53 protein-coding genes (1 of these 53 running past the window's edge) are annotated in these 57671 nt (G+C 50.2%); 19 read left to right on the forward strand and 34 right to left on the reverse strand.

Annotation, left to right across the window (positions count from 1 at the left end; genetic code table 11):
* From ACXAGC_RS19280 to fabB, 4 genes are all read right to left on the reverse strand, one after another.
* The coding region (locus ACXAGC_RS19280; RefSeq protein ID WP_474846447.1) for a FimV/HubP family polar landmark protein at positions 1–3267 on the reverse strand (3267 nt) is incomplete at its 3' end.
* Positions 3268–3648: 381 nt separating this feature from the next.
* Positions 3649–4665, reverse strand: coding sequence for an aspartate-semialdehyde dehydrogenase (locus ACXAGC_RS19285; RefSeq protein WP_474846449.1), 1017 nt, complete (start codon positions 4663–4665; stop codon positions 3649–3651).
* A 32-nt stretch (positions 4666–4697) separates the two neighbouring features.
* Positions 4698–5849 (reverse strand): 4-phosphoerythronate dehydrogenase, encoded by a 1152-nt coding sequence (locus ACXAGC_RS19290; protein WP_474846451.1) that lies wholly within the window; start codon positions 5847–5849, stop codon positions 4698–4700.
* 137 nt (positions 5850–5986) lie between these two features.
* Positions 5987–7201 (reverse strand): beta-ketoacyl-ACP synthase I, encoded by a 1215-nt coding sequence (fabB, locus tag ACXAGC_RS19295; RefSeq protein ID WP_119501829.1) that lies wholly within the window; start codon positions 7199–7201, stop codon positions 5987–5989.
* Positions 7202–7471: 270 nt separating this feature from the next.
* Here fabB and mnmC point away from each other — a divergent pair, with 270 nt between their 5' ends.
* Positions 7472–9460 (forward strand): bifunctional tRNA (5-methylaminomethyl-2-thiouridine)(34)-methyltransferase MnmC2/FAD-dependent 5-carboxymethylaminomethyl-2-thiouridine(34) oxidoreductase MnmC1, encoded by a 1989-nt coding sequence (gene mnmC / locus ACXAGC_RS19300; protein ID WP_474846453.1) that lies wholly within the window; start codon positions 7472–7474, stop codon positions 9458–9460.
* A gap of 162 nt (positions 9461–9622) precedes the next feature.
* Here the strand turns inward: mnmC and ACXAGC_RS19305 are convergent, their stop codons facing one another.
* From ACXAGC_RS19305 to ACXAGC_RS19330, 6 genes are all read right to left on the reverse strand, one after another.
* Positions 9623–10495 carry a FlgO family outer membrane protein gene (locus tag ACXAGC_RS19305; RefSeq protein WP_474846455.1) on the reverse strand — a complete coding sequence of 291 codons (873 nt, stop codon included), beginning with the start codon at positions 10493–10495 and terminating at the stop codon, positions 9623–9625.
* A gap of 4 nt (positions 10496–10499) precedes the next feature.
* Positions 10500–11246 (reverse strand): FlgO family outer membrane protein, encoded by a 747-nt coding sequence (locus ACXAGC_RS19310; protein ID WP_474846457.1) that lies wholly within the window; start codon positions 11244–11246, stop codon positions 10500–10502.
* Between the two features lie 5 nt (positions 11247–11251).
* Positions 11252–11875, reverse strand: a complete 624-nt coding sequence (locus tag ACXAGC_RS19315) for a FlgO family outer membrane protein (protein ID WP_474846459.1) — start codon at positions 11873–11875, stop codon at positions 11252–11254.
* Positions 11876–12065: 190 nt separating this feature from the next.
* On the reverse strand, positions 12066–12365 hold the full coding sequence (locus tag ACXAGC_RS19320) for a YfcL family protein (RefSeq protein ID WP_349587696.1): 300 nt from the start codon (positions 12363–12365) through the stop codon (positions 12066–12068).
* Positions 12366–12374: 9 nt separating this feature from the next.
* A complete protein-coding gene (locus ACXAGC_RS19325; protein WP_474846461.1) occupies positions 12375–13502 on the reverse strand; it encodes an ATP-NAD kinase family protein in 1128 nt (375 codons plus the stop codon).
* The gene (locus tag ACXAGC_RS19330; RefSeq protein WP_474846573.1) at positions 13499–14065 is read right to left on the reverse strand and encodes an elongation factor P hydroxylase; all 567 of its coding nucleotides are present in this window, start codon (positions 14063–14065) and stop codon (positions 13499–13501) included. Before ACXAGC_RS19330 ends, ACXAGC_RS19325 begins: the two co-directional genes overlap by 4 nt.
* 141 nt (positions 14066–14206) lie before the next feature.
* Here ACXAGC_RS19330 and ACXAGC_RS19335 point away from each other — a divergent pair, with 141 nt between their 5' ends.
* From ACXAGC_RS19335 to ACXAGC_RS19345, 3 genes are read left to right on the forward strand one after another with little or no spacing between them, the layout of a single operon-like run.
* Positions 14207–14917 (forward strand): DUF8198 family protein, encoded by a 711-nt coding sequence (locus tag ACXAGC_RS19335; protein ID WP_474846463.1) that lies wholly within the window; start codon positions 14207–14209, stop codon positions 14915–14917.
* Positions 14901–15359 carry an acyl-CoA thioesterase gene (locus ACXAGC_RS19340; protein WP_474846465.1) on the forward strand — a complete coding sequence of 153 codons (459 nt, stop codon included), beginning with the start codon at positions 14901–14903 and terminating at the stop codon, positions 15357–15359. The genes ACXAGC_RS19335 and ACXAGC_RS19340 overlap by 17 nt, the downstream gene beginning before the upstream one ends.
* Positions 15356–16462 carry a retropepsin-like aspartic protease family protein gene (locus tag ACXAGC_RS19345; protein WP_474846467.1) on the forward strand — a complete coding sequence of 369 codons (1107 nt, stop codon included), beginning with the start codon at positions 15356–15358 and terminating at the stop codon, positions 16460–16462. The genes ACXAGC_RS19340 and ACXAGC_RS19345 overlap by 4 nt, the downstream gene beginning before the upstream one ends.
* A gap of 40 nt (positions 16463–16502) precedes the next feature.
* Here ACXAGC_RS19345 and ACXAGC_RS19350 read toward each other — a convergent pair whose 3' ends face one another.
* The gene (locus ACXAGC_RS19350; protein ID WP_474846469.1) at positions 16503–18527 is read right to left on the reverse strand and encodes an oxidoreductase; all 2025 of its coding nucleotides are present in this window, start codon (positions 18525–18527) and stop codon (positions 16503–16505) included.
* Positions 18528–18670: 143 nt separating this feature from the next.
* Between ACXAGC_RS19350 and ACXAGC_RS19355 the strand changes: the two genes are divergently transcribed.
* Positions 18671–19279: a TetR/AcrR family transcriptional regulator gene (locus tag ACXAGC_RS19355; RefSeq protein ID WP_474846471.1), complete on the forward strand. Its 609-nt coding sequence runs from the start codon at positions 18671–18673 to the stop codon at positions 19277–19279.
* Between the two features lie 40 nt (positions 19280–19319).
* Here the strand turns inward: ACXAGC_RS19355 and ACXAGC_RS19360 are convergent, their stop codons facing one another.
* Positions 19320–20936, reverse strand: a complete 1617-nt coding sequence (locus ACXAGC_RS19360; protein WP_474846473.1) for a GMC family oxidoreductase — start codon at positions 20934–20936, stop codon at positions 19320–19322.
* Between the two features lie 113 nt (positions 20937–21049).
* Between ACXAGC_RS19360 and ACXAGC_RS19365 the strand changes: the two genes are divergently transcribed.
* The gene (locus ACXAGC_RS19365) at positions 21050–21778 is read left to right on the forward strand and encodes a DUF4403 family protein (protein WP_474846475.1); all 729 of its coding nucleotides are present in this window, start codon (positions 21050–21052) and stop codon (positions 21776–21778) included.
* 19 nt (positions 21779–21797) lie between these two features.
* Here the strand turns inward: ACXAGC_RS19365 and ACXAGC_RS19370 are convergent, their stop codons facing one another.
* Genes ACXAGC_RS19370 through ACXAGC_RS19380 form a run of 3 tightly spaced genes read right to left on the reverse strand, consistent with a single transcriptional unit; the run spans position 21798 to position 25110 of the window.
* Positions 21798–23234 carry a wax ester/triacylglycerol synthase domain-containing protein gene (locus ACXAGC_RS19370; RefSeq protein WP_474846476.1) on the reverse strand — a complete coding sequence of 479 codons (1437 nt, stop codon included), beginning with the start codon at positions 23232–23234 and terminating at the stop codon, positions 21798–21800.
* A complete protein-coding gene (locus ACXAGC_RS19375) occupies positions 23234–23899 on the reverse strand; it encodes a TetR/AcrR family transcriptional regulator (RefSeq protein ID WP_474846478.1) in 666 nt (221 codons plus the stop codon). Before ACXAGC_RS19375 ends, ACXAGC_RS19370 begins: the two co-directional genes overlap by 1 nt.
* A 2-nt stretch (positions 23900–23901) precedes the next feature.
* Positions 23902–25110, reverse strand: coding sequence for a DUF445 domain-containing protein (locus ACXAGC_RS19380; RefSeq protein WP_474846480.1), 1209 nt, complete (start codon positions 25108–25110; stop codon positions 23902–23904).
* A gap of 195 nt (positions 25111–25305) precedes the next feature.
* On the opposite strand from ACXAGC_RS19380, the gene ACXAGC_RS19385 reads away from it, so the two are divergent.
* Positions 25306–26757: a DUF3336 domain-containing protein gene (locus tag ACXAGC_RS19385; protein WP_474846575.1), complete on the forward strand. Its 1452-nt coding sequence runs from the start codon at positions 25306–25308 to the stop codon at positions 26755–26757.
* Positions 26758–26806: 49 nt separating this feature from the next.
* Positions 26807–28192, forward strand: a complete 1386-nt coding sequence (locus tag ACXAGC_RS19390) for a hypothetical protein (RefSeq protein ID WP_474846482.1) — start codon at positions 26807–26809, stop codon at positions 28190–28192.
* Between the two features lie 77 nt (positions 28193–28269).
* On the opposite strand, the gene ACXAGC_RS19395 is transcribed toward ACXAGC_RS19390, so the two are convergent.
* The 5 genes from ACXAGC_RS19395 to fadR all read right to left on the reverse strand — a co-directional run bounded on the left by ACXAGC_RS19395 (position 28270) and on the right by fadR (position 32558).
* Positions 28270–30012 (reverse strand): PAS domain S-box protein, encoded by a 1743-nt coding sequence (locus tag ACXAGC_RS19395; RefSeq protein WP_474846484.1) that lies wholly within the window; start codon positions 30010–30012, stop codon positions 28270–28272.
* 130 nt (positions 30013–30142) lie between these two features.
* On the reverse strand, positions 30143–30724 hold the full coding sequence (locus tag ACXAGC_RS19400) for a hypothetical protein (RefSeq protein ID WP_474846486.1): 582 nt from the start codon (positions 30722–30724) through the stop codon (positions 30143–30145).
* A 79-nt stretch (positions 30725–30803) separates the two neighbouring features.
* Positions 30804–31163, reverse strand: a complete 360-nt coding sequence (locus ACXAGC_RS19405) for a phasin-related domain-containing protein (protein ID WP_119501850.1) — start codon at positions 31161–31163, stop codon at positions 30804–30806.
* 78 nt (positions 31164–31241) lie between these two features.
* Positions 31242–31622 (reverse strand): VOC family protein, encoded by a 381-nt coding sequence (locus ACXAGC_RS19410; RefSeq protein WP_119501851.1) that lies wholly within the window; start codon positions 31620–31622, stop codon positions 31242–31244.
* Between the two features lie 225 nt (positions 31623–31847).
* Positions 31848–32558, reverse strand: coding sequence for a fatty acid metabolism transcriptional regulator FadR (fadR, locus tag ACXAGC_RS19415; RefSeq protein WP_474846489.1), 711 nt, complete (start codon positions 32556–32558; stop codon positions 31848–31850).
* A gap of 285 nt (positions 32559–32843) precedes the next feature.
* Between fadR and nhaB the strand changes: the two genes are divergently transcribed.
* Genes nhaB through ACXAGC_RS19430 form a run of 3 tightly spaced genes read left to right on the forward strand, consistent with a single transcriptional unit; the run spans position 32844 to position 35513 of the window.
* Positions 32844–34427 carry a sodium/proton antiporter NhaB gene (gene nhaB, locus ACXAGC_RS19420; protein ID WP_474846491.1) on the forward strand — a complete coding sequence of 528 codons (1584 nt, stop codon included), beginning with the start codon at positions 32844–32846 and terminating at the stop codon, positions 34425–34427.
* A 16-nt stretch (positions 34428–34443) separates the two neighbouring features.
* Positions 34444–34965 (forward strand): disulfide bond formation protein DsbB, encoded by a 522-nt coding sequence (gene dsbB / locus ACXAGC_RS19425; RefSeq protein ID WP_119501854.1) that lies wholly within the window; start codon positions 34444–34446, stop codon positions 34963–34965.
* Positions 34962–35513 carry a GNAT family N-acetyltransferase gene (locus ACXAGC_RS19430; RefSeq protein ID WP_474846494.1) on the forward strand — a complete coding sequence of 184 codons (552 nt, stop codon included), beginning with the start codon at positions 34962–34964 and terminating at the stop codon, positions 35511–35513. Before dsbB ends, ACXAGC_RS19430 begins: the two co-directional genes overlap by 4 nt.
* A 7-nt stretch (positions 35514–35520) precedes the next feature.
* Here ACXAGC_RS19430 and ACXAGC_RS19435 read toward each other — a convergent pair whose 3' ends face one another.
* The 13 genes from ACXAGC_RS19435 to ACXAGC_RS19495 all read right to left on the reverse strand — a co-directional run bounded on the left by ACXAGC_RS19435 (position 35521) and on the right by ACXAGC_RS19495 (position 48183).
* The gene (locus tag ACXAGC_RS19435) at positions 35521–36012 is read right to left on the reverse strand and encodes a YcgN family cysteine cluster protein (protein ID WP_474846496.1); all 492 of its coding nucleotides are present in this window, start codon (positions 36010–36012) and stop codon (positions 35521–35523) included.
* Positions 36012–36674, reverse strand: coding sequence for a fumarylacetoacetate hydrolase family protein (locus tag ACXAGC_RS19440; RefSeq protein ID WP_119501857.1), 663 nt, complete (start codon positions 36672–36674; stop codon positions 36012–36014). The genes ACXAGC_RS19435 and ACXAGC_RS19440 overlap by 1 nt, the downstream gene beginning before the upstream one ends.
* A 1-nt stretch (position 36675) precedes the next feature.
* On the reverse strand, positions 36676–37674 hold the full coding sequence (locus ACXAGC_RS19445) for a lytic murein transglycosylase (RefSeq protein WP_474846498.1): 999 nt from the start codon (positions 37672–37674) through the stop codon (positions 36676–36678).
* Entirely contained in the window at positions 37674–37970 is a 297-nt protein-coding gene (locus ACXAGC_RS19450) for a YcgL domain-containing protein (protein WP_303575399.1), read from the reverse strand. Before ACXAGC_RS19450 ends, ACXAGC_RS19445 begins: the two co-directional genes overlap by 1 nt.
* A 20-nt stretch (positions 37971–37990) precedes the next feature.
* Complete coding sequence (gene rnd / locus ACXAGC_RS19455; RefSeq protein WP_474846577.1) at positions 37991–39151, reverse strand: ribonuclease D; 1161 nt, start codon at positions 39149–39151, stop codon at positions 37991–37993.
* A 63-nt stretch (positions 39152–39214) separates the two neighbouring features.
* The gene (fadD, locus tag ACXAGC_RS19460) at positions 39215–40867 is read right to left on the reverse strand and encodes a long-chain-fatty-acid--CoA ligase FadD (protein WP_303575402.1); all 1653 of its coding nucleotides are present in this window, start codon (positions 40865–40867) and stop codon (positions 39215–39217) included.
* A 123-nt stretch (positions 40868–40990) separates the two neighbouring features.
* On the reverse strand, positions 40991–41830 hold the full coding sequence (locus ACXAGC_RS19465; protein ID WP_474846501.1) for an alpha/beta hydrolase: 840 nt from the start codon (positions 41828–41830) through the stop codon (positions 40991–40993).
* A gap of 82 nt (positions 41831–41912) precedes the next feature.
* Positions 41913–42641, reverse strand: a complete 729-nt coding sequence (locus ACXAGC_RS19470) for a Slp family lipoprotein (RefSeq protein WP_232373368.1) — start codon at positions 42639–42641, stop codon at positions 41913–41915.
* A 126-nt stretch (positions 42642–42767) separates the two neighbouring features.
* A complete protein-coding gene (locus tag ACXAGC_RS19475) occupies positions 42768–43073 on the reverse strand; it encodes a hypothetical protein (protein WP_303575407.1) in 306 nt (101 codons plus the stop codon).
* Positions 43074–43211: 138 nt separating this feature from the next.
* Entirely contained in the window at positions 43212–43886 is a 675-nt protein-coding gene (gene tsaB, locus ACXAGC_RS19480) for a tRNA (adenosine(37)-N6)-threonylcarbamoyltransferase complex dimerization subunit type 1 TsaB (protein ID WP_474846504.1), read from the reverse strand.
* Between the two features lie 11 nt (positions 43887–43897).
* A complete protein-coding gene (locus tag ACXAGC_RS19485; RefSeq protein WP_303575410.1) occupies positions 43898–45811 on the reverse strand; it encodes a DNA repair helicase YoaA in 1914 nt (637 codons plus the stop codon).
* Between the two features lie 89 nt (positions 45812–45900).
* Positions 45901–47214, reverse strand: coding sequence for an alpha-amylase family glycosyl hydrolase (locus ACXAGC_RS19490; RefSeq protein WP_474846506.1), 1314 nt, complete (start codon positions 47212–47214; stop codon positions 45901–45903).
* 69 nt (positions 47215–47283) lie between these two features.
* Positions 47284–48183: a sulfite exporter TauE/SafE family protein gene (locus ACXAGC_RS19495; protein WP_474846508.1), complete on the reverse strand. Its 900-nt coding sequence runs from the start codon at positions 48181–48183 to the stop codon at positions 47284–47286.
* Between the two features lie 139 nt (positions 48184–48322).
* Between ACXAGC_RS19495 and ACXAGC_RS19500 the strand changes: the two genes are divergently transcribed.
* The 8 genes from ACXAGC_RS19500 (at position 48323) to arsB (ending at position 55400) form a co-directional block, all read left to right on the forward strand.
* On the forward strand, positions 48323–49213 hold the full coding sequence (locus tag ACXAGC_RS19500) for a TraB/GumN family protein (RefSeq protein WP_474846510.1): 891 nt from the start codon (positions 48323–48325) through the stop codon (positions 49211–49213).
* Positions 49214–49402: 189 nt separating this feature from the next.
* The gene (locus ACXAGC_RS19505) at positions 49403–51322 is read left to right on the forward strand and encodes a methyl-accepting chemotaxis protein (RefSeq protein ID WP_474846512.1); all 1920 of its coding nucleotides are present in this window, start codon (positions 49403–49405) and stop codon (positions 51320–51322) included.
* Between the two features lie 227 nt (positions 51323–51549).
* Positions 51550–52116 carry a lipid-binding SYLF domain-containing protein gene (locus ACXAGC_RS19510; protein WP_303575479.1) on the forward strand — a complete coding sequence of 189 codons (567 nt, stop codon included), beginning with the start codon at positions 51550–51552 and terminating at the stop codon, positions 52114–52116.
* Between the two features lie 26 nt (positions 52117–52142).
* A complete protein-coding gene (locus ACXAGC_RS19515; RefSeq protein ID WP_474846514.1) occupies positions 52143–52679 on the forward strand; it encodes a nucleotidyltransferase family protein in 537 nt (178 codons plus the stop codon).
* A gap of 125 nt (positions 52680–52804) precedes the next feature.
* Positions 52805–53143, forward strand: coding sequence for a metalloregulator ArsR/SmtB family transcription factor (locus ACXAGC_RS19520; protein WP_474846516.1), 339 nt, complete (start codon positions 52805–52807; stop codon positions 53141–53143).
* Between the two features lie 21 nt (positions 53144–53164).
* Entirely contained in the window at positions 53165–53638 is a 474-nt protein-coding gene (locus ACXAGC_RS19525) for an arsenate reductase ArsC (protein WP_474846518.1), read from the forward strand.
* On the forward strand, positions 53638–54372 hold the full coding sequence (arsH, locus tag ACXAGC_RS19530; RefSeq protein WP_474846520.1) for an arsenical resistance protein ArsH: 735 nt from the start codon (positions 53638–53640) through the stop codon (positions 54370–54372). The genes ACXAGC_RS19525 and arsH overlap by 1 nt, the downstream gene beginning before the upstream one ends.
* Before the next feature lie 11 nt (positions 54373–54383).
* Complete coding sequence (gene arsB, locus ACXAGC_RS19535) at positions 54384–55400, forward strand: ACR3 family arsenite efflux transporter (RefSeq protein WP_474846522.1); 1017 nt, start codon at positions 54384–54386, stop codon at positions 55398–55400.
* A gap of 151 nt (positions 55401–55551) precedes the next feature.
* Here arsB and ACXAGC_RS19540 read toward each other — a convergent pair whose 3' ends face one another.
* Positions 55552–57671, reverse strand: partial view of a M16 family metallopeptidase gene (locus ACXAGC_RS19540; protein ID WP_474846524.1) — the 3' portion only. It continues 598 nt past the right edge of the window; only the last 2120 of its 2718 coding nucleotides appear in the window; its start codon lies beyond the right edge, outside the window; it ends in the stop codon at positions 55552–55554.

The raw sequence follows: 57671 nt of genomic DNA on the forward strand, positions 1-57671 counted from the left end.
CTCTGGCTCTGGCTCTGGCTCTGGCTCTGGCTCTGGCTCTGGCTCTGGCTCTGGCTCTGGCTCTGGCTCTGGCTCTGGCTCTGGCTCTGGCTCTGGCTCTGGCTCTGGCACAAGGCTATCGTCATCGTCGATGCCGGCAAGTAATTCTTCTAAATCCGCAGGCGTGGACTCTGCTTCTGCTTCTGCTTCTGCTTCTGCTTCTGCTTCTGCTTCTGCTTCTGCTTCTGCTTCTGCTTCTGCTTCTGCTTCTGCTTCTGCTTCTGCTTCTGCTTCTGCAGGCACATCGTCGTCAGTACCTTCCAGTTCGGCAAGTAATTCGTCAGCTAATGCATCAACTTCTTCAGGCTGATATTTCTCTGCCTGTGCATCTTCCTGACCTGCTTCAGTGGACTCAAAAGTAGGCTCTTCTTCAACGTCATCTTCTGAAGGTTGAAGTTCTGCCTCATCGTCATTATCGATTTCAGCTTCTGCTTCCTGCTCATATTGCGCATTTTCAATTTCAGCAATAAGTGCGTCAGCATCTGACGATAAAGAATTCTCTTCTTCAGCAGGTTCCGGCTCTTCTGAGATCTCATCATCGGATAAAGTTACGTCTTCAACAGAATCTTTGTCGACTGACAACTCCTCGTCCTGTGAAGGAGCTTCTTCAGTGACTAATTCATCACCGGTAATCTCGCCGGATGCAGAGTGTTCTTCAGCGTCCGGTAGTTCTTCTTCCGGTGCTGACCCGTCTTCTCCAGTAACAGCTGCTTCTGCGAATTCTTCATCAACAGGCAGCTTTTCCGACTCTGCAGTCTCTTCTTCAACAGGTTCATCCAACTCCGGCAGCGCATCAGAATCATCCGGATCGGTTGAATCAACGTCTGAAGTCAGTTCGCTTTCCGGCTCAGGCTCATCAGCGACGTCGTCTTCAACTTTTGTGTCTTCATTTTCAACGGCTTCTTCTGGAAGGTTTTGCTCTTCCGCACTTTCGTCTGTCAGGCTCTCTTCTGCCAGGTCATTTTCAGCTACGTCACCTTCTGCTGTGATATCTTCTTCAGCACTTTCTTCTGCAGGGTCCTCTGTTTCGCCCTCAGACTCCAGTTCTGCCAGCAGGTCATTGGTCAGGTCGTCATCAATATCTGCCTTAAATTCACTGTCTTCGGAGTCTTCCTGCAATAATGTCTCATCAGCAAGCGCATCCTGCTCACCGGATAATTCTTCGGCTTCCAGTTCGGCCAGTAATTCATCTGATAAGGTATCTACTTCATCATCTTCAGCTTCAAGCTCAGCCAGCAGTTCATCGGCAAGTGCGTCGTTTGCATCGTCAACGCCGGCGTCATCCTCGTCACTGTCCTGTTCGCCCTGGAGCTCTGCGATGAGGTCATCAGAAAGCGGGTCAGTAAACTCGCCGGCATTCTCCATATCCTCAACGTCAATTTCGTCCAGGTCTTCGCTGAATGCGTCAAGATCCTGAATAGCCTGAGGTGAAGGCGCTGATTCTGTAGTGATCTCGTCTTCTTCATCCTCATCGTCGCCCAGCATATCCGCCATCTGGTCGAGTTGGTCCATTTCCGTAATGATGTTGTCTGTGAGACGGTCCAGCTCCTGATTCTGATCATTGATTTCACGGTCAATTTTGCCCAGCATGTCGTCATCAACATCGCCGTTATCACTGCCCATGACAGAATCAGGCTGATGTTCGTCGAGCAAATCGTCGATATCAATTTCCGGCTTGTCTTCTTCGTCCGCTGACGGCGCTTCAAATTCAGCCAGAATGTCGTCCGGGTCGATATCCCCGTCATTTTCCTCTTCTGTTGCAGGCTCTTCAGCTGTGCCTGAATTTGCATCCAGCAATGCATCGATATCAAAATCATCAACGTCTGCTGCGCTGTCAGCAGCATCTGTTTCTGCACTACTTTCTTCTGCCGCGTTATTATCAGCGGAATTTTGTGCCAGCAGCGCATCAATGTCATCGTCAGCAACCATTTCAGCAGCCGGCTCCGCAGGTGCTTCCTCTGTGGAAGCGTCTGCACTGTCATCGTCATCACCGGACAGATCAATGCCGTCCAGATCGTCCACATCAGGCACCAGTGAATCATCAGATAACGGCTCATCATCGAACAAACTGTCCAGTTCATCCTGACCTAACTCGGAATCACCGTCTTCGAAAGCAAAATCGTCATCCGGCACCAGCATGTCATCATCAAGGTCAGCGAAGCTTTCGAGATCATCGTCCAGTGATTCTTCCAGTTCGTTGGATAACACATCATCTAACAATTCATCATCGTTAAAGAGTTCGTCATCTGACAATTCCGGCGTGTCATCCAGCTCAGGCACAATCGCTGCCGGGGCGGCAGCAACAACCGGTGCGGTGTCGGCGGTAGAGACCTGCGCCACAGGCTGCATGGGATCATCTTCTTCTTTCTTACCCCGTTTGAGGAACCAGGCAACCAATCCGCCCACCAGTAATAACGTGAGGATACCCGAGCCGATGATGAGGCTCATGGGTTGCATCAGCGTATTCATAAACGACGCGTCTTTTTCAGCCTGACGCTCCGCCTGTTCCTGCTGCATCATTTGCAATAACTGCTTTTGTAACGCAGTTTGCTCGTCCATCTGATTCTGCACGTCCCCTTCCACCTGGGTACGCAGAGACGCTAAATCATCGTTAACCTGTTCAACACGGGTATATAGCTTGCGGTTTTCATCCAGAATGGCCTGCACGTTTTCCAGCGAGGCAGCAAATTGCTGTCGTAATTCATCAAATTGCTGAGTTTGCTGACTGTCCAGACGGGTAATTTTGTCTTCAATTGCGGAGCGGGTAGAACTGAGATCCTGCTGGTTTACCAGCGGCACCGGCGGTTTAAGATTATTCAGGCTGCTGCCGGGCTTGCTTTCCATACGGGCAAAGCTGTCATCATCCTGCTCGGCACGTTGTTTCGCTCTCACAGGATCAATGCGGGCAACATAACGCTCAGACGGCAGTTTCAGAACAGCGCCGTCAACCAGTAAATTAAGGTTTTGCTGCTCAAAAGAATCAGGGTTCAGTTCATAAATAGCTACCATCACCTGGTAGACAGAAAGGTTCTTATTTTGACGGTAGCGGTCGGCTATACGCCAGAGGGTATCGTTGTCGTCTATAGGACCATAAACATTGCCGGAGAACTGACTGGTGGCACCTTTCGGCCCGCGGATGGCAGTTTCCCGTTCCTGAGCCTCACCGGAATCAGGGATTGCCGTCAGCAGCAATAAAAAAATAAGCAAGCCCGTAACATGCGATTTCATAGCGTTCCTATATGCCCTCAAGCGTCTACCATGACGGTGTCATGGTGGCCAGGCCATGTGGTGTAGCCAGTACACGGACAAGCCGGCACACCGCTGCCTGTTATTCTTATAATGCCGGAGCCTGATGCTCCGGGCGTGCCGGATTGCTTCCGGCGAGTCAGAAAACCGTCACTCACAGAATAAAACCTGTGGTTTCACGGGGTTATGCAAGCTTTAATCCATGATGACAAGCCCGCACAGGTTACTTACCAAAACTATAAACCAGTTAACGGTAACTATCTAGAAAAAGGCCGTTTTCTTCTGCCGATGACAGTCTGTAAAACAGCCTTTTCATTGTTTTATCGGCACAAAGGCGCAGAAGTTTACCTCTGCGCCGGGTGTTTACAGATAGTCTTTAATCAGGGTTTCAGCAATCTGAATGCTGTTCGTTGCCGCCCCTTTACGTACGTTATCAGACACCACCCACATATTCAGGCCGTTGGGATGAGAAATATCATCACGGATGCGGCCCACGTGCACCCAGTCATTGCCACTTGCACTGCTCACCTGAGTGGGGAACGCTTCTCTTTCTTCGTACACCTTCACGCCGGGCGCCTGTGCCAGCAACCCTTTCACTTGCAGGGCATCCACCGGCATGCGGGCTTCCAGATGGATGGCTTCACCGTGACCGTAAAAAACCGGCACGCGCACAGCAGTAGCATTCACCAGCACACTGTCGTCACCGAGGATTTTTTGCGTTTCCCACACCATTTTCATTTCTTCTTTGGTGTAATCGTTGTCCATGAAGGCGTCGATTTGCGGGATGGCATTAAAAGCAATCTGACGGCTGAATGCTTCCGGCGTAACCGGCCGTGTGTTCAGCAGGTTGGCGGTTTGCAGTGCCAGCTCTTCCATTGCACTTTTTCCGCCACCGGAAACAGACTGGTAAGTGCACACATTAATACGTTCAATGCCGGCGATTTCATGGATGGGCTTCAGGGCCACCATCATCTGAATGGTTGAGCAATTCGGATTGGCAATAATATTCCGGTTGCGGAAGTCTGCCAACGCATGGGGGTTCACTTCAGGCACAACCAGCGGTACATCCGGCTCGTACCGGAAATGTGAGGTATTATCGATAACGATACAACCGGCATCTGCCGCAACCGGAGCAATACGGGCAGAAATATCGCCGCCTGCAGAGAAGAAACCAAACTGTACCAGCGTCCAGTCAAAATCATCGGCATTCAGTACTTCAATTTCTTTGCCTTTGAAGTTAATGGTTGTACCGGCAGAACGTTCACTGGCCAGCGGATACAGGGTTCCTACCGGAAATTTACGCTCTTCGAGCAACTCAATCATGGTTTGTCCGACCAGGCCTGTTGCGCCCAGTACCGCCACATCAAAAACTTGTGACATTATTCTTTTCTCCTGTCGGTACGCTGAAAGTTTCAGCGCACAAAATTAAATTGAAAACCCAGGCCACTCAGTTGCTCTGTTATGCCTTCTGAAACCGGTGCTGCAAGTCGCAGAAAACCGGCACTGCATTCCCTTCTGGCAGGATAATGCTTACGTAAATTAAGAAACCCTTCTTTACCGGTATCACGGCGAAACAGCCCGTCGTCTTTGTTGACGTCGTATACAGACAAGATCAGGTCAGACAACGTATCCCAGTCCAGCGCTTCGGCTGTGGCATCCGGCACGTCAAAATGACGGGCTTCCGGCGCGGTTAGAAAATCTTCCATTGTGAGTTCAGGTGTTCCCCCCATGGCTTCACACACATGTTCATATGCCATTTGCGTTCCCCGCAGCTTACCTTCAACGGAGTGACCGGCAATGTGAGGCGTGGCAAACCACAAATACGGCAACAATGCCTGATTGATCTCAGGTTCATTGCGAAACACATCGAGGACCACCAGCGGTGCCTCAGGTTGTTGTAAACGTGTCAGCAACGCCGGTTCATCAATGACTTCACCGCGACAGGCGTTAATCAGTAACTGCCCTGCCCGCAAACCGCTTATACGTTCTGCATTAAGCAAATCCACGGTGGGATGAGGTCCGTCTTTGACAAAAGGCACATGCAGGGTAATGACATCACAGGTCATGATGGTGTCCATGCCGGTAAAATGCCGGCTGTCACCGGCGGCCTCAAGAGGCGGATCGCACAGTACATGAGCAACGTTAAGTGCATGCAGTCTTTCTGCCAGTGCACTGCCTACATGTCCGGCGCCGACTACGCCAACAGTAATACGGCTTAAATCCAGCTTGCCCTGACGGTGAGCGTTCATCAGTACACTCACCACATACTCGGCAACGGCTACTGCATTGCATCCACCGGCAGAGCGCCATGGCACACCCGCCTGTTCCAGGGCGGTTTTATCCAGATGATTTGTGCCCGCCGTCGCCGTAGTTACCAGCTTTAACTGCCCGGCACCGGACAGCAGCGCTTCGTTCACTTTGGTGGTAGATCTGACCGCCAGATAGTCAGTACCAAAAAGCGCTTTTGCATCCAGCGATGGACCATGAAACGGTGAAGCATCGCCGAGCGCTGAAAAATAGGCCATTCCCTGAGGGATACTTTCTTCGAACAAAATGCGGGTCATATCAAACACTGTCAGACTTGCTAAGGCCGGTATAATACTGGAACGTAACGTAATTCACAAAACGAAACGCCCGCAGCGGTTAACCGGCGCGGGCGTTTATCATTTATAGTGGTATAAACAGTCTTCTGACTGATTGCTTATCCGTTGTAACGCTGCATAACCAGCGTAGCGTTTGTACCGCCGAAACCAAAGCTGTTAGACATAATGGTATTCAGGGTTGCTTCACGGGTGGCTGTCACAATGTCCAGGCCCGCCGCTGCATCGTCCAGCGTATCAATGTTGATAGACGGCGCGATGAAGTTGTTCTTCATCATCAGCAAGCTGTAAATCGCTTCATTCACACCGGCAGCACCCAGAGCATGACCAGTCAGAGACTTGGTTGCACTGATTGGCACACCGGACTGACCGAAGACTTCCTGAATAGCAGCCAGTTCTTTCACATCACCCACCGGCGTAGATGTACCGTGAGTGTTCAGATAATCGATAGGTGCATTAACATTCTGCATCGCCATCTTCATACAACGTACCGCACCTTCACCGGAAGGCGCGACCATGTCGTAGCCGTCTGACGTGGCGCCGTAACCGACCACTTCACCGTAGATGGTTGCACCACGGGCCAGAGCATGTTCCAGCTCTTCTACAACAACCATACCGCCACCACCGGAGCTGACGAAACCATCGCGGTTAGCATCATAAGTACGGGAAGCAACAGACGGGTTGTCATTGTATTTCGACGACAACGCTCCCATGGCATCAAACTGGCTGGACAGTGACCAGTGCAGTTCTTCACCGCCACCGGCGAATACCACATCCTGTTTACCCAGCTGGATCAGTTCCAGGGCATTACCAATACAGTGAGCACTGGTCGCACACGCTGAAGCGATAGAATAGTTCACACCTTTAATTTTAAACGGTGTTGCCAGACAGGCTGAAACTGTAGAGGCCATACAACGGGGAACCATGTAAGGACCCATACGTTTTACGCCCTTCTCACGAAGAATGTCTGCTGAAGCAACCTGATTTAATGATGACGCACCGCCGGAGCCGGCGATAATACCAGTGCGTTCATTTGAAATATCTTTTTCTTCCAAACCGGAATCAGCGATTGCCTGTTGCATTGCCACATAAGCATAAGCAGCGGCATCACCCATAAAGCGCATAACTTTACGGTCGATGTGCTCTGATAAATCAATGTCCACGTTACCCCAGACCTGGCTGCGCAGACCCATTTCAGCGAATTGCTCTGAAAAAGTGATACCTGATTTGCCTGCTTTCAATGAAGCCAGCACTTCGTCCTGATTTACACCAATGCTGGACACGATGCCCAGACCGGTAATAACTGCTCTTCTCATAACTAACCCTTTATTTTGATGGGGCATATGGTAACGATTTTCATCCGTAAACTGGTCTGCTCTTTTTACTTAACGTTTTTCCCATACCGTTTACACGTACCCTGCCCCGTCATTTGTGTCTTATCTGCCCCTGCTATGATTACCAAAAGCCGAAAACGTTCAGCTTTTCATCAACACAGAGAAAACAGGCTTCAACCCCGCGTGTTTGCTTTGCTCAATGTATCATGCAAGGTATGATCACCCAATGTTTGTCTTGCAGAATATCAAAACGTGAAATCCCGCACTGCGCAAGTTTATTTTAATGACAGCGGCACTCCGGTTGCTGACGACTTCGATGACGTCTATTTTTCCAACGACAGTGGCATTGATGAAACCCATCATGTGTTTATTGCCGGTAACGATATTCCGGCGCGCTGGCTGGCACATACCCGCCGCGACTTTGTTATTGCTGAAACCGGCTTTGGCACCGGCCTGAATTGCCTGGTGGCGATGCAGGCCTTCGCTGCGTTCAGAACGGAGCATCCTGAGCACCCGCTGAAACAACTTTTTATCCTCTCAACAGAAAAATTCCCCATGGCCAGAGACGATCTGGCCCGCGCACTGACCGCATTTCCGGTATTAGAGGGGGCAGCAAAGGCGCTGTTGAATAACTATCCCCTATCCATTCAGGGTTGCCACAGACTTCACTTCGATGAATTTCACACCACGCTGGATTTATGGATTGGCGATGTGCATGAATTGCTGCCCCAATGGCACGTACCGCCCCGCGGGTTGATTGATGCCTGGTTTCTGGACGGTTTTGCGCCCGGTAAAAACCCGGACATGTGGACGGAGGCTTTGTTTTCACAAATGGCCAGAGTGTCCAGACAAGGCGCGACCTTCGGCACGTTTACCGCAGCAGGGATTGTGAAACGGGGCCTGAGAGACGCCGGTTTTGTTGTTGAAAAACGTAAAGGTTTTGGCCGCAAGCGCGACATGCTGGGCGGATATTTTGATGGCCAGCACTCTGCTCCGGCTGCACCGCCTTACTCCCGTTTTAATAACGAAGCAGTCACGGCAAACCACCGCCTGGCAATTATCGGCGGCGGACTGGCAGCAGCAACTCTGGCCCGGAGCCTGAGCCGTACAGGGATATCTGCCACTGTCTTGTGTGCAGATGAAACCCTTGCTCAGGGCGCATCGGGTAATCCTCAGGGTGGTTTTTATCCGCAGCTTCACAGTGAGGCGAGTATTGCCAGTCAAATTCAGGCTCACGGTTTTTTATACGCCAGCCGGGTGTACCGGCAGTTACCGGAACCGTTCACACATGACTGGTGTGGCGTACTGCAACTTAATTTCAGCGAAACGGTAGCTGAGCGGCAGGCTAAATTGCTGGACAGCGAAGTCTGGCCAGAAGCGCTTGTATGCGCCATATCTCAGCAGGATGCCAGTGATTTTGCCGGTGTTCCGTTGCCCGCCGGCGGACTGCACATACCGTTGGGTGGCTGGGTTTGCCCGCCGGAACTGGTCAGTGCGTTAATTGGCGGCTGCGACGAAAATATCCGGGTTCAAACCGGCGCAACGGTCACTGCTGTTACTGAACAGGAAGATGGCGTCACCCTTTGTGTTAACGGAAAAGAACAGCACTTTGATTACGCGGTCATTGCCACCGGTGCTGACAGTATCCATATTCCGCAGATGACGGCATTGCCACTTCGTCCCGTGCGGGGCCAGGTAGAAGCTATTCCCGGCCAGCCTTTAGTCAGTGCATTGCGAACCGTACTTTGTCATAAAGGCTACATGACACCACAAATGGACAACCGCCATGCTCTGGGGTCTACCTATGGAAAAGATGATACCCGGTGTGATGTACGTGACAGCGACACACAGACAAATCTGGCGACGCATAAAAAGGCAATGGGGGCAGACAGCTGGGTAGCGCAGCTTCAACACGACGGACAAGCCAGAGCAGCAATCCGTCTGACATTGCCGGATCACCAGCCCGCCAGCGGACAACTGTTGAGTAATGACGTGTTGTACGAACAATACCGCGCCCTGAGCACCGGAAAGCCACTCAGCAGCCAGACACAGCCGCCTGCCGGCAGACTGTTCACTTTAACCGGACTCGGCTCAAGAGGGTTAACTACGGCGCCGTTAATGGCGCAAATTTTGACAGGCCAGTTAACCCATACACCGCTGCCGGCACCGGAGTCTTTACTTCAGGCAACCGCACCGCAAAGGTTTGCTATCAGAAATTCAATCAGAGGAGTGGCGCCCTGAGCCGGGCAGAGTGCTATGGAGATGGTTGAGTCATAACACCATGCCGGCGCAGAGCGGCAATTTGAATGTGGCATTCAAACGCCAGTATGAATAATAATCCAGCCTGCCCCGATAGGAAAGTATTTATCGGTGGCCGGCGGGAAATCTCATACTAAAAGATGACTATTTTCCGGTTTGGCTGCCGCTGTTCAGCGCAGTAACCATAAAAGACGGAATAAGCAGGCTGGTACTGGCGACAACCTGATGCTTATCAACGGACACAATACGTGCATTGACCCGCACGCCTCTGGGCTCTTCGATAAGGGTACCGGTGAGAATATGATCCATCTGCATTGAACGGCTTTGTATTTCGCCGGTCCGTGTCATTGCAAGATCGCCAAACGGCGTGACTGTTAACGCATCAGCCATTTTAAAATCGACAATACCCACACCAAAACTCTGCAATTCTGCGATGAGTAGTTCAGCCAGCTGATTTCCCATCACAGTGGTTTCCTGCAGTGACCGGTTCAGCCTTACGAAGCTTGCCACACCGATTAAATCGTTGCTGCTAAGCTCTGTAGCAGAGTCCATCAGTTGCATTGCCAGCTGGGATGCATAGTCTGCCAGCGCTTTGTGCGTTCTGTCCGGCTGATAGCCGGTTACAAGAGGATCGTGCCACTCAACCGTTACCGGCCCTGTCTGTTCACTGGCCTCCGGATTACGGTCACGGGAATCAGGCCGGTATTGCCATTGTGCTGTCTCCGGCACCGCTGCCATGTTCACCGGTGCGTTGCTCTCAGGTGCAATGACCTCTGGTGCAGCATGGGTCACTACATCAGTCTGCGGATAGGAAGTCGCCGCTGACGTTGAAGATGAAGCCGCACTGTCACCCGGCGGTTGCGCGGGCTGCGTGTGAGCATCACCCTCGCCATCCATGTAAGCATGGTAGTGTTCATCAATGGTGGTACAGGCGGAGAGCCCCGCTACCAGCATAACAGCCAGTAAACGGCCTGATATTACTGTGATAGCCGGAACTGAAGGTTTGGCAAACGTCATCGTCTTAACCCCGTGTCAGCTTCACACCATCCCGGATGCCACTTTTACCGTTGCTGTCGCTGGGAATAAGCGCATCCACGACATAAAACGGTATAAGTAACTGGGCGGACGCCACCACAGCGCGGCTTTCTATGCCGAGAATACGCGCGTTTACCAGTACCCCGCCCTGATGCTTCGCCATCGTGCCGGTGAGAACGTAATCAATGGGCAGGCTGCTGTTTAAGTCGAGATAGTCACGGCTCAGCAGAAAATCACCGCTGTCTGTTACTCTGATGTAATCTGTTGCTTTAAAATCCACTACCGGAATGCGGTATTTATGCAATTCGTGCATAAACGATTCGGCCATCTGATGGCCCAGTAAATTGGTGTGCTGGAGATCAGAGTCCAGCATAGCGAAATTGGTTACCGCCACCGGCGTTTTATTGGTGACGTACTCCATGTTGGAAACCAGGTCCTGAGTCATGTTCTTGACATAATCGCCAACATGACGGTTCAGAGGCCGGCCCTGATACGCACCCTGCACACTGCTGTACAGAGGCGGCTGGCCAATAGCACCGAAACTGTCGGCTTCGTCTTCAGGCTCTGCAGCGACAACTTCAGCACGATCTTCAGCACGCACGTCAATGACATTCATCACCGGCTCAACTGCACCCGGCTGCGCTTCTGCAGTCTCTTCATCGCTGAGCAGAGAGCAACCTGAAATACTGACCAGCATTGCTGCCATGGCAATCATATTGCGTTGAAAAGTCATTGGCATTACCCCTTATCCTCAGTTCTGTACAGCCGCCCGTTCCGGGTCGTGATCTTTTCTTCTTCCCAGAACAAGCCTTCAGGAAAGAAACGTGTCGCAGCAGCCACGACATCTTTTGTTCTGGCGTTTATCACTCTGGCGTTAACCATAGCACCGGCCTGCTGGCGGACAATGGTGCCGGTGATATAAAAATCCACCCGTTCGATGCCGGGAAGTTGTTCGATATCCCGGGTGAGTACGCGGTCTGCATACTCTCCCATTATTATATCGTCCGTGAGCTTAAACTCTTGAGTGGTAAAGCCCCGTTTTGCGGCTTCAGTGATCAACCCCTCTTCAAGTTGATGGCCAAGCATCATCAGCGGGTCCTGCTGTTTGCTGTTCCAGCTCATGGTATCTGCCGGCACAAAACCGGTAACGGCATATTTCGCCTGACGTGAAGGACGCAGCTGCGCAAACAGCTCATTCGCCAGTACGTAAGTGTGGTACTCCATATTGCCTAATGCAGGTAACGCCATATTTTCTTTCTGCATCACCACCGAAGGACTCTCTCCGGCACAGCCTCCGAGCATCAAACTGCCTGCTGCCAGCCATGCTGCAGGGACTGTCTTTTTCAGATATTTAGTACTCATTACTCCGGCCCGTTAACCCGCCATTTATTGTCTGCTGAGGTATTCGCAATTTTCGTACCATGTGGAAACGTCAAAGATGTGGCGGCGCAGAGGGGAATTCAGTAACCGGTAAGCGGGTTTTACGGCGGCGGGAAAGAGGTGAAGCGGCAAGAGTCTGCCGCTTCAGGGAAAAGCTGTCAGCAGAGAGTAACTATTTTGCACTGGCAAGAAGACGTTGCCAGAGCGCCATGACCAGCCGCTGATCCTCATCTTCCAGTTCTTTATTATCAAAAGCAGCTTGTAAACTGCCCTGCATGGCTTCGTCCAGAGTGGCCAGGCTCGCATCAGGCTGCATTTCCTGTTGTCTGGCAATCACCGCAAAATGACCTTGCAGGTAGCTGGCAATAAACAGTTCATCGTCACTACCATGATCAACAACACCATCCAGCGCATCTTCGATGTGGCCGGATTGCCCGATAAATTCAGTGGGGGCGGCGGCGGGAAATTCCATAAAGTCTCCTCATTTTGCAGGATACAGCACTTTGTCCCGGTATCCGGTGATCACCGGAAAATAGCCGGCAAGTGCGGTATCTAATTCAGCGTCACCGGTATCGAGCCGCAGAGGGCGGCCATCCAGAGACTGTAATTTAGTTTTTGTAGCGGTGATCAGCACATTTTCCCTCCCTGTCCGGCGGATAAATGACGGTGAGAGCTGCTGGTTCCCACGGCCAAAAATATGCCCCTGACCACCAATCACTGTAATGACCATTTTAACCGGCTGACCGTCAGTAAGTTCAAGCAGCTGTGCCGCTGTCACATCCGACGCCACCAGTTCTCCGTCTTTCACGACATCGACGCCAAGCAGCGTATTGTCCAGACCCATTGAATCCATAATTGCGGCCACGGTGGAGCCCGATCCCATCACGAAAAACGTATCCGGCTCATCTTCAATGGTTTCACGGATAAAGGCCGCGATATCTTCCAGCACCAGTTCATCACTTTCCTTGCCGCCGGCTTTGACGGCCTGAACGTAGGTGAGTGAATCCGGGACCCGCATTTCACCGAAATGCTTTGCCAGTACTTTGCCCTGACGAAATGCCTCTTCGTCAATGTCACGGACTTCCGCCGGGGCTTCACTCACCAGCTCCCCGCGAACCATCATAGCCACCACTTCACCGGCAGCTACAGGGGTTACTGCATATACACCGGAGTGGATTTTACACCCGGCCGGTACGCCCAGCACAGGCGTTTGCAGCTCTGCAATCTGACACACATTTCGTGCAGTGCCGTCACCGCCGGCAAATAACAGTAAGTCGATCCCCTCAGCAAGTATGGCTTCCACCGCAGCTTCAGTGTCTTCAGCTTCAGTCTGTGCCTGTGAGGGTGTGTACACCACCTTTGCTGTCAGACCGGCCTCACGGGCACTGTTTTCACCCATTTCAGCGGAGGCGGTTATCACAGTTATCTGACCGGCAAGCGAACTGAGTACATTCAGCGCGCGGGTCATTTTAATACCCGCAAGTTGTTCCGCTCCGGCCGCCAGCGCCTGTTCACGTACCGCAGCACCGTCGCTGCCTTTGAGTGCCACCGCACCGCCAATGCCGGCAAACGGATTAACCACCACGCCCAGACGAAATTTATCGCTCATGCTAATGCCTCTGCCCGTTCTGTAGTTACCGGCGCCGTTTTAAAATGCGCCTGCAGTATTGTCATCAACATACCGGCACGGGGTGGAAATCCAGTACGGGTATATTGCACCAGTTGCTCATGCACAGCAGCGGTGAACGCTTCACGGTCAGGCTCTGCCCCGTTCAGATTATCCGTACTGACCCGGAATTGACGCCCGGCACTGAGCGTCAGAGCCCATTCCACTGCCTGCGGTTTAATTTCCACCTGTTCAAAAGCTTTCTGCTGACTGGCGTCACGGCCGTCAGGACAATACCAGTAACCATAATCTTCCAGCAGTCGCCGTTTATCACCGGCGATACACCAGTGCGCAATTTCATGCAACGCACTGGAGAAAAAACCGTGGGCAAAAACGATGCGGTGAAAAGGTACTTCATCACCCGCAGGCAAATACACCGGCTCATCATCGCCGCGCACAAGACGGGTATTCCAGTTTTCAGCGAAAGTGGCGTCAAACAGGCGGATGAGTTCGTCCACTTGCGGATCGGTATCGTCCTGCGGGGTAAACTGCATTTGTGGTTGCATCGTATTTAAGGCTGAATTTTGTTGCTGCATTCAACTCACTGACAAGCCTGAAAAGAGGTTGCGCATAGTACCAAATGCCGGTCATTCCGCCAAATCTGAGGATGAATGTGATATGTTGATGTGAACATAAGGAGAGCAGATTTGAACACCACGTCCGGTATTGTCAGGCACATCCACCGCGTGAATGCGTTGAAAAACATGGCAGAAAAAATGGGCCAGTTGCCGGCTATCCATGCCCTGCAAGAATGGCAGTGTGAACGTTTGCTGGTGACTCACGCAGATCTGGCGGCTCAGCCACAGTACCGCCAGGCTATGGCCTTTTTTACAGAAGAGCTCTACGGACCGAAAGATTTTTCACAGCGGGATGCTGATATCGTGCGGGTGATCCCGAAACTGGCAAAAGTATTGCCGGACAAAGCCATGCAGGCGCTGGATGACGCCCTTGCACTGAATGCCCTCTCTTTTGAACTGGATCAAAAGGTTGTTGAGGCACTACAGTGCCAGCCGCTTAACAACAATACCTATGCTCTGGCCTACCGTGAAGCGGGTGATAAAGCAGCAAGAACACAGCAAATTGACATCATCCGGCACCTGGGACAACAACTGGCCGCAATCATTAAAATACGGGGTATTGGTATGCTTATCTCGGTATCCCGCCGTCCGGCAAAACTGGCGGGACTTCTTTCTCTGCACGAATTTTTGCAGCGGGGATACGATACCTTCAGACAACTTGGCGATGTTGAGCGCTTTACCGGACCGGTTATTGCCCGTGAGCAACAATTAATGTTACAACTGTTTTCCGACGATTTTAGCCTTGAAAACAATCCTGTACCCCATGTACCCGAACGATGACTACCAGCCGGAATGGGCACTGCCTGCCCCTTTCGTTAAACCATGGCAAATAAACGACTCCCACATAGATCACTATCAGCACGTTAACAATGTGGCCTATCTGTCACAGCTGGAGTCGCTGGCCTGGTCACATTCAAATCATCTGGGACTGACATTCAATGATTACCGGGCATGCGGTAAAGGTATGGTGATCCACCGTCACGAACTGGACTATCTGTTACCCTGTCACGAAGGTGATACATTATTGTGTGCCACCTGGATTGTGGAATGCGACGGTAAGCTGAACCTTGAGCGACGCTTCCAGTTTGTTTGTCCCGTGCGCCGGAAAACGGTGTTTGCCGCCAGAACCCGTTTTGTTTGCGTCAATTTAAAAACCGGTGCCCCTGCGCGTATGCCTGCACCGTTTAAAAATACGTATACTGAAGCGGTGACAACGTCGTGAACAAATGGTTGCTGGCTGCCCTTGTGTTGTCTCTCACCCTTAACGGCATATTGCTGGTAACCCGCCGGGAAACCGTTACACAGCAGGTTGTGCCGCTGGCAGACAGTACTGAAGAAAGTATTCGCCCTGCTGTGCAAGCCCCCGCACCGACAAGCTTCCCCCTTTCAGCCTCAGATCCCATGCAGGAGGAAAGGCCTTCAGCGGCTACACTGCAAGCCTGGTTTAATAATGGCGATCCACGCTTTTTTCCTGCCCTCACTGCCGCCCTCAGAGACCAGCCCTATAACTGGGAATTGTTACTGCTGGAAGCAATGTGGGTAAAACGTGAGGAACCGTTAAGTGAAGCTATCATCCAGTACTACAAAATTCTTGAGCGAAACCCTCCGCCGCAGGTCGAACAGGACATCTCCGTATTGATTACCCAAATGGCAGATACCGCAGCAGAAAAGCTCCGGCTCGCCGGCGACTGGGACACCCTTGCGGCGTTTGTGGAGCCACTTTACCAGTACCGGCCGGAAGATCGTTTTTATACCCTGCAACTGGCAGAGGCGTATGGCAGACAGCAAAAATTTACGCTGATGGAAAATGTACTGGCTTCGCTGCCATCTGAAGACCGGCAGGCTGAAGCGCTTCGGCGTGTACTGTATCCTCAGGCCGCAGACGCACAAAGTGAAGATACCCCGCCCACGGAGGAAGAACGTGAGGTATCCGGTAACGCATTCAGGATGCCGCTGGAACAAACCGGCGATCATTATCTCGCGCCACTGACACTTAACGGCCGCCACTCAAGATTGCTGGTAGATACCGGTGCATCGGTTACAACGGTGACGACGGAGGTATTCAGACAAGTAGCCAGACGGGGAAATTACCGGGACCTGGGAAATTTTGCAGTCAATACCGCAGGCGGCCGGGTAGACGCCCGCATGGTAACATTAAAAGAAGTAGAGTTTGGTCCGTGGCGACTGGCGGATGTATCGGTGCTGGTGCTGCCACCGGGTACGCTTGATGGCACTGAGGGGCTGTTAGGCATGAATATTCTCAAGCGGTTTCATTTCCGCATTGACCAGGCCGGGAATGCGCTGCTGCTGGATCCCATTCACTAAGCCCGGTTTTATAAAACCGGGCTTAGCCTGCTTCGAACCGTTACAAAGCCGCTGCGACTTTTGTTCCTTGCTCAATGGCCCGTTTGGCATCGAGTTCACGGGCTTCATCTGCACCGCCGATAAGATGACACGGTTTCGTCAGGCCTTCCTGCAATGCCCGCAGCGGCTCCTGTCCGGCACAAATGATCACATTATCTACCGGTAGTACCATTGACTTGCCCTCTACTGTGCAGTGAAAACCTTCATCATCAATGCAGTCATAGGTTACGCCAGCGATCATTTTCACTCCTTTCATCATAAGATTGGCGCGGTGAGACCATCCGGTCGTTTTACCCAGACCCGCGCCCACTTTGGAAGTTTTCCGCTGGAGCAGGAAGATTTCTCTGGATGACGGCTCTGGTGCAGGTTTAACCCCTTCCACACCAGCCCTTGCTGTCAGTGTCATATCCACGCCCCACTCTTTCATGAAAACGGGAATATCCAGGCTTGGCGCATTCTTCCCGTGTGACAGATACTCAGACACATCAAAACCGATCCCACCGGCACCGATTACCGCTACACGTTTGCCCACCGGTTTTTTATCTCTGATCACGTCCAGATAGGTGAGAACTTTACTGTGTTCAATGCCCTCAATGTCGGGCACTCTCGGGGTAATACCAGTCGCCAGAATAACGTCATCAAAGTTGCCGTTATTCAGCGTGTCTGCGGTCACTCTGGTGTTCAGCTGAACATCTACGCCGGTAAGCTCAAGCTGACGGGCGAAATAGCGCAGGGTTTCATTAAACTCTTCTTTGCCCGGGATCTGTCTGGCGATATTGAACTGACCGCCAATCTCAGATGCACTGTCAAACAGCGTGACTTTATGCCCCCGCCGTGCAGCGGTAGTCGCCGCCGCCAGCCCTGCAGGACCGGCCCCGACCACAGCAATATGCTTCACTGACTGCGCCGGCGCAATTTGCAGTTGCAGTTCATGACAGGCCCGCGGGTTAACCAGACAACTGGTGAGTTTGCCGTTAAAAATATGGTCCAGACACGCCTGATTGCAGCCAATACAGGTATTTATTTCATCACTGCGGTTTTGTTCAGCTTTAATAACGAACTCAGCGTCTGCCAGAAATGGCCGCGCCATGGAAACCATGTCCGCATCTCCCCGAGCCAGCACGGCTTCTGCGACCTCCGGTGTATTGATGCGGTTACAGGTGATCAGCGGCACATTGAGCGCCGCTTTAAACTTCGCAGTCACCCAGGTGAAAGCAGCCCGCGGCACCCGTGTTGAAATGGTAGGAATTCGCGCTTCATGCCAGCCGATCCCGGTATTGATAAGATTCGCGCCGGCTTCCTCAATAGCCAGCCCCAGCTTCACCACTTCATCGTATGTAGAGCCGCCTTCGACTAAGTCCAGCATGGAAAGCCGGTAAATAATGATGAAGTTATCACCGGTGGCTTCACGGACCCGGCGCACCACTTCAACCGGCAGACGCATTCTGTTCTCATAACTGCCTCCCCAGTCATCATCACGCTGATTCGTGCGGGCTGCAATAAACTGATTCAGGAAATAACCTTCAGAACCCATGATTTCCACACCGTCATAACCGGCTTTCTGCGCCTGAGTGGCAGCAAAAATAAAGTCACTGATCTGTTGTTCGATTTCTTCTTCTGTCAGCGCTTTGGGTTTGTACGGATTAATCGGCGCCTGAATAGCCGATGGCGCCACCAGCTTCTCCGAGTAGGCATAACGGCCGGTATGCAGGATTTGCATACAAATTTTCCCGCCTTCGGCATGGACCGCATCCGTCACTTCACGATGATGGGCAACGGCCTTATCTGAATCCAGGCGCCGTGTGGCAGGATGGGTAGAGCCTTCTTCATTAGGTCCGATCCCACCAGTTACAATTAACGCCACACCGCCCCGGGCTCGTTCGGCATAGAATGCGGCCATGTGTTTGTGCCCGCCCGGCATTTCTTCAAGCCCGGTGTGCATAGAGCCCATGATGACGCGGTTCTTTAACTGAGTGAATCCCAAATCAAGGGGGCGAAACAGATGCGGATACGTGGTGGTGCTCATGTTTAGTCCTGATGGTTGCCTGTCATTGAATTTGTAGCCAGGTTTGGTGAACAACGCAAACTTGACACCGTCAAGATAACACCAATGTTGACAGTGTCAAGATTAAACGGGACACTCCGCTTACCGACTTATCAGGAAACGCTATGACTTCCGGTTCTTCTTACCATCACGGTGATTTACGCAGTGCGCTCATTGAAGCGGCCACCACTATCATTGAAGACAGTGGCATAGACGCTTTGTCGCTGAGAAAGCTGGCAGAGGTAACGGGCGTATCGAGAACCGCCCCGTATCACCATTTTAAAGATAAAAATGCATTACTCAGTGCTATTGCTGCTAAAGGGTTTGACGACTGGCACGCCTCTGCCAGAGCTATTTTTGAACAGGAAGATCTGACTCCGGCTACCCGTTTCCGCCGCTTTATCCACCAGTATGTCAATTATGCCGCGAACCACCCGCAGGTCTATGAACTGATGTTCGGGCGGACGTTATGGCACAACGATCAGGCAACAGCACAGTTGAAAGACATTGCTTATCCCTGCTTCCAATACCAGCTCACCATGACCCGCACCTGGCAGTCCAGTGGACTGCTTCCCGAAGATCAGGATGCACTGAGGCTGGCGCAGGTCACCTGGAGTACCCTGCACGGTATCGCAAGACTATTAATTGATGGTATTTACGCCGACGAGTCGCATATCAGCGAAATGTGCGACTGTGCCGCAGAAGTGTTTATCCGCTCTGCCGGATTAAAGTAAGTTCTGAAGGCAAAGTACCTTTTGCAGAAAGCCCGGCGGCTCAGGGATGGCCGGCACTGCGGATGATCAGGTCCGCCACCCGCTCGGCAATCATCACCACCGGCGCATTTGTATTGCCCCCGGGCAACACAGGCATGACCGACGCATCTGCAACCCGCAGGCCATTTACCCCTTTTACGCGACACTGATTGTCAGTCACCGCCATTTCATCCTCTGCCGCTCCCATTTTGCAGGTGCCAACAGGATGATAGATACTTTCCGCATGCTCACGGATAAATTCGTCAAGCAATGCCTCATCGTTATTCCCTTGTGGCGGTGACAATCGTTTCCCCCGCACGTCATCGAAAGCCGTACTGTTTACCAGCTTGTCTGCCAGAGCAACCCCCTCGAGCAGCACTTTTTTATCGTCGGGATGGGTGAGATAAGCAGGCTCGATTAGCGGATGGTCAGCAGGATGACTGCTTTGCAAAGAGATACTGCCACGGCTTTTCGGATACAAGGCACAAACGTGAACCCCGAAACCGTATCCGTAAACCGAGCGGCGGCCATGTTCAGCCAGAATGGCCGGCAGGAAATGAAATTGCAGATCCGGCTGACCGGACTGCGCCAGTGATGAAGAAGCGAAGCCGCCGGCTTCGGCAATGTTGGAAGAAAGCAGGCCTCCTGATGAAAACAAATACCGGAAACCGGCTGCTATGTAGGAGGGTATGGCAGAAAGTGCAACAGCATAGCCCTGACGGGACGTGCAACGGTATTGCACAATAGCGTCCAGATGATCCTGCAAGTTACGGCCTGTACCCGGGGAGTCCGCGACCACATGCACGCCTTTTTCCATCAGCATGTCACGGGGTCCCACTCCGGAGAGCATCAACAGATGCGGTGAATTAATTGCCCCTCCGCACAGAATGACTTCTTTACGTGCGCCAATCCGGCGACCTTTGCCTTTATACCGCACCTGCACGCCGCTGGCGGTTTTACCGGTGAAAAGTACTTTTTCAGTGAGCGTCCGGGTATGTACCGTCAGGTTGGGCCGGTTCAACGCAGGTTTAAGATACGCCTGCGCCGTGGACCAGCGCCGGCCGTGCTTTTGGGTGACATCATAAAAGCCAAGCCCTTCCCGCTGTTCACGGTTGAAGTCGGTTCTGACAGGCAAACCGGCAGCATCTGCAGAATTCACAAAACACCGGGAAAGCGGATCGGTATGACGAAGCTTTTCAACTCTGAGGGGACCGCCGGTGCCATGATAAGCATCTGCGCCGCCGTGATAATCTTCTGCCTTTTTAAACCATGGCAGCACTTCGTTGTAACTCCAGCCGGCAGCGCCGGATTCAGCCCAGCGATCATAGTCTTCCCGCTGGCCGCGAATGTAGCACATGGCATTGACTGAACTGCTGCCCCCCAGGGTTTTCCCTCTGGGCCAGAAAAGTTCGCGGTCATTCAGCTCACTTTGCGGTGCAGTGAAATATCCCCAGCCAATGCTGTCAAAACGACTGAGCAAAGACAATCCGAACGGCACATGGATGAACGGATTGTTGTCTTTACCACCGGCTTCCAGCAGACACACAGTAACAGACGGATTTTCTGACAAACGGGCTGCCAGCACTGCGCCGGCAGATCCCGCTCCGGTGATCACATAATCATACTGTTCTTCAACCATACGCCACCCGCAATGTGCTTATTCAACTGCTCTTACCAGTTTAACAAATTGTCGGCTATTGTCTGTGTTTTTTATGTTACTGTAGTGACAGACTGAACCACAGGGACAGAGGATTGACACTCAGCTGGCGGGAAAAATGGAAAGTCGCCGTTTGCGGCCTGATGATAAAAACAGGCAGACTGACGTATGATGACTACACCACACAAGAACTACAGGCGTTACTGACTCCCCTGTTCCCCCGCTCTTTTCCGTTTGATGTACCGGGAGGAAAGGCCCGCCTGACTATCACGGAAGCACAGGTTCACGGTCAGGAAGAATCAAACAGGCTGGCACTGCAATGTTTTGCAGAACTCAACATTACGGTCCTCGATACCCCGCTTTACCGTGCCCATGTCATTGTCGTGATAAGCGGAACGCCGGTTTACGATATTCAAAACCATGTGATCAGTATTGAGGATCTCAAATCCGACGCTATCCAACTGGTTAATGACAACTATGCGCTGCTCAATGACACCCGCTCACTGATCCGTCAGATTGTGCCCGGGTTACAACTGGGTAAGTCACTGACTGAGTTTATCAGTGCACCTCTTCTGAATATTGCCAGTATCGCCACCACCGGCAAAACTGACCGTTTGCTGTCGTATCTGCGCCTGTATCTTGATCATAACAAACAGCGTATTCTGGACTATCACAAACCGGAAATTGATGCGGTGTTGCAGCGCCATGCTGAAACGCAGGATCTCAGCTATGCATTAGGCGGCCACTGGCGGGAAGTTGTTTTTCACCGCTGGGGAAAACAGGTATTCGTGGTCAACGGCGGGTTGAGATTCAGTTTCCGCTGAGGTTAATGAAACCTTCACACTATTCAGCAATGACCGAACGGGGATAACTTTCAATCTGCTCGCCGATATCTTCAATACCCACTCCGGGTTCATCCACCGACCGGGCAAGAATGGCTAAAGCTTCATGGACATAACCGGCCAGAGGGCTGATGTCTTTGACATGCCGGTTACAGCACACCATCCCCACGTTTGCTGTTCCGTTGTAGGTCATCAGTGTGATATTCACGCCGCCACCCGGCGTCATGGTGGACACCGGATAACAGGCCAGTAATTTGCTGTCCTTCAGATAACGGGCTTCTTTTGGTCCGGGCAGGTTTGAAATTAAGATATTCGCTATGGGCTTGACGAAGTCTGACAAGTGTAACCATTCAAACACAAGTGATACCGCCTGAATAGTGATGGTGTACGCTTTAAATGCCCCCGGTGTCGCTTTTTGTGCAGCATGTTTGACGATGCGGTGATTCACAATGATTTGCCTTAACCGCACATACGGGTCCCGCTCGCCGTGGGCCAGTTCAACAGGCACAATGGCAATCTTATTACCGGTGGTCTTCTCGCCCGGTTTACGCAAATTAACCGGCATATTGGTATACAGTGGACGGGTAAACCGCTGTCCGTGATCTTTCAGAAAACGGTGAACCGCAATATCAAATACGCACAGCAATATTTCGTTAGCAGATGCCCGCGTGCGTCTTGCCAGCGCTTTAATCTCTGCAAAATCGATGTCTGTTGTAGTTACCGCCCTGCCTGCTCTCACCTGACCGGTAAGAGGCGTTTGCGTACCACTGAAGGGCAACGGCATGTAATGGGTGTTAATACGCACCAGCTTCATCAGCAGCCGCAACATAATGATGAAAAACTGCCAGCTGGTTTTCAGTCCCTGCCAGACAGCGAACAACCTGTCGCGCCAGCGCACCAGATGCTTTCTTTTGTGGCGCAGCCGTTTAAGTGCCCAGACCGGAGTAAATCCCTGCTCAGCAGGTCCGGCGGTATATCCGGCCTGAAACCAGCGAACAAGCGTTGCGCCGTCACCGTAGAGATGATGCACCCGCGCATAAATCACAAACTGACGGCTGGTGTTGTCATGCAAAAAAATAAATTGCCAGAGTGGCTTTTCCGGGTCGAGCCGCGAAGCATGCAGTGTTTCGGTGAGTTTATCGAGCTGTCTGCGATCCTGAATGTTTTCAGTAATATGAAATTGCACGTGATAATCCATATCCATGTGCTTTACAGGCTGCAAACCCAGGGGGTAACCCAGCAGCGTTTTAATTTTGCAATTAAATGGCGGGGTAATTTTTGTGTGCGATTTTACTTCTTCGTAAAGCGCCCTGACGTACTCTGAAGCACATGCCTGCTCAGGCATTTCAAGGATCTGCACACAACCCACATGCTTGGGACTGGCGTCAGACTCCGCCAGCCAGAAAGACTTGTCCAGAAAAGACAGTGAGCGGCCCATCAGTCTTCCCCGTCTGTCCAGTCAGTATGTTTCAGGTTTGCCAGACTGTGACGGGCAATCCCCTGATTCAGTTCAGCCAGGGTGCCCTCCGGTAAGGTTAACCGCGGCAATAAACTCATCATTAATAAAGACAGGCAGTGATATCGTTGAGATTCACCGTCCAGGCTGCGGCCAAGCTGGTCATATTGAAACGACTGGGTCAACACAAGGGTTAACAGTTCAGTAAGCAGAGGTAACTCCGCTTTTTCCAGGGTCAGAGAACCGGAGGATTTAAGCGCATGCAATACATTGCTTATCTGTTTTTCCAGCGCACTCACCACCTGATTTCTCACCTTGTGGGCGTGAGGATACTTTTCGGCAAGATCTGCCGGACTCCGGTAAAGAAATTCAAACAGATGCAGTTTCTCAATGATCATGTAGAAATAATAGAACACATCTTCCGCACTGATGCGGGCGGCAATATCACTTCGCAGTACATGCAGCATCTGATTTTTGTGAATGTTGATAAGGCGTTCAACAATCACTTCTTTGCCCTTGTAATGGTAGTACAGGTTACCCGGACTGATATCCAGTTCCATGGCAATATCTACACTGGTTACGCTGTTTTCGCCATGCTCATTGAACAGTGACAGCGCCGTGTAGAGTATTTTGTCTGCGGTTTTCATGTTCAGATAAACACCAGATAAAACTGGGCAAACCCGGCTGCCAGGCCCAGTAATGCGCCTGTCAGAATAAGCTTCCATTCATCCTGCCGGTAAGCAGGACGCAATACGCCTTCAAATTCTTCCGGCGGGAGAGCCTGCATGCGGCCCCGTAAATCATCTCCTACCCGTAAAGCAGAATGGGCGTAATCGTAAGCATAAAACAGGGCTTTATCTGAGTTTTCAAAAATACGCTGTACGGCCAGCGCTTTCATCTTGAAATAATTTTCAGAGCCGACACCCAACCCGAAATACGGCTGGGCAACGGCCACATAGCGCTCAATAGCATCATTGACGTGCAGCTCGATAAGCTCCAGTAACGATGCTGACCCGGAGCCGTGCAGGATCACATGGGTAATATTTTGCGGAGTGATAAGCTTGTTTTCGATAATTTCAGCATACACACGGGACACTTCCGCCTGCCTTTTCAGAAACATGCCCTGAACAGTCACAGGACCAAACTTACGGGGACGTTTAGGTTCGAAGATGATTTTAATTGCAATCCAGTTAGTGGCGTAGCCCACCAGCAACCCACCCAGCGGCAACAACCACCATGCCTGAAAATAGTGCCACAGAAACATGGTGGGTAACCCGAAAAGAAAACCAAAATAAAAACCGGAACGGACGATGAACGGAAACTCTTTGGCACCGGCAGTAAGAAAAATTTCATTGATGAGTGAAGGCGAACCGACCAGTTGCTCGACTACCAGCTCTTTGATGTTCAGAATTTCATTTATATTTAACTGAAAATCTGTGACCAGCTTTTTTACAACCCGGGGCATGTCATTTTCAATCCGGCGGTAAACCAGATTCTTTCCCTGCACCGGCACTGCGGCCCATAAATCCGGTGCTGAAGCTTCCATCACCTCGTTGACCACACTTTTCAGCACCTGCTTTAAGCGCCGTTCGATGGCACAGGCCAGCTGTTCGCCGTCCAGGCGTTGGGCGAGTTCTTCAACACTGAGCAGTTTGCCCAGAACCAGCTCTACTTCAATTTCAGCCATTTCCCGCCGTTTTGCCGGGATCAGCCCCTGCCAGCCAAAAAATGGTCTGATCCCCTTAAATTCAATGGGATAAAACATCATTTTGACCGCCAGATAATTGGTCACCCAACCCACAATCGCGCTGATAAACGGGATAGACAGCAGGCTAAGCAGTTCCGGGTTCCATTCCATGCAAGCTATTGTTTTTGGCTATTTTACCGACATAGCTTCAGGCTAAAGGGAGATTACATATTTAGCAAACCTTTTGCGGTGAAAGCTTGATCTGCGCCATACGTTCAAAATTAGGTAGAGCATTCAAATTATTCCTGCCAGGCTGGCTAATATCACTGCAAGTGATGTGTTTCCAAAGATCAGTAAGAGGCCGGTATTATGGTATTTTTCTCAAAATCGAATGCAATAGAGCAGGATATTGAACTGGCTTCTGATTATGCTGAATACCGTGAAGCCTGCCTGGCTCACGACGCCCTGACCGGCGCAGATGACTGGAAGCGAAAAGAAGCCAGCAGAGATTACGACTACCGGTTGATACGCAAACGTGTTCAACGCATGCAGTCAGCCAGAAAGTTACAGGATGTGACCGGCCTGATGTCGGTACTCCATGAAGGATTGCATGGTAATCTGGGTAATATCGCCAACCCTGCCCTGCTTACACACAGTAAAACGGGCACCAAGCAGCTTATCGAAACCTTTATCAGCGAAGTGGTCATGGCACTGGATGCCATTTACCGGGCTGATGAATCTGTGGTGGATTTTTTCCATAAAAAGCAGTTTTTTGAAGAGACGGCTCATGCATTCGGCCGTTCCTGTCTGATGCTGTCCGGTGGTGCCGGTCTGGGATTTTTTCACGCCGGTGTAGTGAAATCCCTCAATGAACACAACCTGTTGCCCACCGTGATATCAGGGGCCAGTGCCGGTGCTATTATCGCCGCTATGATTGGCACAAAAAACCAGCAGGAACTGCAGGAAGCCCTGTCTCCTGAGTTTATTCTGAGTAAGTTTCGTTACTGGAGAAAATGGTCAGGGTTTGGCAGGAAGTCGCTGCTGGATGCCACAGCGCTGGAAAATACCCTCATTGAACTGTTTGATCTGATGACTTTTGAAGAGGCTTTCAGTAAGACCGGGCGTCATATCAACATTTCCGTATCACCGATGGATTTACATCAACAATCACGGGTACTCAACGCCAAAACATCTCCGAATGCTATTATTACTCAGGCTGTGCGAGCCTCCACCGCCGTCCCGTTATTTTTCAGCCCCGTGCAACTACGCGCTAAAAATGCTGCCGGCGATATCATACCGTACATCCCTAACCGCCGGTTCGTGGACGGCTCACTCATGGCGGATTTGCCTTTCAGACAATTGTCACGGTTATACGGTGTTAACCACAGCATCGTCAGCCAGACAAATCCCCTGGCTGTGCCTTTTTTATCCTCAAACCGCGCCGGTGCTACTACACTGACCGGACTGACATTCCGCCACATCAGTCAACTGGCGAAGTCTAACAGCATTTTTGCGTTCGACATGCTTGAGAACCTCACCGGTAACAAGGCTGCCCGCCTCGCAATTCATAAAGTACGGTCGGTCATTGACCAGCAGTACGTAGGCAATATTAATATTCTTCCTCATAATCAGCTCAGGAGTCTCAGTCAGATCCTCGCCAACCCGACTTCAGAAAGTATTACATCGCTGATACGCAGCGGCGAGAAGTCTACCTGGGAGCACATTGATGTTATTGAAAGAAATACTAAAATTAGCGAGACGTTACGCTTATATTTAGCTAAGCTAAAAGAACGGGAAGCCAGGGAATCAGGGCACTGATAAAAAACCGGAAAGGAAGACTCGGAGTATTTTAACGCTCAGGAATGCCGTGAACCGCAATGCCACTCAGGCTGACAGCCAGTATGTCAGCAAAGTCAAAAAACTCATTGAACTTGTCGATCCTGTGGATACGGCAAAGCCCTCGGTGGTGACATATGCCAGACACTTTTATGCGGTTACCGCAGACCTGAAAAAGCGCATTCAGAGCCTGGCGCAGGAAGTCAAAGTTGTCAGCGAAACCAGGGCCAACATTGCCGTGCTGGAAGATCTGAAGAAGCAACATAAATCCGCGGTGCAGCAACTTGAGAAAGAACAGGCAGATCGCCAGCGCCTGATAATCACTATTGTGTCGCAGATAATTTCCCTGAGTGAAGGGGAAACTTATTATGAGACCCAGACCGCCAGCTCCCGCTTTCTGGGCACATTGCTTCTGCTCACGCGGGGTAAAGATGGCAATTACGCCCGCTATCATCAACGGCTTAAACCGCTTTACAAAGCAGTACTAGCTCTCAGATTAAGTGACAAAGTGCTGGCAGACAGCAGCGTAAAACATAGCTATTTATCAAAGTATGCCGGCGTACTTGAACGGTTTACCGATGAAGTAAAAATGCGGGAATGGGCAAACTTCATCGCCACCCCTGTCATCGCAGCGGCTATTTTTCAGGACATCGGACTTTATCACGAAGAGGCTGTGCGCATTCTGTACGGGGAAGACGGCGAAGATGATCCGTTCAGAGAACTGGATGAATCTTTCCGCAAGCAACTGTTAAAGATTAACTATCAGCAAACACTGACCTTTATCAGAGACGGTGTTTCCTTTATCGGTTGTGAACAGAACAAAGGCCCCCACGGCTTTCTTATGGAACTGATGCAGGACACATTCACCGGTAAATCCGGAATCGGCGATATTTTAAAAATCCCGCAGGTCTATTCCTCCATTGTTCTGTCAACCAAGCCCGGCTATAACCGCTCTATGCTGCCGAAGGGTTATATGCTGATTGAACAAATGGCGAAACAAAAAAGTGTTAACAGCCGGCTCGCTGAGCACTTCATCAATATTGTGGGTTATTTCCCTCAGGGATTCGGTGTGTGCTTCATTCCGGTGAATGAAAAAGGTCAGGAAAAAGACCAGTATGAATATGCCATTGTGTCCCGGTTAAACCCGGAGCATCCTGCTGAACCGGTTTGCAAAATTGTGTCCAGGAACCTGACCTTTTTTGCTGCCGGCAAAGAAGAGCGGGTAGCGAAAGACAGAAATCTGTTCTTTAACGCCACCAAACAAAAACTGATGAAAATTGACCGCGCACGCATGACAGAAATCATGAGTCAGTTGAAAAAGAACTTCACCATCGCCGATGTGGACGAACACATTCCGGCATTCTGGGAACCCCACGACTTCTTTGCCGACCGCAAAAACCAATCTATCTGGCGGTGATAATGATGAGTCAGTACTGTTGATAACAATGGCCTGCGTATTTGTTTTGAAATCCGCAGGCATCGCCAGCCAGCCATTTAACTGTCAATTTTCTGAATCAGTTCATCCAGCTTTTCAATATTGCTGACGGTAGTTTTTACCAGGTTATCGATTTCGTCGGAAGACTGTTTTGAATTCCCGGCAAGGGTTCGCACTTCATCGGCAACAACGGCAAATCCCCGCCCTGTTTCTCCGGCCCTCGCCGCTTCAATGGCTGCGTTGAGAGCCAGTAAGTTGGTTTGTTCAGAGATACTATTAATTGTGCCGACGATAGAGCTGATCGTCTGGCTGGTTGTTAATAACTCTTTCATAGCAACCAGCGTCTGGTTAACCGCCTGCTTGCGGGTGCTCACATCAATGGCGAAGAACACGTAGCGTGTGATATCGCCATTAAAACTCTTCAGCGCACTAATCCGCGCATCAAAAGCGAGATATTTGTCACTTTCATGGATTTCGATAACTTTCGATACAAACCCATTCTGATTGAGCTGTTCTTTATCTTCCGCACTCAGGGCCTGCAGAATACGCTGCGCAAATACGTCCTGATTAACTACACCGGTCAGCGTGGTTCTGAGCAATTTATTCACGTCCACCACTTTGCCGCCGGGCTCCATTTCCATCAGTACCAGTGCACTTCCGATTGCTTTCAGTTTATTGGTGAAATCCAGCGCCATCTGTTTCACCCGGGTAATATCAGCCTGTACTGCAATGAAATTAACCAGCTTTCCGTCCTGAAACACCGGGTTTATTGAAAGCGACGTCCAGTAAGGCGCACCATCTTTCCGGTAATTCAGAATTTCATCGTAAAAGGCTTCCCGGTTCTTAATTTTCTGACGGATAACATCGACAGTCCTGGGGTCGGTCTCTTCCCCCTGCAGAAAGGAGCCCGGCTTCCGCCCCTTCACTTCAGTCAGTGTCCAGCCGGTTAACCCCTCAAAGCCATTATTCACGTACTCAATCAGACCTTCTGCATCAGAGATAATCACTGCATTGTCAGTTTCATTCGCCACCAGCGACAGCATACGTTGCAGCTCACGTTGCTCAACTTCATCCGTAACATCTTTAACAAACGCGGTGTAAAGCGTCCGCTCATCAAGACGTACTTTAGAAAGAGACAACTTTCCCCACAATGTATCGCCGTGCTTTGTTTCAATTTTCACTTCGCGGCTGGTGCCGACAATTTTGTCCTGTCCGGTACGGCGGTTTGCATTCACATATTCGTCATGGTTAGCCTGAATGGCGTGGGGCACCAGCATCTTAACGTTTTGCCCGATCACTTCGTCCCGGCTGTACCCCCACATTTTTTCAGCAGAGGCATTAAACAGCGTCACCAGATTGTTGTGGTCGATGCATACTACCGCATCCAGAGCCTGCTCAAGGGTTTGCTCAACAATTTCCCGCGACTCACGCTCCTCCGTGACATCCCGGACAAAAGCCGTGTAATGCTTCTTGCCGTTAACGATCACCTGAGACAGCGCCAGTTGAACCCAGATACGCTTACCAGATTTGGTTTCCAGCTCAACTTCCCTGGCGCTGCCCACTATCTTATTCACACCGGTCTGACGGTGAGCATTGACGTAGCTGTCATGATTACTCTGATGTTCGCGGGGAACCAGCATCTGAATATTGCGACCCAGCACTTCCTGAGGCGAATACCCCCAGAGCTGTTGTGCGGCGTCATTATAAAAGGTGACCTTGTTGTGTTCATCAATGGTCACTACGGCGAGTATGGATTGTTGAAGTGCTTGTTCTGCTGCGTCGTTGCGTGAAAAAAACGGCATGCCCTGTCCTCCTTTTAAAGAAGGTATAGAAGCACCCGGCCACTTTTTCCAATATAAGAGAAATTAAATCTTTATAAAACCGGAGCCTGCCATTACCCGGCAGACTCTGATAACAGGCAGACTGTGAGCGTTACCTTGCTTTAGGACGAACTGAAGATATTGTGCGGGGTCTCGCTCCGGGAGTGGAAGTCACCGTTTTCTTCCGGGTTGAAGGTCTCCGTGAAGGCTTCTCCGGCGTCTCCACACTGGCAGACTTTGCTGCTGTAACAGCGGGATCAACTTTTTCAGCTACTTCTTTCGTTTCCACTCTGGCAGAAGCTTCAGCTTCCTGTTTTGCCTGAGCTTTTTCCTGTGCCTGCTTTGCCGCCAGTAACGCAACCTGTTCTACCAGCACATCCACTTTCGCCGACAACACATCAAGTTGTTGCTCACGTTTATCACGCTTTGCCGTGAAAGACGGCACAAATGACCAGAGCGGACTGGTTTTGACTAACTGTTCCATATTGGCAAAAACAGCCGAAGGCGATAAAGATGACCGGAGATGTGCATCCATCCTGGCACCCCGTTGCTGCAGCTCATCAAAGGATTTTTTTTGCGCATCAAGCTGACAGTTAATCTGTTCAGTCACACCGGACAACTGCTCAGCGATAAGTTCGGAGCCGGCTTCAATCCAGCCGGTCAACGGACCGTTTGGCTTATTTTTCTGTACCATCACTTTTCCTTTATACCGAAGAAATCGTAGCGGCGAAAACACCGTGTGCCCGTCGTGCCGGACACACGGTGATCTGACATTATTTATTCGCTGCCAGCTTGGCAACCGCTTCTGTCAATGCGTCAATTTTGGCTGAAAGCTCTTCGATACGATGATCAGTATTGTCCGTATCAAGTCCCAGCTTCTGACGTACATCACTTACACGGCTTTCAACATCGTCAGTGGTTTCTTTGAATTTAGTGCGGGCGTCATCTTCTAAAGTTTCCCCCTTTTTCACTAACTCATCGAACATTTTAGACGCTTCAGTGCTCAGCTTTTCGTAACGGCCCTGTGCTTCTTCAACACTTTTACCGTAGGCGCCCAGTCCGGCAAGCCAGACTTTGCGGGCGAAATCTTCAGCATCGTTCAATTTGCTTTTAATGGTATCTGATTTGGTCATTTTCGGATCTCCTTTTGGAATTCGCTTCATCTGACACGACCATAAAATGAAAAGTTAGAAAGCGCATACTAATCCCGTTTATTTTTGCGAATGCAGACCAATCATATTGCCTTCACTATCCTGCAGCAGTGCAACAAAGCCATATTCGCCAATCGGAAATTTTTCTTTAATGACCGTGCCGCCCGCTTTGGGTACGCGGGCACATTCAATGGCACAGTCATCACAGGAGAAGTAGACCAGTGTGCCCGTACCGCCCGGTGTCATTCCTTCCATACTGACCAGCGCGCCGCTGGCTCCGTAAGCCGTCATGTCAGAGCCAAATCCTTTCATGACCAGCGATTCATCCGCAGGTACAGAGATTGTCTCTAACTCGCACATAAAAACAGATTCATAGAAGGTTTGTGCCCGGGACATATCACTGACGTAAATTTCAAACCAGCCAACGGGATTGAGGTTCATTGTGTTTCCTTACTGTCTGAGAGGTTGATTCAGGGCCGGCTGACCCGTTCTGAACACCACCGGCATTGACTTCACCGGCGTGCGGCGACAGCAAGAAAACAACATGACGGGTAAAACGGATCCCAGCATAAAGTAAGTAAAGGCTTTACCGCAAGCCCGGGAGATTCGAAAAGCAGATAGCAAAAAGCCCGGCGGATACCGGGCTTTCAGGATAAAACAGAATGATTAGTCGACGAGATCTTTAGGCATATCTTCGCGGATTTGTGCCCACACTTTACCAGACGCGATACCATACTGACGGATCAGGCCGGGTACACTCTCGTGGTCTCCGGACTTCGCTGCCGCTAACAATTTACCGTAGAAATCTTTCGCTACATCACGGGCGGATTGCTGGGCAAAAAAGTAACCACCGATGCGGGAATACAATCCGCGGAAACCGTTCATCATCAGAACAAACACTTTATTGCCGGATGCCAGCGCAAGATCATGGTTTAACTGATAATCAAAATGCGCAAATTCTTTGCCGTCTTCTTCAATATTCAGATACCGGGCGATAATTTCCGCAGAGTCTTCAGGGTTATTCCGGATTGCCATACGAATAAACACTGCGCTTAAATTCGTACGGGCGGCCAGCAGGTTATCCACCAGCTCGGGAATACCGTCCTGATCGAGACGGGCCAGGGTTTCCAGAATATTCAGACCACAAGTTTCCCAAAAGTTGTTCACTTTTGTGGGTTTACCGTGCTGAATCGTCAACCAGCCGTCTCTGGCGAGTCGTTGTAATACTTCGCGTAACGTGGTGCGTGTTACACCAATAAGCTCGGACAGCTCCCGTTCTGCCGGAAGAATGGTCCCCGGAGGGAAACGACCACTCCAGATAGACTCAACAATATACTCTTCAGCAAAACCTGCCGGGCTCTGGGCTTTATAAATCATAGGTGACTCGCCTGAATCTCTTTTTATTGTCAAACTCATTGTACCAGAGGAATTTTCTTTAACACAATCAATTAATCAGTCATAAAACTGATATAAGTTATACTAACTGAGGCCTGCGGCAGCTTTCTCAAGCTGTTTTTTTCAGGTAGAGTTTGGTTATGAGTGTACCAGATGTGATAAAAGCCACTAAAAACCATAACTTGGCTAATGTCCAACATTCGCTGGACAAGATTTACGATAATAATTACATTCACATCGCAACAAGCTGTTAAAGGAAAATTAACTATGCAAACATCGCTACCTATGGCGCTTTATAAGAACTTTCTCGGGCATGCGCCGGACTGGTACAAAAAAACAATTGTAGCGTTCCTTATTCTCAATCCTTTCCTTTTCATGGTAGATCCATACCTCGCGGGCTGGACACTGGTCATCGAGTTTATCTTCACGCTGGCGATGGCACTGAAATGTTATCCTTTACAACCGGGTGGTCTTTTGCTGATTGAAGCGATGTTCATTGGCATGACCTCGCCCGAACACATGATGCATGAAATTGAAGTGAACCTTGAGGTACTGCTGTTACTAGTCTTCATGGTCGCCGGTATTCACTTCATGAAAGATCTGCTGCTGTTCCTGTTTACCAAGCTGGTCATACGGGTGAAAAACAAGATGGTTTTGTCGCTGTCTTTTATTGCAGCGTCCGCGTTTTTATCTGCTTTCCTTGACGCATTAACGGTTGTCGCGGTCATTATTGCGGTAGGTCTGGGTTTCTACACGATTTACCACAAGGTCGCCTCCGGCAAAGAATTTCACCACGACCATGATCATACAGACGATGACGGTGTGTCGAACCTGGGTCGTGATGATTTGGAGAACTTCCGTGCGTTCCTGCGTAACCTGATGATGCACTCAGCGGTAGGCACTGCACTGGGTGGCGTAATGACCATGGTAGGTGAACCGCAAAACCTGATTATTGCTGATAAAGCGAGTTGGGACTTCGTAGAGTTCTTCACCCGTATGGCACCGATCACCTTACCCGTATTCGTATGCGGTCTGGCCACTACAGTGATTCTGGAGAAAACGAAACTGTTCAGCTACGGTGCTCAGCTACCGGCGGCAGTAAGAGACATTCTCGTATCCTACGACAAACATATGGATGAAGGCCGCACCAACCGCGATAAAGCCCGCCTGGCCGTTCAGGCGTTAATTGGTGTCTGGCTGGTTGTGGGACTTGCGGGTCACTTTGCTTCTGTTGGTCTTATCGGTTTGTCAGTTATTGTTCTGGCAACATCTGCCAGCGGTATCATTGAAGAGCATGCGTTAGGTAAAGCGTTTGAAGAAGCCCTGCCCTTCACAGCATTGCTATGTGTTTTCTTCGGTGTGGTTGCGGTAATTATCGATCAGGGCCTGTTCCAGCCGGTTATCCACTGGGTACTGTCTTTCGAAGGCGAAACCCAGCTGGTGATGTTCTATCTTGCTAACGGTGTGCTGTCGATGGTCAGTGACAACGTGTTTGTAGGCTCTGTGTACATTACGGAAGTGATGGCAGCGCTGCAGGAAGGCCAGATCACCCGTGACCAGTTCGACTTACTGGCTGTTGCTATTAATACAGGTACGAACCTGCCTTCTGTAGCGACACCTAACGGCCAGGCAGCATTTTTATTCCTGTTAACGTCGGCCATTGCCCCGCTGTTGCGCTTGTCCTACGGAAAAATGGTAGTGATGGCGCTGCCTTACACCGTGGTACTCACCTTAGTAGGACTGGCAGCCACCTATTTTGGCTTGGCAGATGCCACACAAGCGCTATACGATATGCACCTTATTGAGCACCATTCAGCTACGATGCCAGTATCAGGCGCTGAACCGCACTAAGGTTTTTATTGCAACAATGAATCTCATTCAATGGATTAGTCGCCAGGCGGAGTATAAACCCGCCTGGCTTCTTTTATTTTTATCTGCCGCAGGACTGTTGTCTGCAGCATTGTATTTTCAGCATGTTAATGGCCTGCAACCCTGTGTAATGTGTATTTATCAGCGTACAGCGGTTATCGGTATTTTGTTGTCCGGTTTACTGGTCGTTATTGTGAATCATGGCCTGACGCGGATGCTGGCTTTCGCCGGCTGGGCGGTTTCCTCGGTATGGGGATTTATGATCGCCCGTGAACAGTACGATATCATTCACAGTACTTCTCTGTTTGCCAGTTGCGAAATAGTGCCAAACTTCCCTTCATTTATGCCTCTTTACGACTGGTTACCGGCCATATTTGAAGCAAAAGGAGATTGCCTGGATGACGGCTGGCGTGTTGCCGGACTGGGCATGCCTGAGTGGATGATGGTGATCTTCGGGATTTACGCTGCCGTATTCGTTATCGTGTTTGGCTGTCGTTTACTGGACAAGAAACCCTTTTGATTGACTTAAGTACCCTGCCATCGCGGCTTCCTGCTATTGCAACCACAACCAGCCCCATCAGTATTGAACGGGCCGGGCAAAAACATGCCGATATGTTATGCGAAGCGTCCCAGCAATCAGTCAGTCATGTTCGGCCATGGATGGGTACAGATCTGTGCCCTGTCACCCCCGCGCAGGCCCGTCAGTGTCTGACCACCCTGGAAAATCAGCGTGAGCAGGGTTACGGTATCACCTACCTGCTGGTGATGGACAACCGTTGCCTCGGCATGGGACTGATAAACTATATCCATCCTTTGCACCGTAACGCCAACCTGGGTTTCTGGATCCGGCCTGAGGCATGCGGACAAGGTCTGGCTGTTCAGCTTTGTCAGGCTATGAAAAAACTGGCTTTTAATCAGATGGATTTATTTCGTCTGGAGTTGTTTATTGAACCCAATAACAAAGCCAGTTTGCGTGTTGCAGAAAAGTTGGGGGCAGAAAAGGAAGGTTACTGCCGCAAACGTATTTGCGGCAGACATGCATTGCTTTACGCGTTAACGAACGAATAGCCGGATATCAGTCTGCGTCGTGCAAGGGCCAACTGGCGATATAATCTTCAAACGCGTCTAAATCCACATCCGTTTCAAATACAGTCTTCCCTCTTACAGACATACCGGCCTGATGCATTTTGGCTTTCTTACCTTTATTCAGCAGCGGATGCCAGGACGGCAGCCCGCGACCTTCATGCAACCGCCGGTAGCTGCAACTTGGCGGCATAAAGAAAATATCCTTGAGATTCTCTTTAGTCAGCTTTACACAATCAGGAACCAGCTTTGTGCGCTCTGCATAGCGGGTACAGCCACAGGTTTTGGTATTCAGAAGCGAACAGGCAATGTTGGTATAGTGAATTTCCTCTCCCTGATTCAGGGTATCCGTTGGCGCGGCTTCTTCAGCATCGTCATCCTCAATGAACTTATGCAGACAACATTTTGCACAACCGTCACACAGTGATTCCCACTCAGCAAGAGTCATTTCATCAAGCGTCTTCGTTTCCCAGAACGGTGTCATCACATCACCACATTCGTTTCGACAGACATTAATTCGCCCAGCTCTGCGCGGATCCTGTCACCGGCATTTAGCGGGCCTACGCCTTTTGGCGTTCCGGTGAGAATAATATCGCCGGGTTGCAGGGTGAAGATGTGAGACATTTCTGCGATAAGCTCCGCTACCGGCCGTATCATCATTGCTGTATGCCCCTGCTGACGCACGGTATCATTCACGGTCAGGGTGAAATGAATGTCAGTAAGATCTCCGGTTTGCGTCAACGGAGCGAAAGCGGAAACCGGGCAGCTGCGATCAAAGGCTTTGGCACGCTCCCAGGGATAGCCCTGCGCTTTGAGTTCACTTTGTACATCACGTAAGGTCAGGTCAAGGGCGAGCCCTGCGCCCCAAATAGCGGCCAGCGCGTCATCAGGCGTCGCTTTGCACAGTGACTGACTCAACAAGATTGCCACTTCAAGTTCGTTATGGCATTCGCCTTTGTCTGAAGGGATCACCACCGGTTCAGACAAATGACAAAGTGCCGGAGCCGGCTTCATAAACAACAAGGCTTCGTCCGGCACGGTGTTGTTAAGCTCCTGAATATGATCAAGATAGTTGCGGCCGATACACAGGGCACGTGTCACAGGCAAAGGAACAGGCTGGCCCTGAATATTGAGATGTTGATACATGTTATTCCCCTTTGCGGATCCGGTCTGCCAGATAACTGACCGAGACGCCGAAATATGATGAACGGTTCCACTTCATCAGCGTATGAAAATTATTATAGACAAGGTATAAACGGCCATCGATGCCGTCCGGCATGATAAGAGAGGCTTTGATGCCGGCAGCAGGTAAGTCTGTTAAATCAAATTTACGCACTCCCCTTTCCTGCCATACCGTTAACGGCACGAAATCATCTTTTGCAAAGCCTGCATGTGCACCGTCATAACCATCAACGAACTTCACCTGGCGGCCCCAGGTGTAGTCATCATTCCACCCCTCGCTGGACAGAAAGTTAGCGATAGAGGCAAACACATCTGCCGGCGTGGTCCAGATGTCTTTTCTGCCGTCACCATCATAATCCACGGCATAATTTAAAAAAGAAACGGGCATAAACTGACTCTGGCCCATCGCACCGGCCCAGGAACCTTTCAGCGCTTCAATATCAATATGACCATCACGGATGATATCCAGTGCAGCATAGAACTGCTTTTTGAACATCGCTTCACGACGCCCTTCATAGGCTAAAGACAGCACTGCAGAGAACACCGGATAGTTGCCCTGGATTTTACCGAAGTTAGACTCATTACCCCATAAAGCGACAATAAAGCGGGGCTGAACACCATATTTGCTGCCGATTTCATCCAGCAGAGACTGATGCTCACGATACAGGGTAATTGCCTGCCTGACCTTCCAGTCCGGCACGCGGGTCGCCAGATAATCATCCAGCGTGATTTTTTTCTCCGGCTGATTTTTATCTGCCTTTACAACGGTGGGACGAAATGTGGCAGTATCCAGCGCTTTGTCCACCAGTTCTGCCGTATAGCCTTTTTCCACTGCTTCCTGCTTCAGAGACTGTAACCAGACTTTAAATCCTGCTTCGTTTTTTTCTTCCGCTGAAACCGGCAAAGCCAGCATTAAAAAAACGGTGAGCAATACAACAGGGCTGACTGAAAACAATGCCTTCATCACCGTTTTTCATCCACATGGGGCGTCAGACCAAGCTCTGTGCGGTGAGCAGCCAGCATGTCTTCCGCTTTTGGCGGCATTTGCAGATAAAAGCCTTTTTCTTTCAGCGCTACTTCCAGATCAGCTTTGCTGACACCGGCAAGCTGAGGCCGTTTATCCAGGGAAATCAACATCACCAGTTCCGGCGTGCCAAATTTCTCCATCAGTATTTCCGGTACATCACCGAAAGCATTTTTGCCGGGCACGTATAAATACATGCCTTCTTTCCGGCGGGTTTTATAAATTGCACAAAGCATATTCAGTCCTGCATTATTTCTTAACGGGTGAAAGCCAGCGGCCCTAATAATGAGGCCAGCCCCTTTTCCAGCAGAGGACGGCGCCAGCCACTCAGCAGATCAGGCAGAAGCCCCAGCACACGGGTTTCATCCAGTTCAAACCATTGCCATTTTAACAGCTGATTGATTTGTTTTTTAGAGGCCACAACTTCTTCTGACACGCCCTGCTCTGCGGCAACCATTGCACAGAGACGCTTAATAGCCGCCAGATGCTTTTTATATTCGGGATAGTCAATCAGCCGGCGCATACGGGGTAATTGTTTGTCTGCGGGGGTATCTTCATAAAGGGATTTCGCTTCAGCCACCAGGGCGGTAAGCGTTTCACCGTAACGACGGAGGGTTTGTGGCTGCAATCCCTCGATACGGCTCAGCGCAGTGCGGCTTAACGGCATTTTTACTGCCATATCGAACAGCTGACTTTCTCTGACCACAAAGTTGAGGGCCAGATTTTTTTCACGGGCAACCTTAAGCCGCCAGCCTGCAAGATGGCGAAACACGGTGAGCTGTTCAGGATTAAGCCGCCAGGTATTTTTCAGCACAAGGTAAGCCTGCTCCAGAGGAATTTGTGCGGCCTTCTTTTCTCCCAGTGCAGCAATTTCCTGCGTTACCCAATCAAATTTACCGGCATATTCGATTTGTTCTTTCAGTTGTAAGTACACAGGTAAAAGATACAGCACATCATTGGCGGCATACACCAGCTGACTTTCCCGTAGCGGTCTGGCCAGCCAGTCAGTGCGGGACTCCCCTTTATCCAGCACCACGTCACTCATCAGTTCCACCAGCCGTGCATAACCCAGGGTTGCGCCCATGCCGAGCACACTTGCTGCAAATTGAGTATCGAATACCGGCGCAGGTATTACACCGAATGCTGCCAGAAATGTTTCCAGATCTTCTGAGCAGGAATGCAGAACTTTGATCACATCCGGATTCGTCATTAATGCCACAAACGGGCTTAAATCATTAATCGCCAGCGGATCGATAAGTGCCAGTTGCTCACCGTCGAACAACTGCAATAGTCCCAGCTGCGGCGTCAGGGTACGGGTACGTACGAATTCAGTATCAATGGCAACTGCTTCAGCGGCAGAGGCCTTCTCACAGACAGCTTTCAGCGCAATTTCGTCGGTTATTAAGGTATATTTCATCATAAAAAAACAGCCGGCAATGATGCCGGCTGTCCCAATTAGTTGCGTAAAGTCACGGTGAACTCAGTCCCTCAGTTCTCTACGCAGAATTTTGCCTACATTGGTTTTTGGCAGTTCGTCTTTAAAGACAACGTGTTTCGGCACTTTATAGCCGGTGAGGTGCTTACGACAATGTGCAATAACCGTTTCAGCGGTCAGGCTCTTGTCCTTAGCAACTACAAATAACTTCACGACTTCACCACTGACTTCGTGAGGCACACCGATAGCAGCCGCTTCCACCACATCATCATGCATGGCAGCCACTTCTTCAATCTCATTCGGGAACACATTGAAGCCGGAGACCAGGATCATATCTTTTTTACGGTCAACAATATAGAAGTAACCTTCATTGTCTGACTTCGCAATATCGCCAGTTGCCAGCCAGCCATCTTTAAGAATTTCTTCTGTAGCTTCGGGACGGTTCAGATACCCCTTCATGACCTGCGGCCCTTTCACCCACATTTCACCGGCTTCACCTAAGGGCACATCATTGCCGTTATCATCCAGCAGACGAATTTCTGTAGAAGGTACCGGCATACCGATAGCACCTTTGTAAGCCTTAATGGTAGGAGAATTAACCGCTACCACCGGCGAACACTCAGTCAGGCCGTAACCCTCAAGCAGTACCGTGCCGGTGACTTTTTGCCAGCGTTCAGCCACAGGGCGCTGCACGGCCATACCGCCGCCCAGACCGAACTTAAATCCGGAGAAATCAAGTTCGCTGAATCCCGGCGTATTAAGCAGACCGTTAAACAGGGTGTTCACCCCGGGCAAAATGGCAAATTTGTGTTTCGACAGCTCTTTCACAAAACCCGGCATGTCTCTCGGGTTGGTAATAAGCAGGTTCGGACAACCAAATTTAAGGAACAACAGGCAGTTCGCCAGTAATGCAAAGATGTGATAAAGCGGTAACGCAGTGACAACGACATCTTCACCGGGCTCAATGACGATTTCGAGAATACCCGATACCTGTTCCAGGTTTGCAATCATATTACGGTGTGTCAGCATCGCACCTTTCGATACGCCTGTTGTACCGCCGGTATATTGTAAAAATGCCAGATCGTCCCCTGTTATCTCAGGACGCTGATAAGTGTGATTGGCGCCGGCTTTCACTGCTGACATGAACGACTCAGCTTGTGGCAGAGAAAACTCCGGCACCATCTTTTTCACGTGCTTCACCGCCAGGTTTACTATCCAGCGCTTAGGAGCCGGTAACATATCCCCTAACGCCGTGCGCAGTACTTTTTTCACCGGTGTATCAGCAATCACACTTTCCAGCGTGGCGGCAAAGTTATCGACAATAACAATGGCTTTGGCATTGGCATCGTTTAACTGGTGCTTTAATTCGCGGGCGGTATAGAGCGGGTTCACGTTAATGACGGTGAGTCCGGCCCGTAATACGCCGAACATAGCAACAGGGTATTGCAACAAATTTGGCATCATGATGGCGACAGCATCGCCACGCTCTAAACCACTATTTTGCAGATAAGCCGCAAACTGAGCAGACAACACGTCCAGCTCATTGAAAGTCATGCTGTGACCCATATTCATGTAAGCGGTTTTATCGCCCCAGGTCGTCACAGACTGTTCAAAAATATCTACGATAGAGGCATAACGATCAGGGTTAATTTCTGCCGAAACACTTGGGTCGTAATGCTCAAGCCAAATTTTTTCCACACACCCTCCGGTAACTTTTATTTTTATATTTGCAAAAAAGCACAAACTTTAACCAATATTTCACAACTGGTCTGATTTCTTCCGTATATTATAGGATGATAAAGAAAAGATAAACGCCACTATTTACAATTGCTCAACAAATTGACGAATTTCGCAGCCAATTTCGTCTGTTTTTTCCATATGAATGTGGTGGCCGCCTGTAAAAGTTTTACACTGACTGTAACTAAACCAGTTGTGCCTTTTCGCATAAACCTGCTCAACCTTTTTAAAGCTGCTGTCCGCTGCCAGAAACAATACCGGACATTCTATGCTTCGCATAAATGCCTCTGCCTGAGACTCAGTCAGCCGCAGGGTAGATTTTGTGCGCACGCGGGGGTCGCTCGCCCAGAAAAAATGGCCGGATGCATCCTGCGTCAGATTGCGGGAAAGAATTGCCCGGGCATGTTCAGGCCGGATATCAGCAACAGCGCAACGGGCTTTCACCGCAGCATCCAAATCCACGATATTCAATTTATTTCGCCGCTTTTTATCACGACTGATGACAGACTCCCTGACCTGTTCAGCGCTTGTTTGCGGATCCAGAGTAAGCGGTCCGCAGGCATCTATGGAAATCACTGCTTTCACCTGTTCAGGAAACACAGCGGCATAAAGTGTCGCCAGAATACCGCCCAGTGAGTGACCCAGCAGGATCACATTTTCAAACTGATTCTCTTTGATGAGCGCGTATAAATCCTGCAGGAAATCAAACTGGTGGTAATGGGCACCGGTCGGCCGGTGGGCTGACTGACCGTGTCCCGGTAAATCCAGTGCAATGAAGCGGCAGGATTGCAGATATGGCGCCAGCGGCGCCAGTGATACAGCATTATCGAGATAGCCGTGCAAACCGATAACAACAGTTCCGGCTCCCTGATTATCCAGTGCAGCCAGTTTGAGTTCACCGGCCTGAAATTCGGTTTCTAACATGTTTACGCCCTCCGGATGCGGCAAAAATAAGAAAAAAGCGGCAATGAATTGCCGCTTTATAAGGAACAAACCTGCCGCCGGATTACTTCAGATTTTGTCTTGCGCCGCCATTAGCCGGCGTGGAAGTTCTGGTAACCGGTCTGCTTACGCTGCTGCGGGTCGATGTTGAAGGCCGGCTGATCGTCCCCTTGTTGCCGCTGCGGGTAACGGAAACCCGTACCGGCGAGACATTGGGATAAGCACTTCTGTAATACCCGCGGGAGAAACCGACGCCGAACGTATAGGGCGAATAATACGGACGGTAAAATGAATAGTAGAACGGTGAGTACCAGCCCATACGGTAGTCAAAAAACATGGGGTGTACGTAGTTCAGTGAATCCTGACGCCACATATGAAAGTTTTCACCCTTGATGCGCGGATACATGTAAGGCTGTTCACCAACCATACCGGCAACAGGTCGTTCCACAGCACCGATGAAGGTGACGGAGCGGCCTTCTTCGAAATTAATCGGATCAACAAAACCATCAAGTTCCACTTTGAAGCGGCCAATGGTTTCTTCAAACGTATTCGGACGCCCGTAGTGATTCAGAGGAAAATTGACCACTTCAACCCAGGTCTTGTTTTCCTTGTTCTCCACGCCAACGATCACACCGCCCCAACGGGCCATTTTGCCCTTCACGCCGTCACCGCCGGTAACAGCTTTGTTGTAGGAGACCAGATTGGTGTCGTCCGGTACGCGGATATCTTCAGGAATAATGGTACAACCGGTTGCTAAGACTACCGCCACCAGCAGAAAAATTTTACGCAACATAAACGCCCCGGAATGCTAAAAGATAAACTTTATTAATTATGACGTTGCAAACTGAATGCAACCTGAACAATGGCCTGAAAAACGAAACTAATCGGGGTGAGCAGACCAGATTCAAGAATAAGGAGGTCAGGCGTAAATGTCTACACCGAGGAGCTGACGGATAGAATCCCGCTGCGCTTCCCGTTCAAGGCTCTGGTAGGCAGCAGTGGCCTGCTGACCTTTGCCTTCCGGCTGGTCGTAACCGGTTTGCTGCTGAAATTTCTTTGCAGAGTTCAGTACATCATCAGACTGGCTGCTGCGCACCGGTTCAGGTACAACGATACCTTCAACACTTTGAACAGGTTCTTTCTGTCTGGCATCCACTTTCTCAGGCTGCTCCCGGCGGGGCGCCTGATCAGGTCTGATAATACTGAAGCCGGACTGAATTTCCACGCTGTATGAGTTCCTGTTTTTGTGATTGACGGTTAGCTGATACTGGGTTTAAGTAAGCTGTAAGCAACGCTGAGTGGCGTTTACTGAATATTTAAGCTTATTTTAGCCCGAATACAATGTCACGCAAAAAACGCACCACTATTCCCTGCCGGGAAGCTTTTTCCACGTCACTTTATCCCGCAGATAAACAGGTTCAATGTTATCCACACTGGTAGCCATGCCTCCGGCAAACATCCCTTCGCCGGGTTTCAGCATGTGCAATGCGTCGGGATAGAGTACTTTCGGTGGCTTATCACCAAACTGCTTAAGTTCATCATAGGCCATCCAGCCGGTACCGGCACGGGCAAAATCTCCGGAGAGCAGCGTTGCAGCGTGTTCAGGCGGGCATACCTGTTCTTCACCGTTTAACTCCGCCTGACCGTTTACATTTGTAAATTGTGCAAAGTACACTTCACCCATGCGCGCATCAATGGCGCAGGCGATACGGCCGGCACCCTGCGTATCAATTACCTGCTGTGCCATCGCGGTAAGGGTGCTGACACCTGCGACTTCCAGGCCCGTGCCCAGAGCCAGTCCCTGAATCATGCCGGTGGCAATGCGAACGCCGGTGAAACTGCCGGGCCCGCGACCGTAAACCAGCCCGCCGGTCTCTTTTAAGCTCACACCGGCTTCTTTCATTACCTCATCAACCATAGGTAACAATCGCTGACTATGTTGCTGCGGACAAATTTCGAAACGGTGAAAAATACCGTTTTCGGTTTTCACCGCAACAGAGCAGGCTTCAGTAGCGGTATCAATGGCAAGTAAAATCATAAAACTCCGGGCTATTTAATCGCTTGCAGAAACGATTCAACTTTGTCCAGCGAACGTGTTCTCTGCATATCAGGTAAGCTTGATACAAATGTTTGTGCATAGGGTTTGGTCACCAGACGGTTATCACAAATAACCAGTACGCCTTTGTCGGTGGGATCACGGATAAGCCGTCCCGCCCCCTGCTTTAACGTGATGACTGCCTGCGGGATCTGAATTGCAGCGAAAGGATTCGCTCCGCGCTTTTTCACATCTTCCATGCGCGCCTGTAACAGCGGATCATCCGGTGAAGCAAATGGCAGTTTATCAATCATCACGCATATAAGGTCATTACCGCGAACATCAACCCCTTCCCAGAACGCACCGGTCCCGAGCAACACCGCACTTTCATCTGCCAGATAAGCATCCAGCAGTGCCTGCTTTGTCGTCGTTCCCTGCACCAGCAGCTTGTTAGGTACCTCAAACTCCAGCCTTTTGGCGATTTCACGGAGCATGGCGTGGCTGGTGAAAAGCAAGAAACAGCGGCCTTTACTGGCCTTAATCAAACGTTTTGCCGTTTCGAACAACGTGTCTTTCATGGCAAAGCTGTTCGGCTCCGGCAGGAACCTCGGCACACAGAGCATTGCCTGGTCTTTGTAGTTAAACGGACTTTCCAGTTCCAGAGTTTTGGCATCGTCCAGTCCCATCCGTTTCTGGAAATGGGTAAAGCCGCCATCGACAGTCAGGGTTGCAGACGTGAAAACCCATCCCCTTGGCACGGCATTGATAAACCGGCGGAACTTAGCAGCAATGGATAATGGCGTGAGATGCAGGATAAGGTGTCTTTGCGTGGTTTCATACCACAAGCTCACACCCTGCTGTTCAGCATCACATAACGCGTCAAGCTGTTCCCTTGTCTGCACTACCCGTTCGTAAATATTATCCAGATCTTTATCTCTGCCAAGGTGCAGTTTGATCACTTCATGAAGCACGCCGATGCCGTCTTTTAATCTGGCGACCTGAGTTTGTATGTCATCTCTGTCCAGCGCTTCGGCCCAGTTGCCTCTTTCAGGATTTTCCGGAAACAGCAGGCGCAAATCGGCTGATGCAATCCGGCATTTTTCTGCGGCTTTATCCAACTGTTCTGCGTCTTTGAGCACTGTGCGGTAGAGCACGTTAATATCTTTTGCCAGTTCCTGTAACTGACGGCTGGACAAAGATTCACCAAAGTAATCGCTGGCGATATCGGGGATTTGGTGAGCCTCATCGAATATGATGGCATCCGCTTCAGGGATGAGTTCACCGAAGCCTGTGTCCTTAAGCGCCATGTCAGCAAAAAAAAGGTGATGATTGACCACAATGATATCGGCCTCCAACGCTTTGCGGCGGGCTTTTACCAGATAACATTCTTCATATTCGGGACAATCACGTCCCAGGCAGTTGTCTACTGTTGAGGTGATCAACGGCAGTACTTTGGCATCTTCCGGCAACGTTTTCAGTTCGCCGGTATCACCGGTTTTGGTGGTCTCGGCCCAGCTTCTCACCGTTGATAGCTGACCAAGTACTTCTTTTTCCACCAGCGTGGAATTACCACCATGCTGACCCATGCGGTGCAGACACAAATAATTCGAACGGCCCTTTAATAGCGCTGTTTTTCTGCGGGAGCCCAGCGCTTTTTTAACCACCGGCAAATCACGGTGGTAAAGCTGCTCCTGCAGATTTTTCGTTCCGGTAGAAATGATTGCTTTACCTTCAGCCAGCAATGCCGGACCGAGATAAGCGAAAGTTTTGCCTGTTCCTGTGCCGGCTTCAACAATCAGCGAATGCTGATTGTCCAGCGCTGACTTCACAGCCAGCGCCATGTCCGTCTGGGCGGCGCGGGGAGAAAACCCCGGAATGGCCTTAGCCAGCAATCCGTCAGCAGTAAACAGGGAAGATACAGAAGGCATAAACAAACACTAAAAATTCAAAGCGCGTAGTATGCCAGAATTATCAGCTAAATGGGGCAGGAATTCACTGACCGGCCGGCCAGTTTAATTCATGTTAATATCGCCTCGTAAACACGATAGGCCCAGGGGGCCAAAATAGGCGGCTGTGCAGCATCAAGCACGATGTCCTGACGGTTCAGCACGTCACGGTACTGACCGTTATACAGACCGGCATCAAAGGTGGGAGAAACGGTATCAGGGGATAAGTTAAGCAACACCAGAATTTTCTCCTTTCCCTGCATGCGCACGTAACTGAAAACCCGCTTCAGATCATTGCTGTTCACCTGCAACATGGTTGCACCGGCTTTTCCGTTCCACAATGCCTTCACGCGCTTTTTCAAACTAATCAGTTCACGGTAAAGATCGCCGATGGCATGGTCCTGCCAGTCGATGGGATCCCGTTCAAAAAAGGCCAGACGTTTGTTTTCACCCGCTTCCTGACCATTGTGAATAAGCGGCATACCTTCGCCGGTGACAGACAACACAATAGCAGCCTCCAGAGCCTGTCCGAATTGTTCATGCTGCGTGCCATCCCAGGCATTTTTGTCATGATTGCTGACGAATGTCATCCGGTAGGCTGACTCCGGCCAACTGCGCTCGTTCCAGGAATAGTATTTTCTCAACCTGTCCAGCGGTGCCCTGCCCTGAGCAATATCGTGCATAGCCTCGTTCCAGCTCCAGGCATAGGTCATATTGAATGCCTGTTCGTGAAGGTCGCGGTTCTCCCATTCAGCCAGCATGAAAACCGGTTTAATAGCATCCAGCGCGGCTCTGGCCTGAGCCCAGAAATCATTGGGTACGTAACCGGCAACATCGCAGCGAAAACCGTCAATATCAAACCGTTCTACCCAGTAACACATTGCCTCAGTCATGTAACGGCGCAACGCCGGCACACTGTAATCAAACTCAATAATATCGTCCCAGTCCCACCACGGTGACGGTCTGAAATTACCCTGATAATCTTTTGCATACCAGTCAGGATGGGACACGGTGAGGGGATTATCCCAGGCACTGTGATTAGGGATCCAGTCGAGAATCACCTTCATATCAAGCCGGTGAATTTCACTGACAAGTGCGGCGAAACTGTTCTCGTCTCCGAACTCGGGATTAATGGCAAAGTAATCTTTTACAGAATAGGGACTGCCCAGTGACCCCTTGCGGTTTTTGATACCGATGGGCTGTACCGGCATGAGATAAATGATGTCTGCGCCCAGCGCTTTGATATGCTCAAGACCTTTAATTACGCCCTGAAAATTTCCTTCAGCACTGAACTGGCGGGTATTGACCTGATAGATGACCGCGTTTTCAGACCACGCAGGTTGCGCAACCTGATAACGGTTTTGCGGTAAAAAATCTGCAGCCATAATGTTCTCCGGGCGTTAAAAATCAATCTCATAGCATTGATACGTCATTCCCGATGAAAAGTTTTCCGTTCAGAATACCGGCAATCCGCTGATCCCCAGCAGTAATACCCATAAACCGAAAAACAATTTTAATTTCTGTACGGAAAATGCCAGCACAACATATTTAGCCAGTCTGCCGCCAATGATTGCACCTGCTCCGGCAAACAATACCACCGGCCAGACAATGGCTAAGGATTCAGTGACATGGTAAATCACCCCGCCCCATACTGAAAACGCAGTCAGCATCACAGCGACAGCAATTGCCATGGTAACGTGAAAGCCTCTCAGAATAAGAAATACAGCAACAAGCTCACCGACGCCGACAGACAACCATGCGGTTACAGCTCCGCCAACAAACGCCACCACGGGCAACAGCGCAGTTTCAGCCATGGAGAGGCTACTTCTGAACCGGGTTTTCTTTAATAACGGGATACTGGCAAAAATGACCAGAGCCAGAAAAATAGAGAAAATACCGAAGCCCAGGTGCAAATCATTCACGTTACCCTGAATGAAAGACAACAACGGAATGCTGCCGGCAGCAAACTGTGCCATCAGGATACCGCACACCGAAGCCGGCACTGTAAGTGCCACCACCTGCGGTAACATTTGCCAGTGTTCGTTGTGCTTTTCTTTGTTTCGAAAAAACGCCCACCAGCTCAATGCACCGGCCGTCATACCGCAGCACTGAATGGCAAAACTGGTTGCCACAATGTTCTGAGGGGAAAAATCCAGATGGTGGAACACCGGCACAAAAACAACGCCGCCACCGGCCCCGGTTGCATTCGCAAACACAGCACCGATAACACCGAGTAACGCAAAAGCACCATTTTCTGCCACGATGCCAGCCGGATCCGGTTGCATAAACAACACAATAAACCAGAGGATGATCAACGCTGAGGGAACGGAAAACTGACGGATGATACTTAACACTGACAGACTACTTATCCAGAAAATACACCGCGATGGCCTTCGCAGGTGAAAACAAACATTTGAGAATTGTACTTTTACAGCTTTAACAGTAAATTGCATAGCACATTATAAGAGGAATCGTAGCAAAGGACTCAGTATTATGCGAACAGCCTTCACCGGATTAAAAAAGGGTTTTATAGCCGCAGTGGCTTTATGGGGTATAGCCACGCCGCTCACTGCTTTCTCAGCATCCGTCTGGGAGGTGAGCAAGAACGGGAATACCGTCTATCTCGGTGGCACACTGCATATCCTCAGCCCGCAGGACTACCCGTTGCCGGCAGAATATGACATCGCTTATAAAGCATCCGGTAAAGTCATATTCGAAACCGATCTGGATGCGCTGGATACGCCGGATTTCACCCGTAAAACACTGCAACTGATGACTTATCAGGACGGTCGCACAATCAAAGATGATCTATCTGAAGAAACCTTCAGCATGCTGTCTGAGTGGCTCTCAGAAAGAGGTATTCCGGTAGCTCAGGTGAGCAAGATGAAGGCATCATTTCTTGGTATTTCGCTGTCTATGCTTGAAATGCAGCGGGCAGGTTTAACCAGTCAGGGGGTCGACAAATACTTTTTCGCCCGCGCGACGGAAGACCAGAAGTCTGTAGGCTGGTTTGAAACGCCTGAGCAGCAGTTAATGATGCTGGCCGGACTGAGTGAAGGCGACGAAGATGCCTACATCCGCTACACCCTCGAAGAGTTAGAAACCATGAATGACTCACTGGAACCGATGAAGGAAAACTGGCTGACCGGTGACATGCAGGCTCTGTATAACGACAGCATGGAAAGCTTCAAAACAGACTATCCTGAGGTGTACGATGAAATGCTGACGAACAGAAATAAAGCGTGGCTCCCGCACATTGAAGAGTACCTGACCACGCCGGAAACAGAGTTTGTACTGGTTGGCACCATGCATATGGCCGGTGCCGAAGGCGTTATCGCTATGCTTGAAAGTGAAGGTTATTCCGTCATTAAAGTTAATAAATAAGTATTACCCGCCGATATATGTAAGCGTAAAGACGATTTCAGACAAAATAATCATTACTGTTCTGAAATTTTAAACTACGCTTAAATCAACGAAAAATGCCAGTTAACCAGAGCGACCTGTCATCCGGTCGCTTCTGCTGCCTGCGCTGTCCGGAAAGCTTAAGCGTCTGATTGTTTTAACGGAGTTTGCATGTCCATAAAGCGAAGATTTCTCATCGCCATTTCCATTGTGATAGCGGTATTTACTGTCATTGTAGGCATAGTAACTTCCGTATCCATCAAGTCTGATATTGACCATCAGATCCAGACACAAATAGATCAGACATCTAAGCGCTTGCTGGATATTTTTGCAGTCACCGATTCACTGATGAGTGAACGGGTAAAAAGCAGTATGGCGTTATTAAAGCAACGGGGCGCAGCATTGGGAACACCCTCACAGGCTGGTGATGTGATGGTGAAAGAAACGCTTTCCACGCAGCTTTTACTGGGCGGAAAACCACAGGCGAATGATTTTACCCTGGTTGACGGGCTAACCAGCATTATGGGCGGCACGGCAACATTATTCAGTCGCCGGGGTGATGACTACATCCGCGTCAGTACAAATGTGATTAAAGACGGTCAGCGCGCAATTGGAACCAAACTCGCCCCTCAGGGCAAAGCCATGGCGAAAATCAAAAATGGTGAAGCCTATTACGGTGAAGTTGATATTCTCGGCAATCCTTATCTGACCGGTTATGAACCCATGTTCAATAGCGCCAGTCAGGTTGTCGGCATCTGGTATGTGGGATACTCCGCTGATTTAAAACTGCTGGAAGAAGCCATTGCCCGCAGTCATATACTGGAAAAAGGATTCGTTGCCCTGCGTGATGCAAAAGGCAATGTCCGTATGCATTCTTCTCATGTGAACGAAAGTGACGTCAAAGCCGCCCTCTCCGGAGACGACAAATGGAATCTGACCGTTGTGCCATTCAGCCGATGGGGCTACGACATCTTGCTGGCGGAATCGAACAGTGAGAAAACGTCCATGCTCAGCACAGCGCTTTTCGTTTTGCTGATTAAAGTACTGGTGGCGAGTGGCATTGTTCTTATCAGTCTGGTTATCCTGGTGAAACGTTATGTGGGTCAGCCTCTGGATGAGTTTAATCAGGTTGTCAACAGTTTGTCCGGCGGTGAAGGCGATCTGACTTTCCGCTTCGAAAACAAAAAGAATGATGAATTTGGCCGCATGGCACAGGCCTTCAATAAATTACTGGCACAACTGCAGTCCACGTTACAAAACGTCGACAGTGCCACTCAGGCTATGCAGTCCAAATCACAGGTGCTGAACAGAACAGCCTCCAGCGCACAGAAAACCGTGAAATCCTTATCTGACGAAACCAGTGCGATTACCAGTGCCATCACTGAGCTGCAACAAAGCGCGGAAGCGGTCTCAGTAAATATTCATCATGCCAGCGATGCTGCAAATGCGGCCGACGCTGACACCCGTAACAGCGTTAATGTACTGAAAGCGACTATCAAAGACATAGAGAAGCAGGCCCGGGAAGTGGATGCCTCTGTACAGGTAATTACCGATCTGGCCCGCTCCAGTGAGGAAATCAGTGGTGTCATGGATGTTATCCGCAATATTGCCGAACAAACCAATTTGCTGGCTCTGAATGCTGCCATTGAGGCCGCCCGTGCCGGAGAACAGGGCCGGGGCTTTGCGGTGGTCGCAGATGAAGTTCGCTCACTGGCAAGCCGTACCCAAAGCTCTACTGAAGAAATCCGCGTCATGATTGAACGCCTGCAACAAGGCAGCCGCGATGCGTCTGAGCGCATGCAGTCGAATAAAGACAATGCATTTGCAACCGTGGAAGTGACACAAAAAGCCGGAGAGACGTTGCAAAAAGCACTGTCCGCCGTCGCAACCATTACTTCCCTGAATCAGGAAACCGCATCAATGGCCACACAGCAGGCCGCAGTATCGCAGGATGTATCCAAACGACTCAACAGCATTCAGCAGGTTGGTAGTGAAAATGAGCAACATGCCCGCGAGGTATCTGATAACTGTGAAGCGCTGGTTGAGCAGATTGAACAAATGCGGGAGCAACTGAGACGCTACCGCTTCTGATGATCAGGTTTGGCGCAATTTGCGGACGAGTGTCTGTAAATTGCGCCATCGCCCCCTTTCCTTTCCGGCTACATCCTTCCCGAATCACACATAACACATTGAATAAAAAGACTTTATAAAACTAAGCACGCTAATTGCTTTGTTCTGTCAGATCTGAAGTTGCTTATTGCCTCGTCTGCATTCAGACAGGTTCTTACAGGAGTAATAGCATGATAAATCTGATTAGAATGATAAAAACCAAACGTATTGTGTTCGCTGCCGGTGTACTGATGCTGGTATCAGGCTGCGCTTCCATGGGCAGTGGCACCGTTGCTGAAAAGCGGGACGCCATACTAACCATGCAGGATGTGGCGCTGGCGAAACTCTACAAAGAAAAACCCGATGTAAAAGCGCAAATAGAAACAGCGCCCGGCTATGCCGTTTTCAGCAATGCGAATGTGAACATTATCTTTGTTTCAGCCGGCACAGGCTATGGTGTAGTTAACAACAACACAACCGGCCACCAGACATACATGAACATGGCCGAGGGCGGTGTGGGACTGGGTATCGGTGCGAAAGATTACCGCATTGTACTGGTGTTTCATTCTCAAAAAGCCATTAACTACTTTATTGAGAACGGCTGGACCGCAGGCGGTAACGCAGATGCCACAGCAAAGGCTGGTCAAAAAGGCATGTCGGTTGAAGGTGAAGGGTATTTAGGTGATATTACCGTTTACACAATGACGGAATCAGGTCTTGCTCTGCAGGCTTCGGTAAAAGGCACCAAATTCTGGCCAGACAAACAACTCAATTAAATGAAACAGCGCTGCGCGATTTAACCGTGCAGCTTTTAAAAGATGATACGTTACGGTATGCAGCTCTGCAGGCCGTAGCGACCCTATCGTTACCGGACTGCTGGATTGGCGCCGGATTCATCAGAAACCTCATCTGGGATCACACTCACCGGCGCAGCATTTCCACTCCCCTTAATGACGTGGATGTGGTGTACTTCGATGCTGACAACGTCTCTGTTGAAGCCGAAACCGTGCACGCAGGCCGGTTGAACACCGTCATGCCGGTACTGAACTGGGAAGTCCGTAACCAGGCACGTATGCATGATAAACATGAACGTCCGCCATTCAGCAATACCAAGGATGCGATTTCACACTGGATTGAAATTGAAACCACTGTAGCAGCCAGACTTCAAAACGAAAATATCGAAATATTCAGTGCTTATGGATTAAATCACAACTACAACAATACCATCACCCGCAACCCGCTGGCAGCAAAGGCAACCTTTGATTCACGGGTAAAAAATAAATCGTGGTTGGCTGAGTGGCCGGAGCTGAAAGTGCAACACGGGCAGATTCAGCGGTAACGTCTTTTCGCGCCCTTGCCCTTCCTTTCTTTCTTATCCCGGTGAAAACTTCACAAAACTGTCATTGACTCTCACCTCAAAACATGTGAAATTCCACATATGTACTATTTCACATGTATTAGCTTATGAATGCGCTGCAACTGTTTAAATGTCTGGCCGACGACACACGGCTGAAATCCGTTGTGCTTATCCATACGTTTGGTGAAGCCTGCGTGTGCGAGCTGATGGAAACCCTGAAATTGGATCAACCCAAGACATCCCGTCACCTGGCATCACTACGTAAATGCAACATTTTGCTGGATGAACGCCGTGGCAAATGGGTGTACTACCGCCTTCATCCCGAACTGCCGGCATGGGCAAAATCTGTGATTGCCAGCGCCAGTGAAAGTAACAGCGAAGACTTCGAGGCGTTATTGGCGACTTTTAAGCAATGCCAGCTTAACGGCAAGGATTGTTGTAATTAAATTTTTAACAGGAATACACTTATGAAAATTCTGTTTATCTGCACCCACAACCGGTGCCGGAGTATCCTTAGCGAAGCCATCACCAACCAGATTGGCCGCGGCATCATTGAAGCTCGCAGCGCCGGCAGCCAGCCGGTGGGTGAAGTACACCCGCTGTCTGTGAAATATCTGGAAGAATCCGGCTACAGTACAGCAGGCTTGCAAAGCCAGTCATGGGACGAATTCGAAGACTTCAGCGCTGATGTTGTCATTACGGTATGTGACTCAGCAGCGGGTGAGACCTGCCCGGTCTGGTTCGGTAACAGTGTAAAAGTTCACTGGGGCCTGTCAGATCCATCGAAAGAAAGTGGCACCACTGAAGAGATCCGCGCAGCCTTTTTAAGCTGCATCCGCATTATTGAAGAAAGAGCAAAACAGTTGCTGACCATTGCTGAAAAAGCAGGTGATACTGAAGCTCTGCGCAAGGCTCTCACAGATTTAGGAGTGCAACACTGATGTCAAAAGAGTCCGGGACATCCCCAGCTTCTGATTTGCCCAATATCGATACTTCACACTGGCAAACACCGGTTTTTGATGCCTGTTTGCCGGGCGCCTCTGAACATAAGCCACGAATACTACTTCTATACGGTTCTCTGCGTGAGCGCTCGTTCAGCCGCCTTGCTGTAGAAGAAGCCGCCCGTTTGCTTACCGCCATGGGGGCGGAAACACGTATTTTTAATCCGGAAGGTTTACCGCAAACCGACACCGGAGATGAACATCATCCGAAAGTGAAAGAACTTCGTGAATTAATGATGTGGTCAGAAGGTCAGGTGTGGTGCTCGCCGGAGCGTCACGGTGCCATGACCAGCATTTTCAAAAGTCAGATAGACTGGGTGCCGTTAAGTATCGGCGGCGTCCGCCCGACTCAGGGTAAAACGCTGGCGCTGATGCAGGTCTGCGGTGGTTCGCAGTCATTTAACACAGTCAATCAGATGCGAATTTTGGGTCGCTGGATGCGTATGGTTACCATACCTAATCAGTCGTCGGTACCCAAAGCCTTCCTCGAATTTGAAGAAGACGGCCGTATGAAACCTTCCCCGTTCTACAACCGCATCGTGGATGTGATGGAAGAGTTAATGAAATTCACCCTGCTGCTTCGTGGCAATAAAGACTTTTTTGTCGATCGCTATTCTGAGCGGGTGGAAAGTGCAGAGGCACTGAGCAAGCGCGTTAATCAAAAATCGATTTAGGATATTGAACCATGGGATTATTTGAACGCTTCCTCTCGGTCTGGGTTGCACTTGCGATTGTTACAGGCTTGCTTGCAGGCAGTTTGTTTCCGGACTTGTTTGCTACTGTAGCAGGGCTTGAATATGCACATGTTAATCTGGTTATCGCCGTACTTATCTGGCTGATGATTTACCCGATGATGGTACAGGTAGATTTCACCTCAGTTAAAGATGTAGGAAAGAAACCCAAAGGCCTGGTTCTGACCCTTATCATCAACTGGTTGCTTAAGCCTTTTTCCATGGCTTTTCTGGGCTGGCTGTTCTTTAACGGCATCTTTGCAGACTGGGTCGACGCGCAAACAGCGGGCGAATACATAGCCGGTATGATCTTATTGGGTGTGGCCCCCTGCACCGCCATGGTGTTTGTATGGAGTCAGCTCACAAAGGGTGATGCCAACTATACCCTCGTGCAGGTGTCCGTGAACGATATCATCATGATTTTCGCCTTTGCGCCGTTAGCGGCATTTCTGCTGGGCGTTACCGATATTACTGTTCCCTGGAACACGTTGCTGTTATCTGTCGTGCTGTACGTTGTGATCCCTCTTGTGGCCGGTGTGATTACACGGAAAGTACTGGACAGTAAGGACAAGCACCAGCGCCTGACACAATTTATTGCCACCATGAAGCCCTGGTCAATTATCGGGTTGCTGGCTACCGTTGTACTGCTATTCGGCTTTCAGTCTGAAACTATCATTGCAGATCCGCAGGCCATTGTATTAATTGCCATACCGCTGCTTATTCAGACCTACGGCATTTTCTTTCTGGCTTACTGGCTGGCTAAGCGCATGGGATTGCCCCACGATGTTGCCGCCCCGGCATGCATGATAGGCACGTCAAACTTCTTTGAACTGGCTGTTGCCGTGGCAATTTCTTTGTTTGGTCTCCACTCGGGAGCCGCACTGGCTACTGTAGTCGGCGTGCTGGTAGAGGTGCCTGTGATGCTGTCGTTGGTAGGTTTTGCAAACAGAACGCGGCACTGGTTTAACTAACTAATACGTGGCGCTACCCGCTATTGTGAATAATAAAAAGGCCCGCTCTTTACAGAGCGGGCCTTTCGTTTTTAATTCAGAGCGCTAACGTTCGGAGCGTTTACGTTCATAGCGCTTCCGGGGCACCACTGGTTTGTTGCCGGACGGGGGCTTACTCTATTTCCAGCATCACCACTTTACCCATTGTCTCCAGTTCGTCCTTGTAAAGTGCAGCGTCGCCCACAATCAGATAAATGACATTATCCGTAGTGAACAAACCGGACTGGGCCCTCACGTCTTCCAGGGTGAGCTTGTCATACTCCTGCTGTAATAACATAGGATAGTTGAGCGGCTTACCCTCTTTCAGACTGGACTCAATTTCTGACAGCACACTACCGTTTGTTTCAAATAAGCCCGGTAACTTACGGATTTCAGTCGTAACGGTTTCGGTCAGTTCCGTTTCCGTTGCCGGATTATCACCATTGTATTCTTTCATCTCGCGGTCTATTTCGTTAACCGATTCGACGGTTTTGTCACTCTGTACCGGCGCGTACACAAACCACGGACGCTGCCCCAGTGTTGTCATCGCAAGGCTGCGTGCACCGTAAGCCCAGCCTTTATCTTCCCGCAAATTCATATTCAGGCGGGCGGTAAATTTACCGCCTACTATGGCATTAGCCGTTTCGATTGCCAGCGTGTTTTTATCTGATACAGGCGGGATGAGTTTACCGGCCAGTATAAGCGACTGGGGAGAATCAGGACGGTTGGCCAGGTAGAACGTACGGCCTTTCACTTGGGGTACATCAGCAATGCGCTTTTCTCCGGATTGGCCACTTACTTTCCATTCACCCAGACTATCATTCAGCATGGATTGGAGAGCTGATTTTTCGATATCACCCACTACAATGATTGTCGCATTGTCAGGTCGTATCCAGGTGCTATGGAAGTTTTTGAGTATTTTGGTGGAAATTTCACTGACTGATTCATTGGTGCCGGAACCCGTCAGCGGCATACCGTATGGATGATCTTTTCCATACAGCAAAGGCGGCAATTCCCGGAACGCCAGTTGTACCGGCTGAGATTTTTCCTGGGCAATATCCGACAACCAGATCGGCTTCAGTTTTTCCAGATCGCTTTCCCGCATGGCCGGATTTTTTACCACGCTGCTGAAAAGTGACAATGCAGGTTTTAAGTTCGCGGTAAGGGATTGTAAATGTGCATAAGAACTGTCCAGCGAGCCTCCAAAATAGCTGGCAGCGCCCAGCATGTCCATTTTCGTTTTGTAAGCTTCACCATCAATTTTACCGGAGCCCTCTTCCAGCATGCGCATGGTCATTGATGATGAACCCAATGGATAGCCATACGCGTCGGCAGCATAACCACTGTCGAACACGATACGCAGAGAAACATCAGGCACGGCATCCCGCTTAACAAAATAGACCGGTAACCCGTTATCCAGGGTAAATTCCTCTGCCTCAGGGAACGACAGCGCGGGCATGTCTGTCACCTCCGGTAATGCAGAGCGGTCAGCGCCTTCTGTACTTGCTGCATAATTCGGAAACGGGCGGACAATCAACTGATGATAAGGAAGATCGAGCCATTTTTTAGCGACGGTATTGAGCTGCTTTGGTGTGGCCTCTGAATAGCGTTTCAGGCTTTTCATATAGTGGTCTGAATCGCCGGCATATAACTCGCCTTCTGCCAGAACGTTAGCCTTTCCGCCAAAGCCACCAATCTTCTCCATACCGCGTATAGTGCGGGAAAGCGTGCGCATCCGCGCACCTTCCAGTTCCTGCTTATTTACCGGTGTGGCAACCAGTGCAGCAACTTCTTCATCAATAATCGCAGACACTTTATCTTCATCAGCATTTGCACCGAGCGTCACTTCGAGGGTAAAGATACTTGCCAGCGTATGCTCTTCTAAATACGCATCAATACCGGTTGCCAGCTTTTCTTTTTCCACCAGGCGCTGATACAGGCGTGAGGTTTTGCCTTCTCCCATCACTTTGGCCAGCAAATTCAGTGCTTCAGTATCATCATCTACCCTTCCGGCTACCGGCCAGACCCGGTAGATGCGTTCAGCCGCCACTTTGTCGAACAATTCCTCATAGCTGTTGGAGTCTTTAACCGGCACATAGGATTTCAGACGTTTTAAAGGCGGTCCGGGAGGAATATCACCAAAGTAATGCTCCACTTTCTGCTTTGCCACTTCGGGCGTAATGTCACCGGCGAGGACAATGACAGTATTGGCAGCACCGTAGTACTGCTCAAACCAGGCTTTTACATCATCCA

Source organism: Alteromonas sp. AWJ4_197 (assembly GCF_056160285.1).

What these genes read in the sequence shown, in the direction of transcription:
- ACXAGC_RS19285 (WP_474846449.1), bottom strand. Translation starts at nt 4,665, where the DNA reads ATGTCACAAGTTTTTGATGTGGCGGTACTGGGCGCAACAGGCCTGGTC.
- ACXAGC_RS19290 (WP_474846451.1), bottom strand. Translation starts at nt 5,849, where the DNA reads ATGACCCGCATTTTGTTCGAAGAAAGTATCCCTCAGGGAATGGCCTAT.
- fabB (WP_119501829.1), bottom strand. Translation starts at nt 7,201, where the DNA reads ATGAGAAGAGCAGTTATTACCGGTCTGGGCATCGTGTCCAGCATTGGT.
- ACXAGC_RS19305 (WP_474846455.1), bottom strand. Translation starts at nt 10,495, where the DNA reads ATGACGTTTGCCAAACCTTCAGTTCCGGCTATCACAGTAATATCAGGC.
- ACXAGC_RS19310 (WP_474846457.1), bottom strand. Translation starts at nt 11,246, where the DNA reads ATGACTTTTCAACGCAATATGATTGCCATGGCAGCAATGCTGGTCAGT.
- ACXAGC_RS19315 (WP_474846459.1), bottom strand. Translation starts at nt 11,875, where the DNA reads ATGAGTACTAAATATCTGAAAAAGACAGTCCCTGCAGCATGGCTGGCA.
- ACXAGC_RS19320 (WP_349587696.1), bottom strand. Translation starts at nt 12,365, where the DNA reads ATGGAATTTCCCGCCGCCGCCCCCACTGAATTTATCGGGCAATCCGGC.
- ACXAGC_RS19325 (WP_474846461.1), bottom strand. Translation starts at nt 13,502, where the DNA reads ATGAGCGATAAATTTCGTCTGGGCGTGGTGGTTAATCCGTTTGCCGGC.
- ACXAGC_RS19330 (WP_474846573.1), bottom strand. Translation starts at nt 14,065, where the DNA reads ATGCAACCACAAATGCAGTTTACCCCGCAGGACGATACCGATCCGCAA.
- ACXAGC_RS19340 (WP_474846465.1), top strand. Translation starts at nt 14,901, where the DNA reads ATGTACCCGAACGATGACTACCAGCCGGAATGGGCACTGCCTGCCCCT.
- ACXAGC_RS19350 (WP_474846469.1), bottom strand. Translation starts at nt 18,527, where the DNA reads ATGAGCACCACCACGTATCCGCATCTGTTTCGCCCCCTTGATTTGGGA.
- ACXAGC_RS19355 (WP_474846471.1), top strand. Translation starts at nt 18,671, where the DNA reads ATGACTTCCGGTTCTTCTTACCATCACGGTGATTTACGCAGTGCGCTC.
- ACXAGC_RS19360 (WP_474846473.1), bottom strand. Translation starts at nt 20,936, where the DNA reads ATGGTTGAAGAACAGTATGATTATGTGATCACCGGAGCGGGATCTGCC.
- ACXAGC_RS19370 (WP_474846476.1), bottom strand. Translation starts at nt 23,234, where the DNA reads ATGGGCCGCTCACTGTCTTTTCTGGACAAGTCTTTCTGGCTGGCGGAG.
- ACXAGC_RS19375 (WP_474846478.1), bottom strand. Translation starts at nt 23,899, where the DNA reads ATGAAAACCGCAGACAAAATACTCTACACGGCGCTGTCACTGTTCAAT.
- ACXAGC_RS19380 (WP_474846480.1), bottom strand. Translation starts at nt 25,110, where the DNA reads ATGGAATGGAACCCGGAACTGCTTAGCCTGCTGTCTATCCCGTTTATC.
- ACXAGC_RS19395 (WP_474846484.1), bottom strand. Translation starts at nt 30,012, where the DNA reads ATGCCGTTTTTTTCACGCAACGACGCAGCAGAACAAGCACTTCAACAA.
- ACXAGC_RS19400 (WP_474846486.1), bottom strand. Translation starts at nt 30,724, where the DNA reads ATGGTACAGAAAAATAAGCCAAACGGTCCGTTGACCGGCTGGATTGAA.
- ACXAGC_RS19405 (WP_119501850.1), bottom strand. Translation starts at nt 31,163, where the DNA reads ATGACCAAATCAGATACCATTAAAAGCAAATTGAACGATGCTGAAGAT.
- ACXAGC_RS19410 (WP_119501851.1), bottom strand. Translation starts at nt 31,622, where the DNA reads ATGAACCTCAATCCCGTTGGCTGGTTTGAAATTTACGTCAGTGATATG.
- fadR (WP_474846489.1), bottom strand. Translation starts at nt 32,558, where the DNA reads ATGATTTATAAAGCCCAGAGCCCGGCAGGTTTTGCTGAAGAGTATATT.
- nhaB (WP_474846491.1), top strand. Translation starts at nt 32,844, where the DNA reads ATGCAAACATCGCTACCTATGGCGCTTTATAAGAACTTTCTCGGGCAT.
- dsbB (WP_119501854.1), top strand. Translation starts at nt 34,444, where the DNA reads ATGAATCTCATTCAATGGATTAGTCGCCAGGCGGAGTATAAACCCGCC.
- ACXAGC_RS19435 (WP_474846496.1), bottom strand. Translation starts at nt 36,012, where the DNA reads ATGACACCGTTCTGGGAAACGAAGACGCTTGATGAAATGACTCTTGCT.
- ACXAGC_RS19440 (WP_119501857.1), bottom strand. Translation starts at nt 36,674, where the DNA reads ATGTATCAACATCTCAATATTCAGGGCCAGCCTGTTCCTTTGCCTGTG.
- ACXAGC_RS19445 (WP_474846498.1), bottom strand. Translation starts at nt 37,674, where the DNA reads ATGAAGGCATTGTTTTCAGTCAGCCCTGTTGTATTGCTCACCGTTTTT.
- ACXAGC_RS19450 (WP_303575399.1), bottom strand. Translation starts at nt 37,970, where the DNA reads ATGCTTTGTGCAATTTATAAAACCCGCCGGAAAGAAGGCATGTATTTA.
- rnd (WP_474846577.1), bottom strand. Translation starts at nt 39,151, where the DNA reads ATGAAATATACCTTAATAACCGACGAAATTGCGCTGAAAGCTGTCTGT.
- ACXAGC_RS19465 (WP_474846501.1), bottom strand. Translation starts at nt 41,830, where the DNA reads ATGTTAGAAACCGAATTTCAGGCCGGTGAACTCAAACTGGCTGCACTG.
- ACXAGC_RS19470 (WP_232373368.1), bottom strand. Translation starts at nt 42,641, where the DNA reads ATGTTGCGTAAAATTTTTCTGCTGGTGGCGGTAGTCTTAGCAACCGGT.
- tsaB (WP_474846504.1), bottom strand. Translation starts at nt 43,886, where the DNA reads ATGATTTTACTTGCCATTGATACCGCTACTGAAGCCTGCTCTGTTGCG.
- ACXAGC_RS19485 (WP_303575410.1), bottom strand. Translation starts at nt 45,811, where the DNA reads ATGCCTTCTGTATCTTCCCTGTTTACTGCTGACGGATTGCTGGCTAAG.
- ACXAGC_RS19490 (WP_474846506.1), bottom strand. Translation starts at nt 47,214, where the DNA reads ATGGCTGCAGATTTTTTACCGCAAAACCGTTATCAGGTTGCGCAACCT.
- ACXAGC_RS19500 (WP_474846510.1), top strand. Translation starts at nt 48,323, where the DNA reads ATGCGAACAGCCTTCACCGGATTAAAAAAGGGTTTTATAGCCGCAGTG.
- ACXAGC_RS19505 (WP_474846512.1), top strand. Translation starts at nt 49,403, where the DNA reads ATGTCCATAAAGCGAAGATTTCTCATCGCCATTTCCATTGTGATAGCG.
- ACXAGC_RS19510 (WP_303575479.1), top strand. Translation starts at nt 51,550, where the DNA reads ATGATAAAAACCAAACGTATTGTGTTCGCTGCCGGTGTACTGATGCTG.
- ACXAGC_RS19520 (WP_474846516.1), top strand. Translation starts at nt 52,805, where the DNA reads ATGAATGCGCTGCAACTGTTTAAATGTCTGGCCGACGACACACGGCTG.
- ACXAGC_RS19525 (WP_474846518.1), top strand. Translation starts at nt 53,165, where the DNA reads ATGAAAATTCTGTTTATCTGCACCCACAACCGGTGCCGGAGTATCCTT.
- arsH (WP_474846520.1), top strand. Translation starts at nt 53,638, where the DNA reads ATGTCAAAAGAGTCCGGGACATCCCCAGCTTCTGATTTGCCCAATATC.
- arsB (WP_474846522.1), top strand. Translation starts at nt 54,384, where the DNA reads ATGGGATTATTTGAACGCTTCCTCTCGGTCTGGGTTGCACTTGCGATT.